The 57671-nt window shown below is 70.2% G+C and carries 46 protein-coding genes and 5 pseudogenes (2 of these 51 running past the window's edge); 25 read left to right on the plus strand and 26 right to left on the minus strand.

The annotated features are described in order from the left end of the window. Positions 1-747 carry the 5' portion of a biopolymer transporter Tol gene (locus tag L2X99_RS13520; protein ID WP_236126277.1) on the minus strand. It extends 99 nt beyond the left edge of the window, so only the first 747 of its 846 coding nucleotides appear in the window; it begins with the start codon at positions 745-747; the stop codon falls past the left edge of the window. Positions 748-1012: 265 nt separating this feature from the next. On the opposite strand from L2X99_RS13520, the gene L2X99_RS13525 reads away from it, so the two are divergent. Beyond that, positions 1013-1987, plus strand: coding sequence for a nuclease-related domain-containing protein (locus L2X99_RS13525; protein WP_236126276.1), 975 nt, complete (start codon positions 1013-1015; stop codon positions 1985-1987). A gap of 77 nt (positions 1988-2064) precedes the next feature. On the opposite strand, the gene L2X99_RS13530 is transcribed toward L2X99_RS13525, so the two are convergent. Then, complete coding sequence (locus L2X99_RS13530; protein WP_236126275.1) at positions 2065-3288, minus strand: NAD(P)/FAD-dependent oxidoreductase; 1224 nt, start codon at positions 3286-3288, stop codon at positions 2065-2067. Positions 3289-3413: 125 nt separating this feature from the next. Here L2X99_RS13530 and L2X99_RS13535 point away from each other — a divergent pair, with 125 nt between their 5' ends. After that, the gene (locus L2X99_RS13535; protein WP_236126274.1) at positions 3414-3887 is read left to right on the plus strand and encodes an Lrp/AsnC family transcriptional regulator; all 474 of its coding nucleotides are present in this window, start codon (positions 3414-3416) and stop codon (positions 3885-3887) included. Between the two features lie 24 nt (positions 3888-3911). Here L2X99_RS13535 and L2X99_RS13540 read toward each other — a convergent pair whose 3' ends face one another. The 6 genes and pseudogenes from L2X99_RS13540 to L2X99_RS13565 form a co-directional block, all read right to left on the minus strand. Next, positions 3912-4688, minus strand: a complete 777-nt coding sequence (locus L2X99_RS13540) for a DeoR/GlpR family DNA-binding transcription regulator (protein ID WP_236126273.1) — start codon at positions 4686-4688, stop codon at positions 3912-3914. Beyond that, positions 4685-5632, minus strand: a complete 948-nt coding sequence (locus L2X99_RS13545) for a class II fructose-bisphosphate aldolase (RefSeq protein ID WP_236126272.1) — start codon at positions 5630-5632, stop codon at positions 4685-4687. Before L2X99_RS13545 ends, L2X99_RS13540 begins: the two co-directional genes overlap by 4 nt. Beyond that, complete coding sequence (locus L2X99_RS13550) at positions 5629-6846, minus strand: 1-phosphofructokinase family hexose kinase (RefSeq protein ID WP_236135246.1); 1218 nt, start codon at positions 6844-6846, stop codon at positions 5629-5631. The genes L2X99_RS13545 and L2X99_RS13550 overlap by 4 nt, the downstream gene beginning before the upstream one ends. A 112-nt stretch (positions 6847-6958) precedes the next feature. Beyond that, positions 6959-7876 carry an ROK family protein gene (locus L2X99_RS13555; RefSeq protein ID WP_236126269.1) on the minus strand — a complete coding sequence of 306 codons (918 nt, stop codon included), beginning with the start codon at positions 7874-7876 and terminating at the stop codon, positions 6959-6961. 153 nt (positions 7877-8029) lie between these two features. Then, positions 8030-8931: pseudogene (locus tag L2X99_RS13560) on the minus strand (SIS domain-containing protein). A gap of 104 nt (positions 8932-9035) precedes the next feature. Next, complete coding sequence (locus L2X99_RS13565; RefSeq protein WP_236126268.1) at positions 9036-10184, minus strand: ROK family protein; 1149 nt, start codon at positions 10182-10184, stop codon at positions 9036-9038. A gap of 129 nt (positions 10185-10313) precedes the next feature. On the opposite strand from L2X99_RS13565, the gene L2X99_RS13570 reads away from it, so the two are divergent. The 5 genes from L2X99_RS13570 (at position 10314) to L2X99_RS13590 (ending at position 16709) form a co-directional block, all read left to right on the plus strand. Beyond that, positions 10314-11357 (plus strand): ROK family transcriptional regulator, encoded by a 1044-nt coding sequence (locus L2X99_RS13570; protein ID WP_236126267.1) that lies wholly within the window; start codon positions 10314-10316, stop codon positions 11355-11357. Positions 11358-11466: 109 nt separating this feature from the next. Continuing rightward, positions 11467-12084, plus strand: coding sequence for an RNA polymerase sigma factor (locus tag L2X99_RS13575; RefSeq protein ID WP_236135247.1), 618 nt, complete (start codon positions 11467-11469; stop codon positions 12082-12084). Continuing rightward, entirely contained in the window at positions 12081-12533 is a 453-nt protein-coding gene (locus tag L2X99_RS13580) for a hypothetical protein (RefSeq protein ID WP_236126265.1), read from the plus strand. Before L2X99_RS13575 ends, L2X99_RS13580 begins: the two co-directional genes overlap by 4 nt. Before the next feature lie 98 nt (positions 12534-12631). After that, the gene (locus L2X99_RS13585) at positions 12632-14251 is read left to right on the plus strand and encodes a S8 family peptidase (RefSeq protein ID WP_236126264.1); all 1620 of its coding nucleotides are present in this window, start codon (positions 12632-12634) and stop codon (positions 14249-14251) included. A gap of 40 nt (positions 14252-14291) precedes the next feature. Beyond that, positions 14292-16709, plus strand: a complete 2418-nt coding sequence (locus tag L2X99_RS13590; RefSeq protein ID WP_236135248.1) for a CHAT domain-containing protein — start codon at positions 14292-14294, stop codon at positions 16707-16709. Positions 16710-16910: 201 nt separating this feature from the next. Here L2X99_RS13590 and L2X99_RS13595 read toward each other — a convergent pair whose 3' ends face one another. Further along, positions 16911-17210, minus strand: a complete 300-nt coding sequence (locus L2X99_RS13595) for a chorismate mutase (protein WP_236126262.1) — start codon at positions 17208-17210, stop codon at positions 16911-16913. A gap of 64 nt (positions 17211-17274) precedes the next feature. Here L2X99_RS13595 and L2X99_RS13600 point away from each other — a divergent pair, with 64 nt between their 5' ends. Continuing rightward, positions 17275-18549: an AI-2E family transporter gene (locus tag L2X99_RS13600; protein ID WP_236135249.1), complete on the plus strand. Its 1275-nt coding sequence runs from the start codon at positions 17275-17277 to the stop codon at positions 18547-18549. A gap of 197 nt (positions 18550-18746) precedes the next feature. On the opposite strand, the gene L2X99_RS13605 is transcribed toward L2X99_RS13600, so the two are convergent. The 11 genes and pseudogenes from L2X99_RS13605 to L2X99_RS13650 all read right to left on the minus strand — a co-directional run bounded on the left by L2X99_RS13605 (position 18747) and on the right by L2X99_RS13650 (position 27583). Continuing rightward, positions 18747-19667 (minus strand): ABC transporter substrate-binding protein, encoded by a 921-nt coding sequence (locus tag L2X99_RS13605; RefSeq protein WP_236126260.1) that lies wholly within the window; start codon positions 19665-19667, stop codon positions 18747-18749. 34 nt (positions 19668-19701) lie between these two features. After that, positions 19702-20412: an ABC transporter permease gene (locus tag L2X99_RS13610; RefSeq protein ID WP_236135250.1), complete on the minus strand. Its 711-nt coding sequence runs from the start codon at positions 20410-20412 to the stop codon at positions 19702-19704. After that, the gene (locus L2X99_RS13615) at positions 20409-21170 is read right to left on the minus strand and encodes an ABC transporter permease (RefSeq protein WP_236135251.1); all 762 of its coding nucleotides are present in this window, start codon (positions 21168-21170) and stop codon (positions 20409-20411) included. The genes L2X99_RS13610 and L2X99_RS13615 overlap by 4 nt, the downstream gene beginning before the upstream one ends. Before the next feature lies 1 nt (position 21171). Beyond that, a complete protein-coding gene (locus L2X99_RS13620) occupies positions 21172-22020 on the minus strand; it encodes an ABC transporter ATP-binding protein (RefSeq protein WP_236126259.1) in 849 nt (282 codons plus the stop codon). Positions 22021-22029: 9 nt separating this feature from the next. After that, positions 22030-22332, minus strand: a complete 303-nt coding sequence (locus tag L2X99_RS13625) for a DUF427 domain-containing protein (RefSeq protein WP_236126258.1) — start codon at positions 22330-22332, stop codon at positions 22030-22032. Positions 22333-22419: 87 nt separating this feature from the next. Further along, positions 22420-23222, minus strand: a pseudogene (locus L2X99_RS13630) (lactonase family protein). Then, a complete protein-coding gene (locus L2X99_RS13635; RefSeq protein WP_236135252.1) occupies positions 23164-23604 on the minus strand; it encodes a lactonase family protein in 441 nt (146 codons plus the stop codon). The pseudogene L2X99_RS13630 and the gene L2X99_RS13635 overlap by 59 nt, the downstream one beginning before the upstream one ends. 84 nt (positions 23605-23688) lie before the next feature. Beyond that, positions 23689-24977 (minus strand): annotated as a pseudogene (locus L2X99_RS13640) (adenylosuccinate synthase). A 132-nt stretch (positions 24978-25109) separates the two neighbouring features. Continuing rightward, positions 25110-25829, minus strand: coding sequence for a hypothetical protein (locus tag L2X99_RS18395; RefSeq protein WP_329608184.1), 720 nt, complete (start codon positions 25827-25829; stop codon positions 25110-25112). 45 nt (positions 25830-25874) lie between these two features. After that, positions 25875-26442, minus strand: a pseudogene (locus L2X99_RS18400) (NAD(P)/FAD-dependent oxidoreductase); the annotation flags it as partial. A gap of 208 nt (positions 26443-26650) precedes the next feature. Continuing rightward, positions 26651-27583 carry a DUF2804 domain-containing protein gene (locus tag L2X99_RS13650; protein WP_236135253.1) on the minus strand — a complete coding sequence of 311 codons (933 nt, stop codon included), beginning with the start codon at positions 27581-27583 and terminating at the stop codon, positions 26651-26653. Between the two features lie 212 nt (positions 27584-27795). Between L2X99_RS13650 and L2X99_RS13655 the strand changes: the two genes are divergently transcribed. The 11 genes from L2X99_RS13655 to L2X99_RS13705 all read left to right on the plus strand — a co-directional run bounded on the left by L2X99_RS13655 (position 27796) and on the right by L2X99_RS13705 (position 39277). Continuing rightward, positions 27796-28707, plus strand: coding sequence for a hypothetical protein (locus L2X99_RS13655; protein ID WP_236126254.1), 912 nt, complete (start codon positions 27796-27798; stop codon positions 28705-28707). A 149-nt stretch (positions 28708-28856) separates the two neighbouring features. Then, positions 28857-30065, plus strand: coding sequence for an AAA family ATPase (locus L2X99_RS13660; RefSeq protein ID WP_236126253.1), 1209 nt, complete (start codon positions 28857-28859; stop codon positions 30063-30065). A 28-nt stretch (positions 30066-30093) separates the two neighbouring features. Next, complete coding sequence (locus L2X99_RS13665) at positions 30094-31101, plus strand: DUF58 domain-containing protein (protein ID WP_236135254.1); 1008 nt, start codon at positions 30094-30096, stop codon at positions 31099-31101. Next, on the plus strand, positions 31088-31576 hold the full coding sequence (locus L2X99_RS13670) for a hypothetical protein (protein WP_236126252.1): 489 nt from the start codon (positions 31088-31090) through the stop codon (positions 31574-31576). The genes L2X99_RS13665 and L2X99_RS13670 overlap by 14 nt, the downstream gene beginning before the upstream one ends. A gap of 133 nt (positions 31577-31709) precedes the next feature. Beyond that, positions 31710-32693, plus strand: coding sequence for a vWA domain-containing protein (locus L2X99_RS13675; RefSeq protein ID WP_236126251.1), 984 nt, complete (start codon positions 31710-31712; stop codon positions 32691-32693). Continuing rightward, positions 32690-34030 (plus strand): vWA domain-containing protein, encoded by a 1341-nt coding sequence (locus L2X99_RS13680; RefSeq protein WP_236135255.1) that lies wholly within the window; start codon positions 32690-32692, stop codon positions 34028-34030. Before L2X99_RS13675 ends, L2X99_RS13680 begins: the two co-directional genes overlap by 4 nt. Then, positions 34027-34785 carry a hypothetical protein gene (locus L2X99_RS13685; protein WP_236126249.1) on the plus strand — a complete coding sequence of 253 codons (759 nt, stop codon included), beginning with the start codon at positions 34027-34029 and terminating at the stop codon, positions 34783-34785. The genes L2X99_RS13680 and L2X99_RS13685 overlap by 4 nt, the downstream gene beginning before the upstream one ends. A 46-nt stretch (positions 34786-34831) precedes the next feature. After that, on the plus strand, positions 34832-35866 hold the full coding sequence (locus L2X99_RS13690) for a DUF4064 domain-containing protein (protein WP_236126248.1): 1035 nt from the start codon (positions 34832-34834) through the stop codon (positions 35864-35866). A 68-nt stretch (positions 35867-35934) separates the two neighbouring features. Next, positions 35935-38613 carry a PEP/pyruvate-binding domain-containing protein gene (locus L2X99_RS13695; protein ID WP_236126247.1) on the plus strand — a complete coding sequence of 893 codons (2679 nt, stop codon included), beginning with the start codon at positions 35935-35937 and terminating at the stop codon, positions 38611-38613. Between the two features lie 33 nt (positions 38614-38646). Further along, complete coding sequence (locus L2X99_RS13700; protein WP_236126246.1) at positions 38647-38877, plus strand: AbrB/MazE/SpoVT family DNA-binding domain-containing protein; 231 nt, start codon at positions 38647-38649, stop codon at positions 38875-38877. Further along, positions 38861-39277 carry a PIN domain-containing protein gene (locus L2X99_RS13705; RefSeq protein WP_268928517.1) on the plus strand — a complete coding sequence of 139 codons (417 nt, stop codon included), beginning with the start codon at positions 38861-38863 and terminating at the stop codon, positions 39275-39277. Before L2X99_RS13700 ends, L2X99_RS13705 begins: the two co-directional genes overlap by 17 nt. Positions 39278-39442: 165 nt before the next feature. On the opposite strand, the gene L2X99_RS13710 is transcribed toward L2X99_RS13705, so the two are convergent. After that, positions 39443-43024 carry a family 20 glycosylhydrolase gene (locus L2X99_RS13710; protein WP_236135256.1) on the minus strand — a complete coding sequence of 1194 codons (3582 nt, stop codon included), beginning with the start codon at positions 43022-43024 and terminating at the stop codon, positions 39443-39445. A gap of 143 nt (positions 43025-43167) precedes the next feature. On the opposite strand from L2X99_RS13710, the gene L2X99_RS13715 reads away from it, so the two are divergent. After that, a complete protein-coding gene (locus L2X99_RS13715; RefSeq protein WP_236126242.1) occupies positions 43168-44190 on the plus strand; it encodes a LacI family DNA-binding transcriptional regulator in 1023 nt (340 codons plus the stop codon). Between the two features lie 9 nt (positions 44191-44199). On the opposite strand, the gene L2X99_RS13720 is transcribed toward L2X99_RS13715, so the two are convergent. The 5 genes and pseudogenes from L2X99_RS13720 to L2X99_RS13740 all read right to left on the minus strand — a co-directional run bounded on the left by L2X99_RS13720 (position 44200) and on the right by L2X99_RS13740 (position 51537). After that, entirely contained in the window at positions 44200-44904 is a 705-nt protein-coding gene (locus L2X99_RS13720; RefSeq protein ID WP_236126241.1) for a ZIP family metal transporter, read from the minus strand. 107 nt (positions 44905-45011) lie between these two features. Continuing rightward, positions 45012-46226, minus strand: coding sequence for a DUF5979 domain-containing protein (locus L2X99_RS13725; protein ID WP_236135257.1), 1215 nt, complete (start codon positions 46224-46226; stop codon positions 45012-45014). After that, on the minus strand, positions 46132-49098 hold the full coding sequence (locus L2X99_RS13730) for a DUF5979 domain-containing protein (RefSeq protein ID WP_236135258.1): 2967 nt from the start codon (positions 49096-49098) through the stop codon (positions 46132-46134). Before L2X99_RS13730 ends, L2X99_RS13725 begins: the two co-directional genes overlap by 95 nt. A gap of 228 nt (positions 49099-49326) precedes the next feature. Then, positions 49327-49890, minus strand: coding sequence for a hypothetical protein (locus L2X99_RS13735; protein WP_236126238.1), 564 nt, complete (start codon positions 49888-49890; stop codon positions 49327-49329). Between the two features lie 78 nt (positions 49891-49968). Continuing rightward, positions 49969-51537 (minus strand): annotated as a pseudogene (locus tag L2X99_RS13740) (FAD-dependent oxidoreductase). Between the two features lie 87 nt (positions 51538-51624). On the opposite strand from L2X99_RS13740, the gene argG reads away from it, so the two are divergent. The 5 genes from argG to L2X99_RS13765 all read left to right on the plus strand — a co-directional run. Beyond that, entirely contained in the window at positions 51625-53070 is a 1446-nt protein-coding gene (gene argG / locus L2X99_RS13745; RefSeq protein WP_236126237.1) for an argininosuccinate synthase, read from the plus strand. 237 nt (positions 53071-53307) lie between these two features. Next, the gene (locus tag L2X99_RS13750) at positions 53308-53925 is read left to right on the plus strand and encodes a TetR/AcrR family transcriptional regulator (protein ID WP_236126236.1); all 618 of its coding nucleotides are present in this window, start codon (positions 53308-53310) and stop codon (positions 53923-53925) included. Beyond that, positions 53922-56249 (plus strand): YhgE/Pip domain-containing protein, encoded by a 2328-nt coding sequence (locus L2X99_RS13755; protein ID WP_236126235.1) that lies wholly within the window; start codon positions 53922-53924, stop codon positions 56247-56249. The genes L2X99_RS13750 and L2X99_RS13755 overlap by 4 nt, the downstream gene beginning before the upstream one ends. After that, entirely contained in the window at positions 56234-56782 is a 549-nt protein-coding gene (locus L2X99_RS13760) for a hypothetical protein (RefSeq protein ID WP_236126234.1), read from the plus strand. The genes L2X99_RS13755 and L2X99_RS13760 overlap by 16 nt, the downstream gene beginning before the upstream one ends. Then, positions 56779-57671 carry the 5' end (the start) of a YhgE/Pip domain-containing protein gene (locus L2X99_RS13765; protein ID WP_236135259.1) on the plus strand. 1291 nt of this gene lie beyond the right edge of the window, so the window shows 893 of its 2184 coding nt (coding positions 1-893); it begins with the start codon at positions 56779-56781; the stop codon falls past the right edge of the window. Before L2X99_RS13760 ends, L2X99_RS13765 begins: the two co-directional genes overlap by 4 nt.

Below are 57671 nucleotides of genomic sequence, written 5' to 3' on the forward strand. Positions count from 1 at the left end.
GAGCGGTGTGCCCCAGTCGGCGGTGTCGACCACGACGACCGAGACCGGCAGGTCGGCCGGATGCCCCTCGGTGCCGGCCGGGTACTCGAGGTAGACGGCATGCCTGCCGTCGGGCGAGAGGTGCGGGAACCAGTCCGCCGTGTCGCTGCGGTGCACGCGCTCGACCTCGCCGCGGGCTATTCGCGCGAGCTGCGCGCGCCCCCAGCGCTCGGTGTTGAAGTACAGCCAGGCGCCATCGGGCGACCACTCCGGTCCGTCGAGGTGCCCCGGTCCGGTGTCGACCACCGTCACGCGGCCGCCGGATGCCGGGATCAGTGCGAGCCGTCCCGGCCCGGTGCCATCCACCCGCACGAAGGCGAGCAGCTCGCCGTCGCGCGAGATCCCGTGCAGGTAGTGCCGCACGCCGTCCTCGCCGCTGATGCGGGTGACCTGCCCGCCGCTCAGCAGACCGCGGTAGATGTGCCCGTCCTCGGCGGAGAGGTACACGGCGGGACCCGCCGGATCGAGCACGTGGTCGTTGTTGATCGGCGGCAGCCCGGTGAACGCGATCGGATGCGGGTCGCTGCCGGGCCTGAGGCGCCAGAGCAGCCCCTCACCGTTCAGGTACAGCGCTCCGTCGCGCCCCCAGTTCGGCGCCTCGAACAGGACCCGGTCCGAGGCCGCGACGGTCCGCGACTCGGCAGCGTCCAGGTCGTGGATCTTCACCTCGCAGCGCTGGCCCTCTGCGAGAACGCGGTAGTCCGGCATCCGGTGCCTCCTGTTCCGTGGTCAGGATAGACCCCAGACCAGGACACCCGACGGATACTTGACCCTGACACCGTGGAAGATCCGTCACAGCTAAGATCGGAGTCCGCCGATCAGCGCGACTGGGTCACCGAGCTGCAGCAGCCCGTGGCATCCGCCTGATCCCCCTCCTGCTCCGGTCTCACTCGTTGCGGGTGCGACCGGAGCAGGAGGGGACACCGGCCTCGAGTACGCTCACGACCATGCGAGTTCTGGGGAGATCGGGGGCATGACGACGGATTCTGACGGCAAGCGCATGCGGTTGCGCTATGCCGGACATTGCCGGTTGTGCGGTGCCGCGCTGCCGGCGGGCACCGATGCGGTCTACGAGCGCAGCACGCGTTCCGTCCGCTGCCTCACCTGTGCTCCGGACGAGGCGGATGCCGCTGAGCCGGGCGACGCGGACGCCGAGACGCCCGCGGATATCCTGCGTCTGCGCGCACCCGCCTCCGCGGTGATCGCCGAGACCCTGAGGGTGCAGGCCGGGGCGCCGCCGCGGTCGCGAACCGCGCGCCTCTTCGGCGTCAGTCCGCTGTCCGCGGATGCCGCCCCGTGGTTCCTCGGGACGCTCGGCGAGCTGCACGTCGGACGGCTGCTCGACGAGCTCGGACCGGGCTGGCACGTGATCCATGCGATCCCGGTCGGCTCGCGCGGCAGCGACATCGATCATCTCGTGATCGGACCGACCGGAGTGTTCACGATCAACACGAAGCACCATCCCGGGAAGGTCTGGGTCGCCTCGCGCGCGCTGGTGGTCAACGGTCAGCGTACGAACCACTTGCGCAACGCGGTACATGAAGCGGCGCGCGCGTCGAAGCTTCTGAGCAGCGCGGCCCAGCGGCGGGTGCCGGTCACGCCCGTGGTCGCGATCGTCGGAGCGAGAGCACTCACGGTGCGTGAGCACCCGGCAGACGTGCTGGTCGTCCGCGATACGGCGCTGCGGCGCACGCTGCGAGACCGACCCACCGCACTCAGCCCCGCCGAGGTCGACGCACTCGCCACGATCGCGGCCGCGCCGGCCACCTGGGGCTCGGCCGAGGCGCCGGCCCCGGATCTCGCCGCGTTCGCTGCTCTGCGCGAGTCCGTGGCATCCGCTCGTCGTCGCCAGCGCACCTGGGCGGTCGGCGGCCTGCTCGCGATCCCCACCCTGCTGCTGGCCGTCTCGCAGCTTCTGCCCGCAGCCCTGGCGGTACTCGCCGGCTGAACTGCAGCGCTCCGATCTGCCTCGTCCCCGGGGACATCGCCTGACGGATGCCGGGACCCCGGCATCCGTCAGGCGGCTCAACGGAGCGGGTCGAAGGGCCTGATCGCGGGGTCGATCCGGCCGGTCACGATCTGCTCGGCGAGCAGCTTGCCGGTCACGGGGCCGAGCACGATGCCCCACATGCCGTGCCCGCCACCCACGTACACGTTCGGTGCCCGGGTCGCACCGACGAGCGGCAGTCCATCGGGCGTGACCGGGCGCGAGCCGACCCACTCGTCCTTGCGGTCATCGAGGTCGACGCCCGTGAACATCTCGCGCGCCTGCTGGATGATCGCCTGGATGCGGCGGGGCTGGAGGGGCTCGTCGGGTCGGCGGAACTCCATGGTGCCGGCGATGCGGAACCGGCCCTGGTACGGCGTGCAGGCGATGCGCTGGAACGGCAGGTACACCGGGTGCTCCTGCGGCTTCTCTGTCTCGACGGTGAACGAGTAACCGCGGCCGGCCTGCACGAGGGTGCGCACACCGAGCCGGCGCGCGAGCTTCGGCATCCAGGCGCCCGTGGCGATCACGACTGAGTCGGCCTCCACCCGCTCGCCGTTCGACAGCGTGACGACGGGCCGGCCCGCGGATGCCACGTCCGTGACCTCTGCTCCGGTGACGAGTTCACCGCCGCGGGCGACCACGGCGGCGCCGAGCGCCTCGACGTAGGGCGCCGGCTCCAGGAAGCGCTGTCCGTCGAGCCGGTAGACCACCTTCACCGCATCCGACAGCACCGGAGCGAGCTCGCCGGGGTGCTCGAGCCGCTCCATCGGCACGTCCTGGCCGTGCCGCACGACGCCGGCGACCTCGTGCAGGAAGCCCTTCGAGTGCGCCTCGTCCTTGAAGCCGATCACGAAAGGCCCCTCGCGGGTCCACGAATCGACACCGCCGGCCTGCAGTTCGTCGAAGGCGGCGAGCGCCATCTTGTCGATCGGAGTCAGGTCGGCCATGGTCCTGTCCCACGCTCGGTTGGTTCCGTGCGAGGCGAACCGGGCGAGGAAGCTCCACAACCCGGCATCCACCCGGAACGGCACGTGCAGTGCGGCATCCGGGTCGAGCAGGGCCCTCGGTCCGTACGTCCACAGGCCCGGATCCGCGAGCGGAATCGTCTTGCCGGGCGTCAGCCAGCCGGCGTTCCCCCAGGACGAACCGGCGGCGATGCCGACGCGGTCGATGACGGTGACCTCGACTCCGCGTTCCTGCAGATGCCAGGCGGTGGCGAGACCCACCATGCCGGCGCCGATGACGATAGACCGCGACATTGCGTGCTCCTTCTCTCACCAGCGATTATGAGGATTCCGAGGGTCTCTGTGGACGCTCATCGCAGATTCTTCGTAGGATGCGGGGAACGCTGCTGGAAACTGCGCACTGAAGCGAGGAACCGCCCATGCCGGAGATCGAATCCTCGGGACCGCTGGATGCCGTCGACCGAACCCTGCTCTCAGAGCTGAGCCGCAACGGCCGGATCTCGAACACCGAACTCGCGGCCCGCGCGGGGATCGCCGAGTCGACGTGCCTGAAGCGGGTGCGGGCGCTGCAGGCCCGCGGCGTGATCGTCGGCTTCCATGCCGAGATCTCGCCGGCGGCGATGGGGCTGCACCTCGAGGCGCTCATCACCATCCGGCTGCACGCGCACGCACGCGGCGACCTGCGCCGGTTCCAGGCCTACCTGGAGGACCTGCCCGCGACGCAGCGGGTGTACTTCCTCGCCGGCGACCGCGACTTCATGGTGCACGTGGCGGTGGCGGACGCCCCGGCGCTGCGCGAGCTCGTCTCGGACACCATCAGCCTGCAGCCCGAGGTCGCGTCCACGTCGACGAGCCTGATCTTCGCCCAGGCTGCGGGCAAGCGCGGCCTGTAGCCCGGACGTCCTCATTCAGGACGGTCAGTCGGCGATGCGGATCTCGTAGCCGAGCGCCTCGAGGTCGACGCGGGCGGACTCCGGCACTCCGGCATCCGTGATGATCGTCGAGAACAGCTCGGAATCGCCCACCGCGGCGAAGGTCTCGACGCCGATCTTCGACGAGTCGGCGACGATCGCCGCCCGCCGGGAGCGCTCCGCCATGATGCGGTTCACGTCGGCCTCGGCCTCATCGTGCGTGGTCGCGACGCCGGCAGGCGACAGGCCGTTGACGCCGATGAACGAGATGTCGAGCCAGAGCCCTTCGAGCAGCTGCTCGACGAACGGTCCGACCAGTTCGTAGCTGCGCGAACGGATCACCCCACCGGTCACCACGACCTTGATGTCGGGTCGCATGGCGAGCTGCGCGGCGATGTTCACCGCGTTCGTGACCACGGTCAGCCCGTGGTCGCCGAGGTCGCCGCGGGCGGCGAGCGCCGCGGCGATCGCCGTGGTCGTCGTCCCGCCCGACAGCCCGACGACCGATCCCGGCGTCACGAGAGAGGATGCCACCACCGCGATGCGCTCCTTCTCGTCGGTGCGCAGGTGGCTCTTGTACCGGATCGGCAGCTCATAGGCCACGGACTGGGCGACCGCGCCGCCGTGGGTGCGGGTGAGCAGCCGGCGCTCAGCGAGGCTGTCCAGGTCACGGCGGGTGGTCGCGGCGGATGCTCCGAAGCGCTCCACCAGCTCTTCGACACTGATCTCTCCCTGCTCGCCGAGCAGTTCGAGGATCGCGTTCAGCCGGGATGCGCGGTTCATGGGGTGCCTTCGGTGTCGGGTGAGGCTGCGTCGGACGAGGCCTTGTCCTGTCCCTGATCGGACGCGGGCTCGCGCGATGCGAATGGTTCCAGCGCGAAGAGCCGCAGCATCCGTGCGGCCTCGGCGGCCACGGCATCCCGCGCCGGCGAGATGTACTTGCGCGAGTCTACGAGCTTCTCGTCGGCGGCGAGGCGTTCGCGCACCGCGCGGGTGAAGAACCCGTTCAGGTGCGTCGACACGTTGATCTTCGTCATGCCGGCCCGAACCGCCTCGGTGATCACGTCGTCGGGGACGCCGGACGACCCGTGCAGCACGAGCGGCACGTCGGTGGCATCCTGCCCGCAGCCGCGCAGCGCCTCGCGCAGGCGGGCGATGAGGTCGAGGTCGAGCGACGCCGAGCGGTCGAGCATCGCGTGCGACGATCCGACCGCGACCGCCAGCGCGTCGACACCGGTCTCCGCGACGAACGCGCGCGCCTCGTCGGGATCGGTGCGCACGCCGGGCGCATGTGCTCCGTCCTTGCCGCCGACCTCGCCCAACTCGCCCTCGACGTACACCCCGGCGGCGTGTGCGCGGTCGACGACCGCCGCGGTGAGATCGACGTTCTCGGCGTACTCGAGCTTGCCGCCGTCGAACATCACCGACCCGAAGCCGAGGTCGATGGCCTCGTGCACCAGCTCGGGCCGCTCGGCGTGGTCGAGGTGCACGGCGACCGGCGTCTCGGCGCGCCGGGCGATCGCGAGCATCGCCAGCGCGATCGGCTCGAGACCGCCGTGGTAGTCGGCGCAGTTCTGCGAGATCTGCAGGATCACCGGCAGATCGGCGCGTGCGGATGCCTCGACGAGCGCCTCGGCGGTCTCGAGGTGGATCACGTTGAAGGCACCGATGCCGTTGCCGTTCCAGGCGGCATCCGTCACGAGATCGCGGGCGGAGACGAGGGTCATGCGGTGTCCTTCTGGTCGGGTTCGATCGAGACACCCGGTTCAGCATCAGACGCCGCGCCCTGGCGGGGGTCTCGTGCTGCGAAAGGTGTCTCGCGGGTGATGATGACGGCGGCCTCGAGTTCGGGCCAGGAGGGGTGGATGTCGCCGGCGAGCGGCATGAGGACGGCGGCGGCGGACCAGGCGGTGGCGCGACGCAGGATCGCCTCGGGGTCGCGGATGCCGGATGCCAGCAGCACGGCGGCCGCGGAGACGGCGGCGTCGCCGGCACCGGTCGGGTTGCCGGCGAGAGCCTCGGGAAGACGCGCAGAGACGACGTCCGCGTCGGCCGAGACGGCGAGCATGCCCTCGGCGCCCCGGGACAGCAGGATGAGCGAGGCTCCGCGACGCAGCAGCTCGTGGGCACCCTCGATCGGATCGGTGATGCCGGTGGCTTCGGCGAGCTCAGCCGCATTCGGCTTGAGCACATCGGCACCGGCATCCGCCGCGCTCAGCAGCGCCGGCCCCGAGGTGTCGGCGATCACGATCGCGCCGGCCTCGCGTCCGAGGGCGATCAGCGACGGAAGGAGGTCGTCAGGGGTGCCGGGCGGGACGCTGCCGGAGATCACCAGGACGGGGCGCTGGCCCTCCGGTCGCCCCGCGAGCGGAGCGGGACGAAGCGCCTCCGGGGATACTGAGAGCGTTTCGTCTCGGTCGCGGGCTCCCTCGCTCAACGACCCGGGGGCAGAGGACGAGTCGCGGACTCCCTCGCTCAACGACCGGGAGGCAGAGGACGAGTCGCGGACTCCCTCGCTCAACGACCGGGAGGCAGAGGACGAGTCGCAGACTCCCTCGCTCAACGACCGGGATACGGCGGCCCGCAGGGCATCCCACTCGGCATCGGTCGGGGCGATGCCGCGCTCGTTCACGATCGTGGTGTCTCCGAGCGCCTCGTCGACCAGGGCGATGCTGCGTCGCGTCGCGGCGGTGACCGGGACCAGCACCGCGGGCACACCCGCGGCGGTCAGCTCTGCCCGGAACTCCTCGCCCGTCGCGCCGCCGACCGTCGTGACGGCGACGACCTCAGCGCTCGCGGCCTGCGCGACCCGCGCGACGTTCAGCCCCTTGCCGCCGGCGCGCGCCGCGCCGGCATCCGCTCGATGCGTGCCGCCCGGGACGATCTTCTCGACGTGCCAGGTGAGATCCAGCGCCGGATTCGGCGTGACGGTGACGATCATCGAATCACCCGCTCCCGGTACACCTGCACGACCCGGGCACGGATGCACGATGCATCCGCCCGTCCGATCGTGCGGGCGTTCCCGGATCGTGCATCCGTACCCGCGTACGTGCTCATGCGACCACCAGCCTCGCGCGCAGCGCCGAACCGAGGATGCCGGCGTTGCCGGACAGCTCGGCCGGGACCAGCACAGGGATGCGGTGGAAGCTCAGCCGCGCGGCCAGCCGCGTGCGCAGCTCGTCGAACAGCGCACCTCCGGCCCGCGACAGTCCGCCGCCGATCACGACGGCCTCCGGCGCGACGACCGCGGTCAGCTGCGCGATCGACATCGTGAGCGCGTCGAGGGCCTCGTTCCAGATCCTGTCCGCGACGGCATCGCCGGCCGCGGCCAGCGCGATCACCTCACGGGCACCGTCGACGTCTGCACCGGTCTCCTCCTCGTACCGCCGCGCGATCGCTCCCGCGGAGGCGACGACCTCGAGGCATCCGCGCGCGCCGCAGGGGCACGGCCAGTCCCCGATCGGCGAGTGGCCGATCTCTCCGGCGTACCCGCCCGCGGTGTACGGCTGCCCGCCGACGAGCAGGGTGCCGGCAATGCCGGTGCCGATGATGATGACGACCGAGTTCGCGAAGTCGCGCGCACCGCCGAGCACGTGCTCGGCCCAGCTCGCCGTGCCGACGTCGTGATCGAACGCGACCGGCAGCCCGAAGCGCCGCTCGGCCAGCATCCGCAGCGGCGCATCCCGCCAGCCCAGATTGCTGGAGAACACGGCGACGCCGGCATCCGCGTCGACGATGCCGGGCACGACGAAGCCGACTGCCTGCGGCACGATCTCCGGATGCTGCGCGCGCAGCGCGTCGCCCAGCTCGCCGATCCGCTCGACGAGTCGTGCCGGCATGTCGTCGCCGACCTCGGGAGTCGGCGTGCGGCGCAGTCCGACCGCATTACCGACGGCGTCGAACAGCGCCGACTTGATGTCGGTGCCGCCCACATCGAACGCGAGCACCGGCACGCCGGCGCCGATCGACACCGCACCCGCGAGCCGCTCTCCCGACGCGTCGGAGACGACGTCGGGGATGGCCGGGACGCGGCCCTCGCTTCGCGAGACTGCACCACCGCGCCGAGAAGGGGCGGTGCCCCCGGTCTCGGCGCGGTGGTGCAGTCTCGTCGGCCGCGCCCACGTTCAGGCCTCGAGGATGACGGAGCGGGTCAGGTTGCGAGGCTGGTCGGGGTCGAGGCCCCTCCCGACGGCGCGGTCCAGCGCGACGCGGTGCAGACGCGCCAGGTCGGCCATCGGGTCGATCGGATGCTGCACGAATCGGGCTCCCGTGGCCCGGACCTGCGACTCGAGGCCCTCCGGAACCTGGCCGAAGGCCCAGGTGATGCGGCCGGGCGCGGCGATCGCGATCGGTCCGTGGCGGTACTCCATGGCGGAGTAGGACTCGGTCCACGACTGCGACGACTCGCGCATCTTCAGGCCGGCCTCATGCGCCAGGCCGATGGTCCAGCCCATGCCGAGGAAGCTGTACTGCTCGGCCTCGCCGAGGGCGGGGTCGGCCGCCGAGTCGGACAGCACGTCCTGCGCATCGGCGACGGCACGGTCGAGCGACTCGCCGAGCGAAGCGCGGAACAGCGCAAGGGCGGTGGTGGCGAACCGGGTCTGCACGACCGACTTCTCATCGGCGAAGGGCAGCCCGATCACGGAGTCGGCGAGGTCGACCAGCGGCGAGTCGGTGTCGCCGACGACGGCGATCACAGGGGTCTTGCCCTTGACTCGCTCGGTCAGCTCGAGCACCTCGGTCGTCGTGCCGGAGCGCGTGAGCGCGACGATCGCGTCGTATCCGCGCGTGAACGGGAACTCCGATGCAGTGAACGCGTCGGTCTCTCCGTGCCCGCGGCCTCCCGCAGCGCCGCGTATGACTGCGCCATGAACCAGCTGGTGCCGCATCCGACCACGGCGATGCGGGCGCCGGATGCCGGCAGCAGCGCCTGCTCGTCGCGCATTCCGGCGGCGCGAGTCCAGGTCTCGGGCTGGGACAGCAGTTCGGCGCGCATGTGCGCACCGGCGGCGGGGATCTCGGTCATCTCTGGCTCCTCGATGGCGATCCGATCCGGTATCGGATGCAGTTTTGTGATCGTTTTTTACGAATAACAATCATGATACGACAAGATGCCGGCAGCCGACAGCTCTACTCGGCGAGTTGCGCCGCCGTCCAGCGCACTCCGAGTGCGGCCCCGAGTGCGAACTGCGCAGCACCGGCGAACGGCACGATGCCTCCCGTCGCACCTCGCACCGGCACCCGCACGGTGCCGCTCGGCGGCAGCTGCGTCTCGGCGCGCACCAGTTCGAGGAATCCCTCGCCGAGACCCGCCGCCGAACCGCCGATGACGACCTCGCCGGGATCGAGCATCGCCGTGAGCATGGTGATCACGCGTCCCAGGGCGATCGCCCCGCCCGCCAGCCGCTCGGGGTCCGCCGCGTCGACCAGTGCACGCACGTCGGCGGCATCCATGCCCTCCGTGAACCCGTCGCCGAGCAGCGCCGGCATCGACGCCGCCGACTCCAGACATCCGCGGCGGCCGCACGGGCATGCCCTGGCCTCGTCGCCGAACACGACCTGCACGTGCCCGATCTCGCCGACGCGGGCATGTGGGCCCGGCGCCGGCTCACCGTCGAGGGTGACGGTTCCGCCGATGCCGATGCCGATGTGCAGGAACAGCCGTCGCCCGCTCGTGACGCCGCTGGCGATCGTCTCGGCGACCGCCTCGGCATCGACGTCGTTGACCAGCAGCACAGGAGCGCCCACCAGGTCGGACAGCTCGTCGGCGAGCGGGCGGTCGGCCCACTCCAGCTGCACGCTCTCGAGGACCACACGGCCGTCGGTCGCGCCCGGCAGCTGGACAGCCGCCGCGAGCAGGCGTGGGCCGAAGCGGTGCGCGATCCGGGTGAGCATGGCGCGAATCATGTCGTCGCGGTCGTCGGAGGCGTAGACGATGCGCTCCTCGTAGACCGAGGTGCCGTCCAGCGCGATCAGCGCGGCGTGCGCATCGGCGCAGCGCAGCACGACCACCAGGAACAGGTGATGGCTCGCATCGATCGCGAGCACGGTGGCGCGCTTGCCGCCGGTGCTGGCCGCATGCCCCACCTCGACGACCAGGCGCTCGTCGATCAGCTCGGCGACGAGGGACGAGGCGGTGGCCGCAGTGAGGCCGGTGGCTCGCGCGATGCCGGCACGGGTTTCGCTTCCCGAATTGTCGAAGACCAGCTGCAGCGCACGCCTGAGGTTGCTCCGGCGGACGAGAGCCTGACCGTCGAGCTCATCCTCGGTGTGCAGCATCCACCGTTCCTCTTCAGTGTCCGGCCCCGGGCCTGTTGACAACGACCGAGCCCGAGCCTACGCTCGCTTTCGTAAGTTTAGGCGATGAACTAAGTAATCGACGGGCGGCCCGACCCGCGAAGGAGCACGATGGTCACTGCAACGCACATCCCGGTGCAGGGAGCGCGCCGGCACAACAGAGGGGTCGTGCTGCAGGCGCTGCTGCGCGAATCCTCCGCGAGCCGCGCCGATCTCGCCCGCCTGACCGGCCTTGCGCGGCCCACCATCACCGAGGTGGTGCGCGACCTGCTCGCCGACGGGGTGGTGATCGAGACCGGGCAGAGCCAGGAGGCCCGGGTCGGCAAGCCCTCGGTGCTGCTCGAGGTCGACGGCGACGCGGTGCAGACGATCGCGGTCGACCTCACCTCGCCGGACTGGGTCGTGGGCGCCGTGTGCGCGCCCGACGGCCGCATCCTCGTGCGACAGGAGATCGCACGGGACACCGCTCCCGACCTGCCCGCCGCCGTGGCCGAGCTCGTCGCACGACTCACCTCACAGGCCGGATGCCCGGTGCTCGGCGTCGGGTTCGGGGTGCCGATGGACGCCGCATCGGGGGATGCCGCTGCATTCGTCAGTGCCCTCTCGGCACTGCCGGAGACCGCCCTGCTGCCGGCTCTTGCAGCCGCCGAGGCCGACCTCGCAGCCCGCGCCGAGGCGGGCTACGGCGACGCGGAGTTCCTGCTGGTCCGCCTCGGCGAGGTCGTGAGCACCGCGATCGTCAGCGGTTACACCGCCGGCGCCGACACCGCGCGCGAACTCGCCCACCTCGACGTCGGCGGCGACCCCGGAAGACAGTGCCGCTGCGGCAACACCGGATGCGTGCACGCCTGGCTCGCCGTCCTCGAGGAGCGGATGGACGCGGCGGGAGACGAGCAGACCCGTGAGGCACTGCGCATCGAGGCGGGCGAGAAGCTGGGCGCTCCGCTCGCCGCGATCGTGTCGGCGCTGGACCTGCCGCAGGTGGTGCTGAGCGGCACCTCGTCACTGATGGGCCGGGAGCTGTGCAGCGCGGCCGAGTCCGCTCTGACCGCGGCTCGGCTGCGCAACGCTCACGTCGAGGTGCGCTGCGGGACGACCGAGGACACCGTGCTGCGCGGTGCCGCCGCACAGGTGCTGGCGGCCGAACTGGCCTGAGCGCCGGCGAGACATCCCACCCCGCATCCGGCGAGGTCGCCCCGCCCATCGCGTCATGTATCACAGCAGCGGTTGCCCGCTCCTGGTGGATATGGCCACAATGAGCATCATGAGCGATGCCGTATCCGAGGGCAGCGCCGACCAGCCCCCCGCCCCGAGCAGGTGGCGTCGTGCCGCGGAGCACTTCCGCGCCTGGCGCGACGGCGATGCGCGCGCGATGGACGACCTGGTGCGCCTGATGACCCCCGTCCTGTGGCACGTGGTGCGCGCGTACGGCGTGGATCGCGCGCTCGCCGAGGACGTCGTGCAGACCACCTGGCTGCGGCTGGTGCGCGGGCAGGACCAGATCGCGGATGCCTCGGCCGTGTCGGCCTGGCTCACCACCACCGCCCGCCGCGAGGCCTGGCGGGCGGGCAAGGCGCAGAACAGGGCGGATGCCACGGACGACGTCGACCTGGAGGCGATGCTGCCCGCCGCCGCATCCGCGGAGGAAGAGGCGACGACCGCCGACGGCGCGAGCCGGCTGTGGGCCGCGGTGCGTCGGCTCGACGAGCGCTGTCGTCGGCTGATCCGCGTGATCGCCTTCGAGGAGCGGCCGGACTACAAGGGCATCGCGCAGGACCTCGGCATGCCCATCGGAAGCATCGGACCGACCCGCGCACGCTGTCTGACGAAGCTGCGCACGCTGCTGGGCGACGAGGTCGACGGAACGCAGGCGGTGACATGAGCGCTTCGGATGACGAGCTGATGGCCGCGCTGCGTGACATGTGGCAGGCCGACGATCCGGTGCCCGACGATCTGGTCGAGCGGATGGTCGCGGTCGTGGCCGCCGACGACCTGTCGCGCGAGTACGCGCTGCTCACCCTGGTCGAGGACGCCACCGCTGCCGTGCGCGGCGACACCGAGACGATGATCCTGCAGTTCAGCGACGGCCGCGTCGGCGTGCTGCTGCACATCTCGACGGCGGAGAAGGGGACCCGCCGGGTGGACGGATGGGTGGACGCCGCCGCGACCGAGGTCGTGCTGGAGCAGGGCGATCGCTCCTGGTCGACCGAGCCGGGCGAGCACGGCCGCTTCGCGTTCACCGACGTGCCGCCCGGGCTGTGCCGGGTGCGACTGACCGTGGCGGACCCGGAGGGCGGTCGCGGCTTCACGACGCCGCAGTTCGAGGCTTAGCAGGACGACCCGCAGCCGCGGGAGGGAGGCGTCGCCGCATTGCGCGGCGACGGAGATGAGGGATGCCGCCTCGGCGGCGCCGAGTGGGAGGACAGGCGATGGAGCAGCCCCCGGGATGGACATGGCAGGACCGCGCGGAGGGATCGATACCGCGCGGCACGGCGCTGGATCCGAGCGTCGATCCGATCGCGGGCGTTCGGGCGTACCCGACCGCCTACCTTCCGGATCGGATGCTGGTGACGGCGCCGCTGGACGACGACGACCACAACGCGGTGGACCGCGACCTGAAGACGCTCGCCGAGGCCGCAGGGTCGTTCGGATGGCGGATCGAGGTCGACCCGGTGCAGGCGCCTGTGCCGGGGGCGGACGCGACCCGCGCCGACGCGGCTGAGAGCGGACGGAGCGCGGCGCGAGACCTGGCGCCCGGTGTGCCCGGCGTGCTGCGGGTACTGCTCACCACGCCCGACGAGCCCGGCCGCGGCGAGTCGCCGGCCCCGCCGGACGCGTGGCGCGTCCTGCAGCGGGCGCGCGGCATCTCGCGATCGTCGATGCCGCGGGTGGGACTGGAGCACGTGCTGTCGGTCGACCCCGTGGGGCTCAATCCGTTCACGCGGACGAACCCCTTCACCCGCACCAACCCGTTCACGCGCACGAACCCGGTGCGCGGAGCGGGTCCGGTCGGCTCGGACGACTATCTCGAACCAGGCCGGGGAGGACGACAGCCGGTCGCGTGGATCGGGGCGGCGCCGATCCGTGGTGCGGATCCGAAGCGCGGACGGCGTCCGGTGGTCGCGGTGCTCGACACCGGATGCGGGGAGCACCCGTGGCTGCCGGACGGCATCGTCACGCGCGGCGCCGAGCTGGACGGTGAGCCGATCGGACTCACCGGTTCCGACGATCCGGAGATCTACCCCGACCTGTACGGGCAGCTCGACGGGGAGATCGACGCGGTCGCCGGGCACGGCACGTTCATCGCGGGCCTGATCCGTCAGACGGCGCCGGACGCCGACATCCTCTCGATCCGTGTGGCTGGTTCGCTCGGCGTCGTGGACGAGAGCGCCTTCGTGCGGGCTCTCGCCGATGTGATCGAGCTGAAGCGCCGCAACGCGAAAGACCCGTCCACCGGCCATGCGATCGACGTCATCAGCCTGTCGCTGGGCTACTACCACGAGACCCCCGTCGACGGTCAGTTCTCGCACACGCTGTACGGCCTGCTGCGCTCCGCCCGCGAACTGGGCATCGTCGTGGTGTGCTCGGCGGGGAACGACGCGATCGACCGGCCGTCGTTCCCGGCATCGCTCTGGGCGTGGCCGGGTGCCGACAACGGCATCCTGCCCGACGACGCCGCGCCGCTCGTCTCGGTCGGCGCGCTCAACCCCTCCGGCCGCACCGTCGCACTGTTCTCGAACGTGGGACCGTGGGTGCGCGTGTACGCGCCGGGCGCGATGGTGCTCAGCACGACACCTCCGTTCACCGGCGGGATGCAGCCGGCCACCCGCGCGGACATCGGCACGCTGCCGCGCGAGACCGTCGACCCCGACGACTACCGCGGCGGGTTCTCGGTGTGGAGCGGCACGTCGTTCGCGGCGCCGTTCGTCGCCGGGCGCATCGCCACCGCGCTGGGTCCGCTGCTGGCCAAGGGCGGCGCACCGACGCGCAAGGCGCTGCACAAGATGGTCGCGGGGGTGCTGAAGGGGCTGCCGGACCCTGTGCGCTGAGACTGTCGCAGAGACGGGGCGGACACGGCATCCTTGAGATGTGCGCCTGACTGCTGCCGAACTCCATGCGCGGGGGAAGGATGCCGCGAACCATCGCCGGTTCGCGGCATCCCGGCACGCCCTGCTCTCGGCGCGGGAGCGCACCGACGACCCCGATCTGCTCGCCCGCATCTCGGGCACTCTGTCGTACGTGCTGGCCCAGACCGGCGAACCCGACGCGGCTGAGCGGATGTGCCGCGATGCCCTCGCCACGGCGGGCCTGAGCGCGGGCACCAGGACGGTGCTCGCCGGTCAGCTCGGAACCCTGCTGATGAACTCCGGACACGCCGACGAGGCGGAGCGGCATCTCAGCGAGGCCGTCGACGGCATGGCCGAGACCCCCAGGGAGCGTGCGTCCTGCCTGATGAACAGGTCGGTCGTACGCATGCAGCGGCACGATCTGGACGGCGCCGCTGCGGACCTCGAGGCAGCCGTCGCGCTCTGCGACGAACTCGGCGAGCACGAGGGCGCCGCCGAGGCACTGCACAACCTCGGCTACGCCGCCCTTCTGCGCGGCGATCTCGTCACCGCTCTCGCCCTGATGATGCGGTCTCGCCCCGTCTTCGTCGAGACCGGCGAGCTGGCCACCGCGATCGCCGACCTCGATCGCGCGGAGGTGCTGCGCGAAGCCGGCCTCACCGACGAGGCCGAGGCGCTGCTCGCCGAGGTCGCGGTGCGATTCGGCCGTCAGCGGATGCGGCAGACCCGCGGCGAAGCGGAGTTCCAGCTGGCCCGTTCGCAGCTGCACCACGATCCCGCCGCCGCACGGCGGACGGCCGGGCAGGCCCGTCGCCGGTTCGATTCCCTGGGCAGCGAGGGATGGGCGGCGCGCGCGGCCGCCGTAGAGCTGGAGGCACGACGGCTCTCCGGACGCCTTCCCTCCGCAGAGGAGTACGACCGCACCGCTCGTCGTCTGCGCACCGTCGGACTCGACAGCGAGGCCGCGGCCGCGGCCCTCGGCGCCCGCCTTGCGGATCCGCATCGGCGTCCGCCACGGGTCCCGGCCGACGCCCCCACGCCCGTGCGTCTGCGCGCGTTCGAGGTGCGCGCCGCACAGGCGCTGGATGCCGGACGAGCGGGCGAGGCCCGCCGGCTCGCCGCGGAGGGCCTCGAGCTCTTCACCTCCTGGCAGAGCTCGTTCGGCGCGCTGGACCTGCAGGCATCCGTGACGATGCACGGCGCCGGGCTGCTCGCCGCAGGTCTCGCCGCCGTCGCGGATGTCGACGACCCGTCCCTCCTGTTCGACTGGGGCGAGCGGGCCCGAAGGATGGGGCTGCAGGTCGTGCCGGTGCGCCCACCGCACGATCCCGCTGCGGCGGCCGACCTCGCCGAGCTGCGGATGCTGCGCACCGACCTCTCCGGGGAGGACTGGATGCGCGACCCCCGCGTGCGCGCCGTCCGCGACCGCGTCCGGGAGCGGCAGTGGAGCGCCACGGCCGGCACGGGCACCAGGCAGCAGGTGTCTCTCACCGACCTGCGGAGCGGGCTCGACGAGGATGTCGCGGTGCTCACCTGGGTGTACACCGGCGCCGCGCTGCGCGCCGTCGTCGCCACGCGTTCGGATACGACGATCGTGCGACTGTCCTGGGAACGCGTGCAGCCTCTGCTCGACGGCATGCGCGCCGACCTCGACGCGGTGTCGCTCGCACAGGGCACCCGCATGGTCGAGGTGGTCCGGCGATCGCTCGACGACCGGATGTCGCGACTGGACGAGGAGCTGCTGCGCCCCCTGCTCGATCACGCGCCGGGCGCCGGACGCCTCGTGCTGAGCGTGCCCGGAGCGCTCACCGGCATCCCCTGGGCCCTGCTGCCCGGACTGGCCGGGCGGCCGTTCACGCTCGCGACCTCGGCCACCCGCTGGCGCGACGCGACGTCGCGCCCGCTGCGGCGCACGGGTGCGATCGCGGGCCCCCGCGTCGTCCGCGCCGCCGACGAGGTGCAGGCCGTGGCGGGTGCCCACGGCGATGCTCTGATGCTCACCGGCGAGCAGGCCACGGTCGGCGCCACCGCGGCGATGGCCGGCACGGTCGACCTGCTGCACGTCGCCGCACACGGACGGCACAGCGCGGACAGCCCCATGTTCTCGGGACTCGAGCTGGTCGACGGCACGCTGTTCGGCTACGACGTCGATCTGATCGACACCGTGCCCGACACCGTGGTGCTCTCGGCGTGTGAGCTGGGCCGCTCCACCGTGCGCTGGCGCGAAGAGGCGATCGGCATGACGAGGGTGTGGCTGCACGCCGGCGCGCGCTGCGTGATCGCCTCGCCCGTGCTGGTGCCCGACGATGCCGCGGCGACGCTGCTCCCCGCGGTGCACGAGCGGATCGCGGCCGGCGTCGCACCGGCTGTCGCGCTCTCGGATGCCGCTGATGCCACCGGCATCCGGGTGCCCCTGCACGCGCACGGGAACGGATTCTGAGGATTCTCCCGCCGCCGTGTATCAGGCGGCCGGATGCGGTCTCCTGTCTCTATGGGAGGTGACCTCACCGATCCGCTGCTTCTGGGGAGAACAGCAGATCAGCGAGGAGCAGTCGAAGGGGGTCCGGTCGCTGGGGAGTCCGGACGGCAGGCACCGAACACTCCGGGGCGTCGCGAGTATCCGCGGCGCCCCGGTTGGGGCTCAGCGCCCTTCTGCCGCCTCGGTGTGGTGCCGGATGACCTCGGCGACGACGAAGTTGAACCACTTCTCGGCGAACTCGGGGTCGAGATGCGCCTCTTCGGCGAGCGCGCGCAGCCGCGCGACCTGCTGCTCCTCGCGGCCGGGGTCGGATGCCGGCATCTCGTGCTCCGCCTTCAGGTGACCGACCTGCTGCGTGCAGCGGAACCGCTCCGCGAGCATGAAGATCAGTGCGGCGTCGATGTTGTCGATGCTCGCGCGCAGGCGCAGCAGTTCGGCACGGGCGGCTTCGGCGTCGGTCATGAGGCTCCTCGGTCGGCGACAGTACGACGATAGCCCGAAGGTGCCTACACCCTAGAGTGTCACCATGAGTTCCGACGAGAACGCGCAGATCCCTGCAGGGGCCAACGGCTACGCCGAGGAGGCCCCGTCCGAGAAGCCCGCGACGACGACGTCCGCTGCGGAGAAGCCCGCCGGCACGGCGAAGCCGAGCAGGGCGGAGCGTGCGGCGGCCGCGAAGGCCGAGGCGGCATCCGAGCGGACTCCGGTCCCGAACCGCGTCGTCATCGAGCCGATGACGCCGAGCCGTTCGTTCTGGACCCGCATCGACAAGCCGTACGTGTTCGGCCTGCTGGTCACGCTGGGCGCGCTGACCGCGATCCTGTTCGGCATGATGCTGGCGAACCTCGCCACCGTGCTGATCTACATCGCCCTCGCGGCGTTCGCCGCGCTCGGCCTCGACCCGGCGGTGCGGTTCCTCGAACGTCGCGGCATGACCCGCGCCTGGGGCGTCGTGACCGTCATCCTCAGCCTGCTCGCCGTGATCGGCGTGATCCTGTGGCTGATCGTGCCCATCGTCGTGCAGCAGGTCACCCTGTTCATCAAGTCGATCCCCGACCTGGTCAGAGACTTCATGGCGAGCGATCTGTACGCCGCACTCGAGAAGCAGTTCGGCGATCAGTTCGAGGACCTGGTGAAGCAGGTCCAGAGCTTCCTCAGCGATCCCGGCACGGTGGTCACGATCGGCGGCGGGGCCCTGCAGGTGGGCACCTCGATCGCCTCCGGCATCTCGGGCATGATCATCGTGCTCGTCCTGACCCTGTACTTCGTCGCCGGGCTCCCCGGCATCAAGACGTCGCTGCTGCGACTGGCCCCGGCCCGCGACCGCGACCGCGCCCGCGACATCACCGACCAGATCACCGACTCCGTGGGCGGCTACATCATGGGCATGGTGGTGCTGGCGTTCTGCAACTCGATGATCACCCTGCTGCTGTTCTCGGTGCTCGGGCTGCCCTTCCCGCCGCTGATGGCGACGGTGTCGTTCCTGATCACGCTGATCCCGCTGATCGGATCGGTGCTGTTCTGGATCGTCGGCTCGGTGATCGCGCTGTTCTCCGACCCGCTCATGGCCCTCGTGTTCGCCGGGGTCTACCTCGTCTACATGCAGATCGAGGCGTACGTGCTCACCCCGCGCGTGATGAACAAGGCGGTCGCGGTGCCCGGTGCGCTCGTCGTGATCGGCGCGATGGCGGGCGGAACCCTGCTGGGACTGCTCGGCGCGCTGGTCGCGGTGCCCGTGACGGCGTCGATCCTCATCATCATCAAGCAGATCTGGATCCGGCGGCAAGACGCCCGCAGCTGACGCCCCCGGTCGTTGAGCGGAGCGACGAAGGTGGTCGTTGAGCGGAGCGACGAAGGTGGTCGTTGAGCGGAGCGACGAAGGAGCGAAGACGAAACGCAGAGACGAAACGCCTCAGTCGACCTGAGAGCGTTTCGTCTCTGCGTTTCGACTCGCTGGCGCTCGCTCAACGACCACCGCTCGCGGGGCGAGTGGAATGATCAGCCGATCAGGCCCTGATCGGTGAGCCAGGCCTTCGCGATCGCGGCGGGCTCCTTCTTGTCGACCGTGGACTGCACGTTCAGGCCGATCAACTCGTCGACGGTCAGCTTCGCGCTCACGGCATTGATCGTCTTCGCGATCTCGTCGGCGACGTCCTCGCTCGCGATCGGGACGACGTTCGACGAGAGGATCATGTTCTTCGGATCCTTCAGCGCGACGATCTTCTCGGTCTTGAACGCCGGGTCGGCGCTGTAGATGTCGGCCACATCGATCTTGCCGGCCAGCAGCGACTCGAGCGTGGTCGGGCCGGTGGCCGAGAAGGCCAGGTCGACGCCGTAGTCCTTCTTGGCCGCCGCCGGGCCGTACGGGCGCTGCTCGAACTCGGGCGCCGCGCCGATCGTCAGCTTCTTATCGGCTTCGGCCAGATCGCCGATCTCGCTGAGTCCGTACTCGTCGGCCGTCGCCTGGGTCACCGTGTAGGTGTCCTGGTCGCTCGCCTCGGCGTAGTCGAGGGCGACCAGCCCGTCGGGCAGTGCCTCCTTCAGCGCGTCGTAGACCTCATCCGGCCCGGTCGCGGTGGCGCTCTTGTCGAGGTACTCCAGCAGGTTGCCGGTGTACTCCGGGAACAGGTCGATCTTGCCGGACTCGACATCGGGCATGTAGGCGTCGCGCTGCCCGATGTTGAACTGCTTGTCGACAGTGAAGCCGGCATCGGTGAGCGCCTGCGCGTAGATCTCGGCGATGATCTCGTTCGAGTAGTACGCCTGCGAGCCGATCACGATCGTGTCGCCGCCGCCTCCGGCAGCGGGTTCCTTGCTCGGCTCGTCGAGCGGGTTTCCGCCGCATCCGGCGAGCGCCAGCGCGGCGAGTGCGGCGATCGCCGTGGCGGCGACGGTACGGGTGGTGCGTCCGGTGAACATGATGTTCCTCTCTGACGGTGGTTCAGGTACAGGTTCAGGTGGCGGATGCCGCGACGGTCGCGTTCTCGCGCGCAGGCGCGCGCCGCAGGCCGACGGGGACGGAGGCGCGCTGCACGAGCGCGAGCAGCAGATCTGCCAGGAGTGCGAGGGCCGCGACCAGGACTGCGCCGGCGAGCACCATGTCGAAGCGGCGCAGCGGGATGCCCTGGATGATGGGAGATCCCAGCCCGCCGAGACCGATGTAGGCGGCGATCGTGACCGTGGCGATGATCTGCAGCACCGCCGACCGGAGGCCCGCGACCAGGAGCGGCAGCCCGAGCGGCACTTCGACCTTCCAGAGCAGCTGCCATCGCGTCATCCCGAACGCGCGGGCGGCGTCGATCACCTGCCGGTCGATCGACTCGAAGCCCGTGTACGCACCGGCGAGCAGCGGCGGGATGCCGAGCAGCACGAACGTGATGACGGCCGCCTCGGGCTGATGCAGCACGCCGAGGAGCAGCACCAGCAGGATCATCAGGCCGAACGAGGGCAGCGCCCGCGCGGCGCCGGCGAAGGCCACCGCGACCTCGCGCCCTTTGCCGGTGTGCCCGATCGCCCACCCGATCGGCACAGCGATGAGAACGGCGATCAGCACAGAGACGCCGGTGTATGCGAGATGCTGGCCGAGCATGACGGGGATCGAGTTCGGTCCCTGCCACTGCTCCGGGGCGGACAGCCACGCGAAGGCGTCGGCGAACACGTTCATCCGCGCTCCTCCCTCGCGAGCGAGAGCGCGCCGGGGTCGATGGCGGCCGGGTCGTCTGCGGGATCGATCGCGACGGCCGCAGTGCTGCTCCGGGCATCCGCTCCGCGGGACCCGCGCTTGCGCGATCCGAGCCGCGTCCACGGCATCAGCACGCGGCCCAGCAGCACCAGCAGCACGTCGACGATCAGTGCGATCACCAGCACGGCCACCACTCCCGCGAGCACCTCTTCGATGAGCCGGCGCTGCAGACCGGTGGTGAACAGGTAGCCCAGATTGGTGACGCCGATGAGGATCCCCACTGTCGCGAGAGAGATCGTGCTGACCGCGGCGACCCGGAGACCCGCGAGGATGACGGGTCCTGCGAGCGGGAACTCCACCGTGAGGAACCGGCGCAGCGCTCCGTATCCGAGCGCCGTGGCCGACTGCCGCACGACCGGGTCGACCGAGTCGAGGCCATCGGCGACCGCGCGCACGAGGATCGCGATGGCGTAGATCGTCAGGGCGATCACGAGGTTGAGCTCGCTGGTCGCCGAGTAGCCGAACACCGCCGGCAGCAGCATGAACAGCGCGAGTGAGGGGATCGTGTAGAGCAGACCGGTCGCGACGATGATCCAGCCGCGCAGCCGCGTGTACCGCCATGCGACCCAGCCCAGCGGCACCGACAGCACGAAGCCGCAGATGATGGCGATCAGGCTCTGACGCAGATGCACGACGGAGAGATCGAGGATCAGCCCGAGGTTCTCGACGATCCAGTCCACGTCAGCCGCCTTCGGGGCCGGCGGCGACCGCGGCATCCGACTCGATGATCGCCCCCTGCGTGCGGCCGAACTCGTCGACGACGACCGTGCCGCGCGGCGTCTGCTTCAGTCGCAGCGCGCGCTTGCCGCGGTCGCCGCCGATGAACGCGGCGACGAAGTCGTCGGCCGGGTTCTCGATGATCTCACTCGGCGTGCCGCGCTGCACGATGCGCGCCCCGACGTCGAGGATCACGACCTGGTCGCCGAGCAGGAACGCCTCGTCGATGTCGTGCGTGACGAACACCACGGTCTTGTCGAGCTCGCGCTGCAGCCGCAGCAGCTCCTGCTGCAGGTCGGCCCGCACGATCGGGTCGACCGCGCCGAACGGCTCGTCCATGAGCAGGATGTTGGGGTCTGCGGCGAGCGCACGTGCCACCCCGACGCGCTGCTGCTGCCCGCCGGACAGCTGCGCCGGATAGCGGTTCGCGAGCGCCGCTCCGAGCCCCACGGTGTCGAGCAGTTCACGAGCCCTGGCATGCGCCTCGGAACGGGGCACTCCGGTGATGCGCAGCACGGCCGACACGTTGTCGATCACCGTGAAGTGAGGCATGAGACCGGAGTTCTGCAGCACGTAGCCGATGCGGCGCCGCAGCGCGACCGGATCGCCCTGCAGCACACTCTCGCCGTCGATCTGCACGTCGCCCGATGACGGCTCGACCATGCGGTTGATCATGCGCAGCAGCGTGGTCTTGCCGCAGCCGGACGACCCGACGAACACGGTCGTCTTGCGGGCGGGGATCTGCAGGCTGAAGTCCCGCACGGCGGACGTGCCGTCGGGGAAGGTCTTCGAGACGGATCGGAACTCGATCATGAGCGGCCCCTAGGAGCGCACCTCCACCTCTGGTCCGAAGGCGACGAAGTCGGTGAAGTCGACGCCCGCCCGGCCGATCGCGGCATCCGACGGCTCGGGATACGACCACGCGACGTCGTCGTGCTTCTCACCGTCGATCACGGCGGAGAGATACTGTCGCGGGCCTCTGTCGTCGTCGGCATCGATCGTCGTGCCCTGCACGAGGGCGGCGGGGTGCACGGTCGCCGCCGGGAAGTAATGGTCGCCCTCGAACAGCACCAGTTGGGACTCGTCGGCGTCGGCGAGAACCGTTCCTGCGAATACTGCCTTCATCAAAGGCCTCCTCGTGGATCTCATACGAGCCTAGGGTGCACTTCCGACATCCGGTCGGCTTTCCCACCGATCCGTGAGGATCCCGGGTCAGCGCACGGGAAGGAAGCACGCCGGCGCGGGCGCCGGCGTCGTGTGCCGGATGTCGCGGGGCGCGCCGGTGCGCTCATCCAACTCGAGCAGCGAGACCGTGTCGGAGCGCTGCCCGGCGACGAGCAGGGCACCCTCGTGCACGAGGTGGTGCCGGGGCCAGTCCACGCCCGAGTCGGCGAGCGCGAAGGGTTCGACGGTCTCGCCGCCGCCGCGCACGCGCAGCGCCGCGATCGTGTTGCTGCCGCGCAGCGCGGTGTACAGGGTCTGGCCGTCGCGCGAGCGCGCCAGCTCTGCGGGGAAGTCGGCGCCCGGCGCGGCGATCGCCGAGACCACCACGCCCGAGACGAGCCCCCAGCGTCCCTCGCGGTCCGGCGCAAGAGTGAACACCTCGCAGGAGTACTCGGTCACCACGTGCAGGTGACCGCTCGGTGCGCGACCATGTGCCGCGGACCGGAGCCGCGAGGCAGCACGACCTCGTGATCGAGCACCAGCCCGGAGGTGCCGGGCCGCCAGATGCGCACGAGGTCGAAGCCGAGGTCGGTCGTCGCGATCCGCCCGTCACGCAGGAAGACCGCGGCGTGCGCGTGCGACACCCGCGGCTCGGCCCCGGCGGGCGTCTCGTACGGGTCGGATGCCGCTGCGGCGGAACTCTTCCGGATGGCGAACGGATCTGCGTCCGGCGGAACATCCGCCCGCGTGTCGTCCGCCGACTGCAGATCGGTCGGCCAGGCGTCGGGGGCTTCATCGGCGGAATCCCCGAACAGCGCCGCGCGCAGCGCGGCCGCCCTGTCCGGCGGCATCCGGGACCAGCCGCCCCTCGGAGTCGAGCCCGATGCGCACGACCCGGCCGTCGCCGTAGCAGCTGGCGACGAGGAACCGGCCGTCGGGCGAGACGGCCAGGTGGCACACGTCGTCGCCGGCCGGGACCGATGCGCCCAGCGGACGCAGCGCCGACTCGCCCGACCGCACGAAGGCGGCGACCTCTCCGGCACCCTCCAGCGCCGCGTACACGACATCGAGCGACGGATGCTGCGCCAGCCACGACGGGGAACCCGCCGGCACGACCGCACCGCGATACGACAGGGTCGCCTGCGGACGTGCCTCGTCACCCGCGAGCAGGCCGATGCCCGCGGCATCCCCGTGCATGTCGGGGCCGTAGCCGCCCAGCCAGAACCGCGTCATCACACTCTCCAAGACCGTCTGTGGGTCGCAAATGGCCGCTTCACACCGTCTGAGGCCGCCATTCCCGACCTGCAGACGGTTCTGTCAGTCGAGCAGGTCGTGGCGGACGATGACCTCGTCGCGCTCCGGGCCGACGCCGATCACCGAGATGCGCGTGTTGCTCATCTTCTCGAGCGCGAGCACGTAGTCCTGCGCGTTCTGCGGCAGATCCTCGAACCGGCGGGCCGTGGAGATGTCTTCCTTCCAGCCCCGGAAGTACTCGTAGATCGGCTTCGCGTGGTGGAAGTCGGTCTGGTTCACCGGCACGTCGTCGAAGCGGGTGCCGTCGACGTCGTAGGCGACGCACACCGGGATCTGGTCCAGGCCGGTGAGCACGTCCAGCTTGGTGAGCACCAGGTCGGTGATGCCGTTCACCCGCGTCGCGTAGCGGGTGATCGGGGCGTCGTACCAGCCGGTGCGGCGCAGACGGCCGGTGGTCGTGCCGTACTCGAAGCCGGTCTTGCGCAGCCACTCGCCCATCTCGTCGTTGAGCTCGGTCGGGAACGGCCCCGAGCCGACGCGCGTCGTGTACGCCTTGACGATGCCGACGATGCGGTCGAGGCTGTTCGGGCCCACGCCGGAACCAGCCGCCGCACCCGCAGCCGTCGCGGTCGACGAGGTCACGAACGGGTAGGTGCCGTGGTCGACGTCGAGCATGGTGGCCTGGCCGCCCTCGAACACCACGACCTCGCCGCGGCCCAGAGCCTCGGCGATCAGGTGGCCGGTGTCGGCGACCATCGGGCGCAGCCGCTCGGCGTAGCTCAGCAGTTCGTCGACGATCTCGTCGCAGGTGATGGCGCGGCGGTTGAAGACCTTCACCAGCAGGTGGTTCTTCTGGTCGAGGGCGCCCTCGACCTTCTGCCGCAGGATGTTCTCGTCGAAGAGGTCCTGCACGCGGATGCCGACGCGGTTGATCTTGTCGGCGTAGGCCGGTCCGATGCCGGCGGCCGGTGGTGCCGATGTTGCGCTTGCCGAGGAAGCGCTCGGTGACCTTGTCGAGGGTGCGGTGGTACTGCGTGATGAGGTGCGCGTTCGCGCTGACCTTGAGCTTGGAGACGTCGACGCCGGCGGGCCGAGAGCGCCTCGAGCTCGCTGAAGAGCACCTCGAGGTCGACGACCACGCCGTTTCCGATCACGGGCGTCACGCCCGGGGTCAGGATGCCGGAGGGCAACAGGTGCAGGGCGTACTTCTCGTCTCCGACGACCACGGTGTGCCCGGCGTTGTTGCCGCCGTTGAACTTCACCACCCAGTCGGTGCGCTCACCGAGCAGGTCGGTCGCCTTGCCCTTGCCCTCATCGCCCCACTGGACGCCGACGATTACTAGTCCTGGCATGGGTGGACCCCCTGGATTGCGCTGTTCGCCGGGCTTGCACCGGCCGATGAGCTGGCCCTGAGCGGGCGGAACCATCCTATCGAAGCAGGCGGCAGTGGCCGCTCCCGCCGGTGACGGGAGCGGCATCCGCGCTCAGACGGCCAGCAGCCCCTCGCGGTCGTCGGCCGGCGTCGACAGGTAGCGCGGGAGCGAGTCGTCCAGCTCCTGCAGCCACGGCGTGTGGTGCTCGACGGCCATCGTCCCTGTCATCACTGAGCGGTACGCGCGGTCGCGGTATCCCATGATGTCGGCCTTCTTGTCGTGCTTCCATTCGAGGAAGATCTCGACGACGCGGTCGATGTCGAACTCGGGATAGTCGGTCTGCCGCATCAGGTCGCGCACGTAGTCGGCCTGGAAGCGGATCTCGTCCGCGGCCGTCCCGATCGCCTCGAAGCGCCGGCGCCACTCCGCGATCGATGCCGCACGCTCCGCAGCATCCGGTGTCTCGATCCTGCCCAGGATGAGATCGCGCACGTACCAGGCCTGCACATCGAACATGTTGAAGGTGAACCACTGGTCCTGCGCGCCCAGGTAGGACAGGCGCGGGTTCTGCTGCCACACCACGCCGCGGTACAGACCGTCGGGGTACACGTTGTTCGGCGACGAGAGCGACAGGTCGTCCGGCAGGAACGGGTACTTGTGCAGGTAGCCGGTGCAGAGGATGACGGCGTCGAAGTCCTTCGACGAACCGTCGGCGAAGTGCACGGTGCTGCCCTCGAAGCGCAGGGCCACGGGGCGCTCCTCGAAGCCGTCCGGCCAGTCGTAGCCCATCGGCGCGGAGCGGTAGCTCGCCGTCACCGAGCGCGCGCCCATCTTGAACGCCTGGCTGCCGATGTCCTCCGCCGAGTAGCTGCCGCCGATGACCAGCACGTCACGGTCGGCGAAGCCCTCGGCACCGCGGAAGTCGTGGGCATGGCTGAGGTACCCCGGGAACGTCTCGATACCAGGGAAGTCCGGCACGTTCAGGGAACGAGAAGTGGCCGCTGGCGATGATCACCCGGTCGAACTCCTCCGTCGTCGACGTTCCGCTGGGCAGGTGCTCGCTGGTGAGGGTGAACACCTCGCTGTCGGCGTCGTATTCGACCCAGCGCACGATCGTCTGGAAGCGGATGCGGTCGCGCACCGCGGTCTTCTCCAGACGTCCGGCGATGTAGTCCCACAGCACCGGGCGCGGCGGATACGACGAGATCGGGCGGCCGAAGTGCTCGTCGAAGGAGTAGTCGGCGAACTCGAGCGCCTCCTTCGGGCCGTTCGACCACAGGTTGCGGTACATGCTGGAGTGCACCGGCTCGCCGAACTCGTCCAGCCCGGTGCGCCAGGTGAAGTTCCACTGGCCGCCCCAGTCGGCCTGCTTCTCGAAGCACACCACGTCGGGGATCTCCGCCCCGTCGCGGGCCGCCGACTCGAAGGCCCGCAGCTGCGCCATGCCCGAGGGGCCGGCGCCGATGATCGCTACTCGTTCTCTGCTCGTCACGTATCAGTCCTCTTCTTGCGTCATGTATGAATCGCAGCCGCGACCGTCCGGCGGAACAGGGCTCCGCCGGGCGCCGGGAGCATCATGCTCGACCGGCCCGCGGAAGCGGCTGTCCTTCGACCGTATCAGGAGCACGAATGCACGCCTGAGGCGCCCAGAATCACCAGCGGTTGTGCACGTCCTCGGCCCAGCCGAAGATGCCCTCGAACGCGATCAGCTCACCGGTCTCGGTGCGGAACGTGCCCGACCAGTCGCCGAAGCACTGGTCGGTGGACGACGACAGGATGCCGAGATTCATGCGGCTGCGCTTGTCGTAGCCGGGCGTGAACGTGGCATCCAGTCCACCACCGGTGATGCGCCACGGCCGGCGCCAGTCGGCGAGGTCGTAGTCCCAGGTGAGCTCGTCGTGGATCTTGTGCAGCCGGCCGTCCACGAGGAGCAAGTTCTCGGTCGATCCGGTGCCGTCGGTCCACTGGCCGCCGACCTGCACGCCGATCGTGCGGCCGTGCGAGACGCCCGACCCCGCACCCCAGTTCCAGCGCACGTCGTAGGGCCAGCGTCCGCGACCGTGATCGAGCACGGCCCACGACTCGCCCTGCGGCAGCTCGTGCTCCACGCCGTCGAGGACGAGGATGCCGGATGCCGGACGCGCGACGTCCTTGACGGTGTACTGGAACCTGGTGTCGCTCCAGGGCACGACGACCGCGAGCCGTTCGTGCCCTGCGGGCAGGGCGGCGACCACGTCGATCTGGGCCCCAGGGATCCGCGCGCGCAGCCGGGTACCGGCATCCGTCTCGTCGATGTCGATCTCGAGGTGCTTCGCGCGGGCGCGGCTCGGCCCGGCCTCGAGCCGGGCCGGCAGCCGCACGCCGCGCGGCGGGATGTTCGTGACGGACCGGTGCCAGGTCTGATCGGTCGCACGGTCCCACACCCACACCTCGTGCACCGCCGCGTAGTCGATCGACGAGACCGTCAGTCCGACGACGTGCGCCGGGGTGGCGACGTTCCAGTACTCCCAGCGCTTGTTCCGGCCGCCGCGGCGGCCGATCCCCGCCGGTGTCGACCAGCAGATGCCGCGCCCAGCCGACCGCATCCGGATTGAGCCGGCCGCTCGGCAGCGTGAGCGGGACGGGCACGGTGAGCTCGCGCTCTGCGGGCATGATGGATGCCTCTCCTTCTTCGGCGGTCACGCTGCGTGAGCGCCTCGCTCGCCGTTTCTCCTCAGGGTGCGATCACCCTATCCGGGTAGGGTGACGGGGCGGCCGCCCGACCTCGGCCGCGTCCCGAACCCGATCGGCGAGCAGGATGTACCGCAGCAGTTATGAGGCCCCGGCCGAGGTGCCCTCCGACGACGCCGTCGTGCTGCCTGATGCGCTGAACCTGCCGGCTCGCGATGCGACCGCGCCACCGCACGATGCGGCCGTGCCGCCTGCGCCCGTGGAGCTCGCCGGCACCGTTCCTCCCCTGCCTTCCGCGGTGGTGCCGGCGGCGCTGCCGACCGCCCCGCCGATCGCGCGCGTGCGCGTCCGGCGCGGCTTCCCCGTGAGGGCACTGGCCATCGGGGCGGGTGCCGCCGTGGTCGCCGGCGTCATCCTGACGACCATCGCACTCGTGAGCGGCGGCGGCGAACAGGCGCCCGTCGCGCGCGAGCGGACCTCGATCACGGTCCCGTCGACCTCGGGGCTGCCCGGGGAACGCGGCGGCCCCGCTGTGCGGCGCACGGCACCGCCCAGCAGCGCTCCGGCTGCGACCGTGCCGCCGGTCTCCGCCCCGGTGGTCTCCGCCCCGCCGCAGGACGATGACTCCTCCGCGGATCGGGCGGAGCGCGACGAGTCCGCGCCGCAGCCCCGGCCATCGGCGCCTCCGGCGTCGTCGCCCTCCGAACCGACACCGAGGCCATCGCCCGCCGCCCCCGCAGCACCGGCGCCGCTCGCGTTCACGGACATCGCAGAGAACCCGGGGAAGAACCTGCTCGGCATGGAGATCGTCGACAGCTACACGCTGTCGATGACCGGCCAGCCGGGGTCGACGGCCGGCGTGACGTACGGCTGGAAGGATGCCGGGTCGGTCACCTTCGACGCCGCCGGCCGCGGAGCCATCGACATCGGACGGTCGGTGCTGGACCTCATCCCCGGGAACGCGCGCGTGCGCGCGGAGTACTCCGACGGCACCGAGGGCGACCCGATCGAGATGCGCCGCAAGGACATCGGAGGCTGACACCGGGAACACACCGCGTCATCGAAGGGCCTCGGGGACGAACGCGAGGTCCGCACGGGCATCGTCGGCCCCTGCTGGGAACCCCGTCGAGACACGGCGGCTACCCTGTAGCGGGGCCGTCGCACGGCCCAGCCGTGAGGAGACCGACGATGACCGAATCCTTCCCTGTCGCAGGCGGGCCGTCCGCCGCACCCCCGCCGCCGCCCGCGCCGCCGGCCGCGCCGATCTCCGCGGTCCCGGGCGTCGCGCCGGGCCCTTCGACAGGCTCAGGGACCCAGGGTGCGGGCTCAGGGACCCAGGGTGCGGGCTCAGGGACCCAGGGTGCGGGCTCAGGGACCCAGGGTGCGGGCTCAGGGGCTCCGTCGGTCCACGGCGCTGATGCCGACGTCGACATCGCGCAGGCCCGCGAGATCATCCGCGTCATCTCCGACTCGTACGGGGTCAAGATGGTCGGCCAGGAGCGCCTGCGCACCAGCCTGCTGGTCGCCCTGATCGCCGGCGGGCACATCCTGCTCGAGAGCGTGCCCGGCCTCGCGAAGACCACCGCGGCGAGCACCCTCGCCGACACCGTGAAGGCCAGCTTCAAGCGCATCCAGTGCACCCCCGACCTGCTGCCGGGCGACATCACCGGCAACCAGATCTACGACGCCTCCTCGGGCACGTTCCGCACCGTACTCGGCCCCGTGCACGCGAACTTCGTGCTGCTCGACGAGATCAACCGCTCCAGCGCGAAGACCCAGTCGGCCATGCTCGAGGCGATGCAGGAGCGGCAGACCACGATCGGCGGCGAGGTGCACGCGCTGCCCCGCCCGTTCCTCGTGATCGCCACGCAGAACCCGATCGAGCAGGAGGGCACCTACGAGCTGCCCGAGGCGCAGATGGACCGCTTCCTGCTCAAGGAGATCGTGGAGTACCCGAGTCCGGCCGAGGAGTTCGAGATCCTCGGCCGCATCGACTCCGGCGTGCTCGATCCCGACCGGCACGTCCCCGGCGCGATCAGCCTCGACGACGTGCGGATGCTGCAGGAGACGGCATCCCGCATCTACGTCGACCCGTCGATCCGCAACTACATCGTGCAGCTCGCGTACGTCACCAGGAACCCGGCGCCGTACATCGGCGAGGAGCGTGCCCGGTACATCAAGTACGGTGCCAGCCCCCGTGCGAGCATCGCGTTCCTGCAGGCGTCCCGGGCGCTCGCCCTGCTGAACGGCCGCACGCACGTGCTGCCCGAGGATGTGCGCGAACTGCGTCACCTGGTGCTGCGGCACCGCGTGCTGCTGACGTTCGAGGCCGACGCGGAAGGCGTGCGCAGCGAGGAGATCATCGACCAGATCTTCGCCGCGGTGCCGACGCCGTAGCCCGCAGGCATACTCAGGGACCCATGCTTTGACAAGTCTGATCACGCAGGTGAAGAGCAAGCTCTTCATCCACTCCTCGAAGAAGTCGATGCACGCGCTCGACGGCGCCTACGCGTCGCTGCTGCGCGGACGCAGCCTCGACTTCGAGGACCTGCGCCCGTACGAGTACGGCGATCAGGTGCGCGACATCGACTGGCGTGCGACGGCCAAGCACAACGAGCCCTTGGTCAAGCGCACGAAGGCCACCCGCATGCACACCGTGCTGTTCGTGGTCGACACCGGGCGCGGCATGAACGCCCTCGCCGAGGACGAGCGTCCCAAGTCCGAGCTGGCGGTTCTCGTAGCCGGCGCGCTGGGCTTCCTCACGGTGCGGCACGGCGACGACTTCTCAGTGGTGCACGGCGACGCCTCCGGCATCCGACGCATCGCGCCGAGCGGCACCGAGGGCGGTCTCGAACATGCCCTGCGACGCATACGCTCGGCGATCTCCGGCAGCGCCGCGCCGAACGATCGCGACGCCCTGCTCGGCTACGTCGCGCGCACGATCGCGCGCCGCACGATCTTGGTGATCGTCACAGACGAGCAGCCCACCACCGACGAGACCGAGCGGATCCTGCGCCGGCTGAAAGTGCAGCACGACGTGCTGTGGGTGACGCTGCGGGATGCGGATCCCGTCCTCCCCCGCCCTTCGACAGGCTCAGGGACCCAAGGCGGTCGCTCGGGGAGCCAGGGCGGTCGCTCAGGAACCCAAGGCGGTCGCTCAGGGACCCAAGGCGGTCGCTCGGCGACCAATGGGTCGCTGAGCCTGTCGAAGCGTGCCCGGCGCGACGTGGACAGCCGGTGGCGGGTGCCGGACTTCGCGCACGGCGACCCCGAGATCCTGGCCGAGCTGGCCGCGCAGGAGGCCGCCGACACCGCCCGGCGCGACGACCTGCTGCGCCGCCTCGAGATCAGCCACACCGAGATCGAGGGCCAGGACTCCGCCGTCCCCGCGCTGCTGCGGATGCTGAATCGGAGGTCGCATGCCCGCCTCTGACGAACTGTATCCGCCGGCGCAGTACGGCTGGGGCTGGATCCTGCTGGCCGTCGCGGTGCTCGTGGTGCTCGCTCTCGGCGCGTGGCTCGTGATCGCGCTCACGAAGCCGAAGCGCAGCCTGACGATCGCAGGAGCCCCCACGTCCACCCCGCTGTTCGTCGACGTACTCGGCGCGCTGCGCACCGACTACCTGGGCCGGATCCAGCACATCGAGGATGCATACCGTTCGCGGAATATGGATCCGCACACCGCGAATCTCGAACTCAGCCGCACCGTGCGCGCCTTCGTGAACGAGTACTCCGGGCTGGAGGCGCCGGTGCTGTCGCTCGACGATCTCGAGCACCGCGGCGTGCATCCGGCACTCATCGATGCGCTGCGCCGGCACTACTACCCGAGCATCTTCCAGCGCGGACCGGCCATCGACCCGGTCGCCGGCGCCGAGGCCGCACGCAGGGTGGTGACCTCGTGGCACTGAGCATGATGCCCTCCGTCTGCGCGTCCTTCCCCGTGCTCCGGTCTCACTCGTTGCGGGTGGGACGACGTTCACACCCGCAACGAGTGAGACCGGAGCTGAGAGACGCGCTAGCGATCCGGAGGGTGGTGACCTCGTGGCACTAGCGCACGGATGGATGCTGTTCGTCGCCGCCGGCATCGTCGCGCTGTCGGTGGGCCTCGGCGTGCTGCTCGGCCTGCGCCGCGGGCGCATCGGCGACGGCGAGGGCGCGCTGGTCTCGCGTGCAGAGCGGCTGCGCCGGCTGCCGTCGTTCCGCACGGCCGTGCGCCGGCGGATGACCGCGCTCACCGGCATCCTCGGCCTCGGCCTGATCGCCGCGCTGCTCGGAGGCGTCGTGGCCGCGCGCCCGATGGCCGCGCAGACCGTGCAGCCGGAGAACACCAGCCGCGACATCGTGCTCTGCCTCGACGTGTCCGGCTCGATGACCGATGTCGACCGCGAGGTGATCGACGTCTTCGACCGCCTGCTCGATGGCTTCCAGGGCGAGCGGATCGGGCTGACGATCTTCAACAGCTCGCCGGTGCAGGTCTTCCCGCTGACCGATGACTACGCCTTCATCCGCGAGCAGCTGGCCGCCGTGCGCAAGGGATTCGACTACCAGACCGACACCCCCGACCACTGGGTCGGCACGCTGAACGGGCCCGGCGCCTCGCTGATCGGCGACGGTCTCGCCGCCTGCACGATGCGCTTCGACCACCTCGATGACGAGCGCAGCCGCTCGGTGATCCTCGCCACAGACAACGAGGTGAACGGCGCGCAGATCCTCACCCTCGACGAGGCCTCCGCCTACGCGGCCTCGCAGAGTGTGAAGGTGTTCGCGATCGACCCGATCGGCGATGCGAAGGCGCAGACCAGTGCGGAGCTGAGCAGAGCAGCCCAGGCCACCGGCGGCCAGGCGTACGGGCTGCGCGATACGACGACGGTCGCCGACATCGTCGCGCAGATCCAGAAGCAGGAGGCTGCGGCGCTGCGCGGTCAGGCCCAGGTGATCTGGGCGGATGCCCCGAACCTGTGGATCGCGCTGCTGCTGGTCGCGGTGCTCGGCTTCCTCGCGCTGCTGTGGGTGGTGAGACTGTGATCCTCCAGCCCGTCCTCAACCCGATCCTGCTGGTGCTGCTGTGCGCGCCGGTCGCCGCGGCGATCGTGTGGGCGCTGATGCGCCCTTCGACGGGCTCACGCACCCATGGCCCGCGCTGGATCTGGGCGCTGCGCATGCTGATGCTGCTCGCCGCCTTCGCGATGATGCTGCGCCCCGGCATCCCGGGCGGCAGCTCGCAGACGCTCGCCACCGACACCGACGTCGTGATCGCCGTGGACACCACCGCCAGCATCGTCGCCGAGGACTGGGACGGCGGCAGGCCCCGGCTCGACGGCGTGCGCGCCGACGTGCAGAGGATCGTCGACGAGTACCCCGGCGCGCGCTTCGCGCTGATCACGTTCGACGCGACGGCCCAGCTGCGCCTGCCGCTCACGACGGATGCCACGGCGCTGGTGTCGTCGCTGGACGTGCTGCGTCCCGAGGTCACCGCGCAGTCCCGCGGCAGCTCGATCGGCGTCGCGAATGAGCTGCTCGCGAAGACCCTGCAGTCTGCCGCGAAGGCCGCACCCGATCGGGCCAGGATGGTGTTCTACCTCGGCGACGGCGAGCAGACGTCGCAGGATCAGCCGGAGTCGTTCAGCACCGCCGCGAAGTACGTGGATGCCGGCGCGGTGCTCGGCTACGGCACCGCCGACGGCGGGCCGATGAAGATCACCACGGGTCGCCCTTCGACAGGCTCAGGGGCCCACTACATCGAGTACCAGGGCGAGCAGGCGCACTCGGTGATCGACGAGGAGACCCTCGAGAGGATCGCCGATCAGCTCGGTGTGACGTACGAGCACCGCACGTCGGATGCCGAGGTCACACTGCCCGAGGCGCCGAAGACCACGACCGACTACGCCGAGTCCGGCGAGGTCGGCGACGTCACCGAGCTGTACTGGATCTTCGCGCTCGTGATCGTGCTGCTGCTCGGCGTCGAACTCGCCCGCGCGACGATGCTCGTGACCCGGATGCGGGGACTCGCGGTGTCCTCTCCCGGGTCGCCCCGCGAGGGAGCGCCAGCGACCGAGACGAAACGCCCCCACGTCCGCCAGGAACCTCACGACGTTTCGTCTCGCTTCGCTCGCTCAACGACCACCGGAGAAACCCCCCGCTCGTTGAGCGAGCGAGGAACGAGCGAGACGAAACGCTCCCAGCCATCCGACGACGTTTCGTCTCGCTTCGCTCGCTCAACGACCACCGGAGAAACCCCCCGCTCGTTGAGCGAGCGAGGAACGAGCGAGACGAAACGCTCCCACCTCCGCCAGGAACCTCACGACGTTTCGTCTCCCTCCTCCGTCGCTCGCTCAACGACCGGGGAAGGTGATCCCCGATGACGACGCAACCCGACCCGGCATCCGCCCTGCTCGCAGCGAACCGGCGGCGACGCCGCATCCGCCGCTGGATCGCGATCTGCAGCATCCCGTTCGTGATCGCCGGGCTCGTGCTGGTGGCGAAGCTGCTGAGCATGTACGCCTTCGCGCACCAGTCGGTCAGCGCCTACGTCGCCGGCGACTACGCCGGCTCCGAGACCGCCGCGCATGGTCAGGAGTGGTGGAACGCGTTCGAGCCGTACAAGGCGCCGTTCAACGCCGGCACCGCTCTCGCCGGCGCCGACGAGCTGCCGACGGCACGCGCCGAGCTCGAGGACGCTTTGAAGCTCGCGAAGGGTCTCGAAGTGTGCGACGTGCGGATCAACCTCGCGATCGTCGTAGAGCGGATGGGCGACGCCGAGCAGGCCGGCGGAGATCCGGCGAGGGCCGCGCAGCTGTACGGCGAGGCGCTCGAGATCACGGTGGAGACACCGGAGGAGTGCGACAGCGAGCAGGCGCAGCAGCAGTCGTCCGACCCGAACCGCGACATGGATGGCACCCTCGACGATCTGAAGGACCGGCTGCAGCAGAAGCAGCAGCAACAGGGCCAGCAGCAGCCTCAGCAGGGCCAGGAAGGCGAGCAGCCGCAGCAGCCCGACCAGGGCAAGCTCGATGACATCGAGGGCAAGCTGGGCCAGGGGCAGCAGGACCGCGAGGATCAGCTCGGCGGATCGGGCGGCGAGGACGGCTCGGGCGGCGGAACGGACAGGCCATGGTAGACGACCAGCGGTCCCGCTATCTCGGCGGCGATCAGGGGGCGCCCCCGTGCCGCCGCCCGGCGGTTATCACGGCGCCCGGCGCACGAACACGGCCCCCGCAGAGCCGGCGATGGCGCCGGCGGTGCAGATCGACGCGCCCAAGACGACTCCGAACGCACTGGGCTGGGTGGCGCTCGTCGCCTCGATCCTGTTCGCCCTGATCCTGCTCGGCTCGATGATCGGCGGCGGCGCCGACCCGGTGTACTCGCTGACCGTGCTGGTGCTGCAGCTGGTCGTGGCCGGCGTGATCGTCGCCGCACTGCTGACGGCGAAGGGCCGGATGCTGGGCGCGATCGCCCTCGTGATCGCGCTGCTGTTCAACGTGGCCACCGTCGGCGCAGTGGGTGCGGTCGTGGCATCCGCCACGAACTCGTACGACGGCGTGAAGAGCGACAGGCAGAAGCACGAGGAGGCGTATCCCGGCGTGAAGGGGACCTCGAACGGCGATGTCCTCGCCCAGTCCTCGCTCGAGCAGGTGCAGTCGGACGGCAATGACCTGATGGCCGAGATCCGCGACCGTCTGACGGATGAGTTCGGCTACACGTGGAAGAAATCGGGATCCCCGGCGACCCGGCCCGAGCGCAACGGCTACGGCGGGGAGTCGCTGCTGCAGCAGTACACGTCCGAGCAGTGGACCACCGTCGAGCCGGTGCGCGACAACGACCGCAAGCGCGAGATCGCGACGGTGATCGACGAGGTGCTCACCGAGCGCGGCATGTACGACCTGTATCCGCTGAACTCGGCGGAGTCCGGCATCTCGAAAGACATGGTCGCGAAGCTGTACGGCTCCGCCGACATCGAGCAGCAGCACACCTGGGAGTGGTACAGCGATGCCTATCCTGATCCGATGCTGCTCTACGTCGACGTGTTCGACCCGTCGAAGGACCCGACCGGCGACGCACAGGCCGACCGCGAGGCGAAGCACAAGGCCACCGGCGAACCCGTCGAGGGCGTGCAGCTGACGATCATCGCCCGCAAGCTGCTCAGCGAGAAGGACCGCGCCGACTTCGAGAAGCGCATTCAGGAGTATCCGGGGTTCTGAGCCGTGATCCGCCCGCCTCACACAAGACGGGGTTCCTGATGTCCCGGGCGGCTCCTAGACTCGCGAGAATGACCGAGTCGACCGCGTCCGAGCCGAACGCATCACTGGTCCGCCCGCTCTCCGATCTGACGGCGGCCGACATCCCGATCGCCGGTGGCAAGGGGGCGAATCTCGGTGAACTGGTGCGCGCCGGATTCCCGGTTCCGGACGGGTTCGTCGTCACGACCGCTGCCTACGACGCGTTCGTCGCCGGGGACGGGCTGGATACTGCGCTCGGCGGCCTGGCCGAGGACAGCGAGGGAGACCTCGCCGAGGCCGACGTCGCTGCTGACGCCGCGGCACTGTTCGCGGCATCCGACCTGCCCACCGGCATCGCTGAGCAGGTCACCGCGGCCTACACCGCGCTCGGCGAGGGGCCGGTGGCCGTGCGCTCGTCGGCGACCGCAGAAGACCTGCCGGGGGCGAGCTTCGCCGGTCAGCAGGACACCTATCTCAACGTCGACGGCGCAGCCGCGGTGCTCGATGCCGTGCGGCGCTGCTGGGCGTCGCTGTGGAACGCCCGCGCCATCGCCTACCGATCCCGCGTCGGGCACGACGCAGAGGACGGACTCAGCATCGCGGTGGTCGTGCAGCGACTCGTGCCCGCCGAGGTCGCCGGCGTCATGTTCACCGCGAATCCGGGCAACGGGCGCCGCGACGAGACTGTCATCACCGCCTCGTGGGGCCTGGGCGAATCGGTCGTCGGCGGGCTGGTCGAACCCGACGAGTACACCGTGCGCGGCGACGACGTCGCCCGTCGCATCGCGACGAAGAAGGTCATGACCGTGCGCGTCGACGGCGGATCGCAGCAGTCGAAGACACCGGCATCCCAGACGGATGCCGCCACCCTCGACGACGACCAGGCCCGCGCCCTCGCGGCGATCGGCGGCGGCATCCAGGCCCATTTCGGATCGCCGCAGGACATCGAGTGGGCCCTCGCCGACGGCGAGTTCCGCATCGTGCAGGCGCGCCCGATCACCGCCCTGCCCGAGCCGACCGGCGAAGTGCCCGCCGAGTGGCCGCTGCCCCGCGAGGGCAGCCTGTACTTCCGCGCCAGCATCGTCGAGCAGATGCCCGACCCGCTGACTCCGCTGTTCGCCGACCTGGTCGGCGATGCCGTGCCGTACGGTCTGCGCGCGATGCTGAGCGACATGAGCCCGGAGCTGGTGACGCTCGACATGGCCTTCCCGACGATCAACGGCTACGCCTACTACGACTACCCGCGTTCGACCTTCATGGCCATGCTCAGGGTCACCCCCGCCGCAGTGCGGTTCATCACGCGCAAGGGCTTCGTGATGGACAAGTGGCGCGACGAGGCGCTGCCCGCCTACCGCAGCGTCGTCGACCGCCACGCGAAGCAGGACGCCGCGCAGCTGAGCTCCGCAGATCTGCTCGTCGGGGTGCGCGAACTGCTGGGCGCCGCCTGCGCCTACTACAGCATCGTGCAGATGGTGATGCCGCTGGCGGGCATGAGCGAGGTGGTCTGGACGAAGCTCTACGACACGACGATGCGGCGCGAGGGCGACCCACAGGCATCCGACTTCCTGCTCGGGTTCGACTCGGCCCCGATGCGCTCGGAGCGCGCTCTGCACGACCTGGCCGAGTGGTGCAGGGCGCAACCGGGCCTGCGCGAGAAGCTCGACGCCGGCGAGGAGCCGCCCGCCGAGTTCCGCGAGCGCATGGACGCCTACCTCGCCGAGCACGGCCACACCGTCTACAACCTCGACTTCATCAACCCGGTACCGGCCGACGACCCCGCGCCGGTGATCGAGACGCTCAAGCACACGATCGACGGGAACGCCGCCGACCCTGCCGAGCGACAGCGCGCGTCCGCGGCGCGCCGCGAGCGGATCACCCGCGAGCTCTTCGCCCGGCTCGACCCGGTTCGCCGCGCCGTCGCGGAACGCCGTCTGCGTTCCGCGCAGCTGTGGGCACCGGTGCGCGAGGACGCCCTCGCCGCGATGGGACTCGCCTGGCCGGTGCAGCGGCGCCTGCTGCACGAGTTCGGCGCCCGTCTCGCGGCATCCGGTGCGGTGGATGCCGCGGACGACGTGTTCTGGATCACCGCCGCCGAGGCGGACTCCGACGCGGCGCGACTGGATGACGGCGACGGCACGCTGCCCGATCACCGTGCCGACATCGCGGCTCGTCGCCGCACCTGGCGCGGGCGCAGGCTCGCGACCCCGCCGCAGTACCTGCCTGTCGGCGGCTGGATGACCTCGATGGACCGCTTCATGCCGGCCCGCGAGAGCGACGGGTCCGGCCCGGTGCTGCACGGCACCGGCGGATCGGGCGGCAGGGTGACCGCACCGGCCCGCGTGCTCGGCGGCACGGCGGACTTCGCGAGCTTCCGGCCCGGCGAGGTGCTCGTGGCCTCCATCACGACCCCCGCGTACACGCCGCTGTTCGCGCTCGCCGCGGGCGTGGTCACCGACGTCGGCGGCGTGCTCAGCCACGGATCGATCGTCGCGCGCGAGTACGGCATCCCCGCAGTGCTCGGCACCGGCAGCGCCACCAAGCGGATCGCCACCGGCGACGTCATCACCGTCGACGGCGGGACGGGCACCGTCCGGCTCGACGGAGCGCCGGACGAGGCGGATGCCGCCGTCGCGACGTCCAAGCGCGGCAGGAGGCTGGCCCTCGGACTCGGCCTCGCCGCTCTCGCCGGGGTCGTGCTGCTGGTGCTGCGTCGGCGTCGTCGGAGCTGAGCCCATCTGCCATCGCAATGGTATCCTGATGGCATGCGTACAACCATCGACAAGGCAGGCAGGATCGTCATCCCGGCCGCCATCCGCGAGCGCGTGGGCATGCTCCCGGGGCCGGTCGACATCTACGTCGACGGCACAGGGGTGCGCATCGAGATCGAGACGCACGACAACGTGATAGAGAAGGACGGACGTCTGGTGATCACCGGCGGCCCGGCGCTCACACCCGACGACATCCGCGAGTTGCGCCTTGCCGACCAGCGCTGACCTCCTTCTCGACACGAGCGCGGCTCTCGCCCTGGTCCGCGATGTGGACCCGGCACATGAGGTCGTGACAGATGTGACCCGCGGCCTGATCTTGGGACTTGCCGGTCACGCGCTGTTCGAGACGTACTCGGTGCTCACTCGGTTGCCGGGGGAGGCGCGGCTGCGTCCTGCTCGCGTCGCTGAGATCATCGCGCTGTCATTCCCGTCGTCCGCGTCTCTGCCTGCAGCCGATGCGCTGGATGCTCCGGCGACGTTCGTGCGCGCCGGCATCGCCGGCGGTGCCGTGTATGACGGCCTCGTCGGGCTCGCCGCCCGTGCCGCAGGGATCACGCTCCTCAGCTGCGATCGCCGCGCCGTGCCGACCTACACCGCGCTTGACGTGCACGTCCAGCTGGTCTGATCCGCCTCACGCCACGAGCGCCAGGCCTGCGACTGGCTGTCGGGCACGGCCTCGCCGCTCTCGCCGCGGGTCTGCTGGTGGTGCGAGCGCCGGCGCCGCCGAACGGGTCGGAGGTGTGCGAGGAGCGGCGCCCGCGATCGCGCGGCGCCGCTCCTCGTTGCGCGATCAGTTCAGGGTGAACGTCGTGGTCGACGTGTTGCCTGCGACGTCGAAGACGACCAGGGTGTTCTCGCCCTTGACCGCTCCGAAGACTCCCGGCCTGATGCCGTTCACATCCGACCAGACATTGTTCGACAGATCCTTCGTGACGCCGTTGAGGGTGACCTTGTCGATCTTCCCGGCATCGTGCAGCTTGAAGCTGACCCTGTCATAGACCCCGTCGGCACCGACAGTGAACGAAGCACCGTCCTTCACCGTCGCCGTCGGCGCGGTGGCGTCGACGGTCACGGCGAAGGTCCTGGTGGCGGAGATGTTGCCGGCCACATCCTGCGCGTTGTACCGGATCGTGTAGTCCCCGTCGGGCAGGGACACCGTCGCAGCGTGGTGACCCGCAGTCGCACCGCCGACCTGGGTCTGGGTGCTCTTGACCAGCGTGCTGCCCCGGTAGATGTTCGCGACGATCCGCTTCAGCCCACCGGCATCCGCCGCATCCATCTCGATCTGCAGAGCCCGGAACGGACCGGCCGCCGTGGGCGAGACGAGCGACACCGTCGGACGCGTCGTGTCCACGCCGTGCAGCGTGATGGACGCGGAGTCCGCGGCCTCGGAGAGTGCTCCGGTGGCGATCAGCTCGTACGCACCGGAGGTGGCGCTCGCCGGGATTGTCACGTCGCCGGAGACCTTGCCCTCGGCATCGGCGAGAAGCGTCCCGATCTCCGCTGTGGTCTCACCGCCGTTCTTGCGGAGTACGACGTCGACAGCCTCGCCGGGTGCGAAGCCTGTCCCGGTCAGCGCCACGGCCTCGCCGGCGTTCGCCGTCTCGGCGGCAGTCGAGACCGATGCCGTGTAGGTCGGAGGTGCGATGACCGGCCCTGCCGCCGCAAGCTCACCCGCGGTGGCCCACGGGTTGCCGTTGACCTCCGACAGAGCGACCAGCTTCAGGTAGCGCGCGGACTGCGCGGGGAAGGACGCGAGCTGCGCCTTCGCGGTGTTCTCGAAGGTGCCGGACGAGACTGCCTCGCCCCAGTCGCCGCTGACCGTGTTCACTGACTCGGAGACGTACACCTCGTAGTCGCCGATGCGTCCGTTCGCGCCGCCGCTGCCGGTGCTGCTGCGCCCGGTGTACCAGAGGCCGCAGACCTGCTGCGCGTCGCCGAGATCGACCACGATCGAGTGGGGATAGGTCGCCTCGGTCGGAGACCACTGCGAGTGCCAGTACGTGGCCGGGTCACCGTCGATCGCCGCAGCTGCGGGACCGTTCGGCGCCGGCTCGCCCGACAGCTGCTGACTGGAGACTGCGGCGATCGCCGTGGGGCGCAGTGTTCCGGCCGCGCACGCGGCATTCACGGTGGCCTCGGCGTGAGCGACGACCGTGCCGTCGCTGACCAGCTCGAACTCGAAGGTGCCCGCGCCGATCGCAGCCGAGATGTTGAATGCCTGCACCTCGACCTCGGTCGTGCTGCCCGCGGCGAGGTCGCCGAGCGCGGTCTTCGCCGGGATGGCGGTCCACCCGTCAGCCGTGCGCACGCGGAGAGACGCGCCGGCGACGACATCCGAGGTCGTGTTGGCCACGGACAGCGCGATCGTCGTGGACGCCCCCGGCACTGCCGACAGCGCGCCCGAGGCGACGGTCAGCGACACGTCACCGGCCACGGTCCACACGGTGCGGCCCCAGTCGACCGGTGTCTGCACGACGCGGCCGCCGGCGACATCCTTGAACCCCTTGTACGCGACTGGGACGTCCTTCATCCCCTTCGAGACGGACAGGAACTGCTGGCTCGCCGCGTTCGCGACGGTGTATCCGCCGTCGACCTCGCGCACCTGCCACTTCTGCAGCGTGGTGGTCGCGCAGTTCGCGAGCGTCACATCCGCACCGATCTCGACGGGCACGTTCAGACGCATGGTGCCGGAGCGCGACAGGTCGAGGCAGCGGCCGTCCGCGGCTCGGATCGTGTAGTAGCCGTCGTCGGTGCGGGTGAACGTGAACGTCTCCCCGGCATCCGCCAGCACGGTGCTCGCGCCGTCGCCCGCGGCGAGCGCGCCGCCCTCCGTCTTCAGCGCGTAGGCGCCCGTCGGCAGCGGCTGCCGCTCGGCGTTCTCCCACAGCGGCGCGCGCCCCACCACGTCCATCGCGGTCTTGAAGTCGGCGTAGGTCGCCCACGGACGGTCGTTCGTCCAGGTGGTCTGGGCCACGAGGCGCAGCGGCTCGAACATCCTCTTCTCGGTGGTGTTCTCGGCCTCGGCCGGTGTTCCGCCGTCGGGCCAGATGCTCATGCGCGCGCCGAGGACCTTGTCCGCGCCGCTGGTGATCTTCTGCCCGTGGAACTGCTGAGGGGTCCAGCCGCCCTCGTACAGGCCCTTGCTGTCGACGCCGTAGCCGCCGCGCACCATGTACAGCGAGTTCGAGATGTTGTTCACCTCGTGCCCCCAGTCGATGAACTGCTGTGGGCGGATCGTTGAGCCGGCCTGGTTCCAGTGCTCGATGATGATGTCGGTGTCGAAGCGCACGAACCTGTTGTCGGTCATGACGCCGTCGTTCCAGATGCGCATCGTCTTGCCCTTGGACTTCACGTAGCCGTTGACCTTGTTCGTGTACCAGGCGACCACGTCGTTCTCGGTGGCTCCGGCGCCGAAGGTCGCCTCGGCGAAGCGCTTGATCTGCGGGTAGTTCTTGTACCCGCTGCCGAGCATGTACTCGTCGGCGCCCATGTGCCAGTACTTCGACGTGAACACGTCGGAGTACTCGTCGATGAGGTCGGTGTAGAAGTCGAACGAGGCGTCCTTGGTGATGTCCATCCGCACCTCGTCCTTGGCGCCGGTGGACTCGTTGGTGAGCTGCAGCTCGGGCAGGTTCTCGAGCCAGATCTCCATGTGCCCCGGCGAGTTGATCTCGGGGATCACGTCGATGCCGTACCGGTTCGCCTTCTCGACGAGCGCCCGGATGTCGTCCTTCGTGTAGTACGACCAGGTGTTGGTCTGCGGGTAGCCGTCGACCTTCACCTTGAGCTCGACCATGAGCGTGTTCATCTTCAGATACGCCATGTCCTCGATGAGGCGATCGATGAAGTCGGTGGAGATGTTGATCACGCACGCGCACACGGTCACGCCGCGCTCGGCGTACTCCGGCACGTCGACGACGGAGCCGCGCGGCAGGGTGTCCTGCTGCGTGAGCATCTGCAGCACCGTGCGGGTGCCGTTGAACACGCCGGCCCGGTCGGCGCCGGTGACGACGATGCTGTCGCCGACCGTGAGCTCGTAGCCCTGGTCGCCCAGATCTTCACGGCCGGCGTCGACGCGCAGCTCGATGTCGCCGGCTCCGGCGTCCGTGGCGACGACCTTCGCGGACGGATGCCCGGCGGCGAGCTCGCTGCGCAGGATGTCGGCCGCCGAGGCCAGCCCCGCGTCGTCCGGGTCGGCGACGATCGCGAGATCGTCGGACGCGGTGAAGACGCCGTCGGCCGGCTGCCATCCGTCGATCGACGGGATCACGTCGGGCAGCGGTGCGGATGCCGCGGATGCCGGCGCCGCGAGCAGCAGCGAACTCACGGCGAGCACGGTCGCGGTGACCGTTGCGGTCAGGGCGCGCATCCTGCGCGCTCTGGGGCTGGATGGTCTCACGGGACTGCCTCTCTGGACGACGGTGTCCGGCGCCGGGTGGCGTCGATCGGTTATGGCATCGATAACATATCGAGCGCGGCTAAGCTGTGTCAACGGATTCGAAGGAGGGATCGGTGACCGGAAGCGAGACCTCGCAGCGACCGCCGGGCATGCTCGACGTCGCGCGCGTCGCCGGGGTGTCGGCCCAGACCGTCTCGCGCGTGCTGCGCGATCACCCCTACGTCTCCGACGAGAAGCGACAGCGCGTGCTCGCCGCCGTCGAGCAGCTCGGTTACCGCATGAACACCGCCGCCCGCGCGCTCTCGTCCGGCCGCACGAGGACGATCGGCCTGGTCAGCATCGCCACCGAGTCGTACGCCGGCGCCATCACCCAGGCCAGCGTCGAGCATGCCGCGGATGCCGAGCACTACAGCGTCGTCGGCGCCCAGATCTCCACACCGGACGCCGAGTCGATCAGCGGCGCCCTGCGACGCCTGGAGCGCCTCGGCGCGGAGGCCATCATCCTGGCCGTGCCGCTGCGCACCCCCGACCACCGCATCGAACAGGTCGCCGAGCACCTCCCCACAGCCACGATCGGCGGGTCGCCCGTCGGCAGGGCGCGCGCGCTCGACGTGGACCAGCGGGCCGTCGCGCGCCTCGCCACGGAGCACCTGCTCTCACTCGGACACCGCACCGTGCAGCACGTCTCCGGCCCCGGCGACTGGGTGGACGCGGTCGAGCGCACCCGCGCCTGGCGCGAGGTCCTCGCCGGGGCGGGCCGCGAGGCACCCGACGTGATCCACGGCGACTGGAGCCCGGAGTCCGGATACCAGGCCGGCCTGCGACTCGGCGCGGATCCGACCGTCTCCGCGGTGTTCGTCGCCAGCGACGAGATGGCCTTCGGAGTCGTCCGCGGACTGCACGAGACGGGGCGGCGGGTCCCTGAGGATGTCTCCGTGGTCGGCGTCGACGACATCCGGCTCGCCGCCTACTGCACGCCCGCGCTGACCACGGTCGCGCAGCCGTTCGCCGAGCTGGGGCGCGGTGCGGTGGCATCCGTCACCGCGCGCCTGGAGGGCCGGGACGATCCGACCAGCGACGTCCGCCTCTCTCCCCGCCTCGTGGTGCGCGCGTCGACCGCGGCTCCGCCGTCCTGACCGCCGGGGTCAGGAGGCGAGCGACAGCCCGGCGGCGACGGTGAACCCGAGCACCGTGAACAGGCCGGTCGACTCCTTCGCCTTCGACTGCGCCTCGGGCACCATCGAGTCGACCAGCATGACCAGCAGCGCACCGGCGGCGAAGCCGTCCACGGCGGCGCGGAAGTCGGGGCCGACGGCATCCGCGATCGCGAATCCCGCGACCGTCGCGAGCGTGCACACCACGGCGACGGCGGCCCAGAGGCCGAGCATCCGGCCCTTCTTCATGCCGGACTCGAGCAGGTCGGATGCCGAGCCGATGGATTCCGGGAGGTTCGAGACGAGGATCGCGACGACCAGCGCGACGCTGACCCCCTCGCCGGAGGCGAGGCCGATCCCGAGCACGAGCTGCTCGGGAATGCCGTCGAGCAGGGCGCCGACGGCGAGCGGCATGCCGGACGCGTTCGCGGATGCCGCGGTGCGGGCATCGATGATGCGGTCGGCGACGTAGTAACTGAGCGCGCCGACGGCGAGGCCGGCGACGAGCGGGATCGGCCCCGCCAGGCTGAGCCCCTCCTCGACCAGCTCGAACGCGATCGACGCCATCAGCGCACCGGCGCCGAAGCCGAGCACGATGCCCAGCAGCCGCGGCGGCCAGCGGCGCGCCAGTGACAGCAGCGCGCCGAGGAACAGCGGTGCCGCGGCGACGGCTCCCCACAGCAGTGCTTCGCTCATGCGCTCACCGTAGCCCGGACAGCGGCGCCGCGGGCGACGTCCGCGCGCCGGCGCGTATGCAGCGGAGCGGACGGGGCGCGTTCACCGCACCCCGTCCGCTCCAGGCCTCAGGCCCGCCGCCGTCGCACCGTCATCAGCAGCAGGCCGCCGCCGACGAGCCCGACTGCGAGAGCGATGATCCCGATGCTCAGAACGCCGCCGGTGGTCGCGAGCTCAGGCACCTTCTCGAACTCGTTGTCGAGGCCGACCTCCGCCGCGGTGCCCGGCTCTCCGGTCACCGTGACGATGACCTCTGCGCCATCGCCCGAGACGGTGACGTTCTCGTCATCGCTGGACCACGTCGCACCCACCCATTTCACCGAGCTCGGTGTGGACGCCTCCCCCTCGGTCAGAGTGACCTCGGTGCCCAGCGGCAGATCCGCGAGCACGACGGGCTCGCCGGCCTTCAGCTGCATCTCGGCCCGCTGCTGCGCGCCGGTGAGGTCGGTCCAGGTCGCGACGACCGGGAAGACCGTGTCCGCAGGGACATCCGACGCACCCTCGCCGGAGAGCGTCTTTCCCAGCTGCAGCCTGCCCAGCGAGGCGACCGCCTGGTTCGTCAGCGTCACTGCGGTGTCCTCGGCCGCCCCGATGGTGATGGTCGCCGTGCCGTCATCGTTCACGACGATGCCCTCGGCCTGCCACGCCGGCTCGGCCCAGGTGAACGCGGCCGCGTTCTCGAGTGCGGTCTCCGACAGGGTCACGGCGGTGCCGTGAGGCAGGTCCGCGCCGAACGGCACGACCGTGCCGTCGGTGGGCACCGTGATGTCCTGGGACACCCGCTCGCCGTCCACGAACCAGGTCGCCGTCACGGTGACGGCATCCGGCACGTCCGGGTTGTCGAGCAGCACGCCGGTGACGTCCTTCGAGAGCGAGAACGTGCCCGGCGCCCAGGTCGCCTCGTTGGTGACCGTGGCCAGCGTGACCGCGCCCTGCTGGTCGGAGACGACGATCTCCGCGCTGCCGTCGCCGTTGTCGGTGACGTCATCGCCGCTGATCGTGATCGCACCCCACACGACGGTGTCGAACGCCGGGGCGTCGCCCTCGGTGATCGTCACGACCGTTCCGGCCGGGAGATCCTCGCCGAGAGGCGTGGGCTCGACGGCGTTGATCGTGAGGTCCTTCGAGAACGTCTCGTCGCCGATCGTCCAGCTCGCCGTGACCGGGAACCCGGTCGACGGGTCGACCTCACCCGCGGCCTCGCCGGCGATGCCCTTCAGCAGGTTGATGCCCGCCGTCGAGGTCGCCGCGTGGTTCTCGAGCTGGACGGATGCCGCCGGCATCCCGCCCGACGGTCACCACGGCGGACTCGCCGTCGACCGCCACGCCCGTACCCGACCAGACCGGAGCGCCCCAGGCGATGCTGGAGCCGTCGGCGAGTGGCGTCTCGGTGAGCGTCACCTCGGTGCCGATCAACAGGTTCTCGCCGAGCGGCACGGCGGTGCCGTCGGTGGGAACGGTCAGCTCCTTGGTCTGCGCGGTGCCGCCCTCCTCCGTCCACGTGGCGGTGACCGTCACGTTCTCGGGAACTGCGGGGTTGCCGGCCTGGTGACCGGTGACGGTCTTGACCACCGAGAAGGTGCCGACCGTGCGCTCGACGCCGTTCGTCACGGTCACGGACGCCGGCGTGGACGCCATCGCGGCCGTCACGACGATGCTCGACGGATCGATCTGCGGGGCACCCCAGGTGAACTGGTCGTCGTCAGCGGGTCGCGTCTCACTGAAGGTGACCGTCGCGCCGATCGGAAGGTTCTCGATCAGCACCGGCTCGCCGGCCGTCAGGTCGAGGACGCAATCCGGCTGCGCGGGGAATCCGGCTCCGAGAGCGGTGGTGTCGATCTGTGCCGTGACCCGGTACGTCTTGTCATCCGGAACCAGTGCCGATGCGCCGCCCTCGAGTTCCTTCACGACACTGACCGCACCGAGCAGCGCCTCGTTGGTGAGCGACACCGACACGTTCGTGCCAGGGTCGATCCTCGCCGTCGCCGTCCGGCCGTCCTCGCTCACCGTCACTCCCGCCCCGCTCGCGAACACGGGGTCGCCGAAGGTGACACCGGGGATGCTCGGGAACGTCGGCTCGGTGAGCTCGACGGTCCAGCCGGTGCCGCGCGCGTTCAGCCCGCTCACCGGAGCGCCGTTCAGCGGGACGCGCAGGTCGTACTCGTTCTGCGCCGTGCCGTTCGGGTCGATCTCCTTGACGTGCACGGTGAAGGTGGCGTCACCGGGGATGAAAGCGGCACCCGGGGTCTCCGCCAGCTCCTTGTCGATCGACACCGACCCGCGGGTCACACCGGTGCCGGTGCCGGAGCCCTTGTTGTTCTGCGTGGTCGACGTGGAGAAGTCGATGCCGGTGCCGGTCAGCGTGTTGCTGTACGCGGTGCCCGGGGCATCCATGCCGCCCGTGGTGGTGCAGGTCGTGTACGTGATCACGTACTGGTACTCGCGGCTGAAGCCGTCGCTGGTGCGGCCACCCGGGATCGGCAGGTCGCGCGGATCGATGTCGAACGTGATCACCTGACCGTCGACCGACACCTCCGCGTCGGCGGTGACGTCGACCGGCTTCAGCCCGCCGTTCTGGATCTGATCGCGCGCCTCGATCTTCAGGCGCATCCGGGAGGCGAGACCGTCAGACGGGTCACCCGCCTCGCACACCGTCTGCGTGGCGGAGAGCGTGTCGGTGAGCACGAGCTCGTCGAGACCCTCGATCCGCTCGCCGGGGATCGTGACCGTCCAGTCCAGTGTGGTCTGCGGCATGTGCTCGACGCCGTCGATCGTGACCGTCGAAGTGTTGATCTTCCCGGTCTTGTTCGCCGTGCGGCCGGGGACCTTCGCCTCGGTGCCGGCGATCACGCCGTCGACATCGGCCTTGTTGGTGTAGCCGGTACCGCCCGCGGGCAGGTCCTGGGAAGTCACGCAGGTGCTGTACGTGATGACGTACCGGTAGTCCGAGCGCTTGAAGTCGAACTCCGGGTCGTTCACCGTGTAGGTGATGTTGAAGCCCTGGGCCGACTGCGAGTTCACGATCGGCGTGAGCATGCCGGTGATGTTCTGCCGGCGCTGCCCGCTCGGGCCGTACTGCTCGACGATCTGGATGCCGTTGATCGTGTCGCTGCAGAGCTCGTGTCCTGCGCCGAGGGTCTCGGCGAAGGTGAAGCCGTCCTTGCCGAAGAGCTGGTCGCCGGGGACCACCACGGTCCAGGCGATCTTGCCGTTGCGGTCGGCGCCGCCGAGCACCGAGCCCGACTTGCTCATGTTCATGTGCCACGGCTTGTTCGTGACGGTGCCGACGCCGTGCCCGGCGTCGCCCCAGCCCTCGATCTGCATCGAGTTCTCGTACTCCGTGCCGGAGGGATCGATCTGCCCGTCCGGGGTGCAGGTCTGGTAGCTGATCCGGTACGTGACGTTCGCGTCGAACCCGCCCTCAGGGGCGTTGAGATCGATCGCGAAGCCGTCGTCTCCCGCGACCGGCTTCGAGTCGACCAGGCCGCTCACGTCGACGACGGTGTCGCCGCGCACGGTCTGGACCGTGAACCCGGTCGGGTCGCAGAGCACGTGGCCCGCGCCGAAGGTGTCGGTGATGTGCGCGACGTCGCCGCCTGCGGCGACGAGGTTGGCGCCGGGGATGTCCACCGTCCAGGTCATCGACCAGTTGTTGGCGTTCATCACACCCGACTTCGAGACCTCACCGAGAAGCTCGATGCCGTCGTCGATGCCGCCGCCACCGGGAAGCGGAACGAGGACATCCGTGCCGTTGAGGTCGAACTCGACCTTCTCCGCCGTGGTCGCCTCGACGGCCTCCACCTCGAACTGCCAGGTGCCCTGGACGAGCTCGGGTCGCTCCGTGACCGCTTCCGTCAGGGTGCACGTCGCGATCCCGGTGGCGGGTTCGGTCAGGCAGTTGCCCCACACGACGTCGTCGGGCCCGAGCAGCTGGAACGGCACCGCCTGCGGGAACGCGAACTCGGGCGGCAGGCCGATCGTGAACGTGTCCCCTGCCTGCGGGTTCGCCGTCGTCGCATCCCACGTTCCGGACACCGTCAGGGTGTCGCCGACGGTCGCCTGCGCATCCGCCGGCTCGATCGTGACGTCACCGACGACGATGTTCGGGTTGGATGCCGCCGACGCGATGCTCGGCATCGCGACGATGCCGATCACGGCGAGCAGACCGACGGTCAGCGTTGCGATGAATTTCCTGATGGCGCCCGAAAATGGGCGCGCTTGAACAGCGCTTTGCGCAGTGCGCATACTTCTCCCCGAAAAGTAGTGGTTCCCCTGCCCGGACCCCCGCGGAGGGTAAGACCGCTATTTCCGGGCGCGCGCCAAGACGGCGCTTCGAGTCAACCTATCGGAGTTCCGCAGGCTGTTGTCAAATCACGCTGTGCGTCAGCGCACTGAGCAGGTGGTAGCGCCCTTGACCCGGTTGCCGTTGCCGTCGGCGCGCACGTCGTGGCAGTTCAGGTCGCCGCCGACGGTGTTCTTCACGAGCGTCGCGTGCTGGGCGTCCGAGATGTCGAGAGATCCGCCGATCTCGGTCTGCTTCACGACGACGCCCCGGGTGCGGGTGATCGACAGGTCGGCACCGATCTGCGAGCCGGTCACGACGAGCTCGCGCAGACCGCCTGCGGCCACGGCACCGTCGACGGTGCTGTCGATGAGCTTGACGACCTCGTACCCCTCGAAGGACAGGTCGCCCTCGGCGTGCCGGCCGGTGATGACGCAGACATCGTCGCCGTCAGCCTGGCCCTCCCGGCACAGGGCATCCGCGGCCTCCACCGGCGGCAGCGTCGCGATCGGCGTCTCGTCGTCGGCCGTCGGCTCCACGGCAGGCGCATCCGGCGACTCGGCCTGCGTGCCGGTCGGCGCGGGCGCCTGCTGCGCGGGCGCGCAGGCCGCGAGGCACAGCGCGAGAGATGCGGTGGCGAACAGGATGCCGGTGATGCGGCGCATGGCAGTCCCTCCGACGGTCGGTGGCAAAGGATTCAGCTTACGCGTCGTCATTCTTCACGGGCGGTCCGTCCGCCTTCGTCACCCCGTGGCATCGGCGTGATCGCCCGGCAGCTCGGGTTCGTCGATCGCTTCCAGGTCGTTCACGGCCGGCCCCTCCAGCAGGTGCCCGGCGGCGTCGAATCGAGAGCCGTGCAGCGGACAGTCCCACGAGCGTTCCGCGCCGTTCCACGACACGATGCCCCCGAGGTGCGTGCACACGGCCGAGAGGCGGCAGGTCGTGCCGTCGACCGTCGAGACCGCCGTCGGCTCCTTGTCGTACGCGCCGACGAGGCCCTCGCCCTCGGCGGGCGGCTCGTCCGGAAGCGCGTGCAGGTTCGATGAGACCCATCCGGATGCCAGCCTGCCGGCGACCTCGGCGTTCGCTGCGACTCCGTGCGCCACATCCTGCGGCAGGGTGATGCGATGATGCAGCGTCTGCGCCCATGGGATGCTCCCGTCCAGGATGTCCGCCGTCATGCTGAGAGCGGCGGCGACGCCGTTGGTCATCCCCCACTTGTTGTAGCCGGTGGCCAGCAGGACATGATGGCCGGTGCGCGGCATCCATCCGACGAAGGGAACGAGGTTCATGGATTCATAGTCCTGCGCCGACCAGGAGTGGGTGCGCTCGGCGCCCGGGAAGTGCTCAGTCGTCCACTGCTCGAGATCGTCCACCAGCCGCTGCGTGTCGTCCTCACGTCCCACGGTGTGCCCATTGCCGCCGACGAGCAGCAGCTCGTCATCGCCCGCCGGCGCGGTGCGCAGCGAACGCCCTGGCCCGTCGATCGAGAGGTGCATGCCCTGAGGCAGTTCACCGGGCACGCGGTACGCCTGCGCGTACGAGCGCGACGGTTTGACCTTGGCGAAGTACAGGCCTCGATCGAGGATGGGGACGCCTGTGGCGAGCACGACCACACCGGCGAACACATCGCCGAGAGACGTCGTGACGCGACTGGTGTCATCCGTCTCGACGTCCTTGACACGCGCGCCCTCGGTGATCACGCCACCGTGCCCGCGGACATCCGCGGCGAGCGCGTCCAGCACGTCCATCGGATCGAACTGCGCCTGATCGCGCAGCCGGATCGCACCACGCGTCCGGAATGGCAGGTCGAGGCTGTCGTATCGCTCGACATCGAGCCCCGCGTCCCGGGACGCCTCGTACTCGGCATCCAGCTTCTCGATGCCCTCCGCCGACACGGCGTAGGTGAACGCATCGCGACGCTGCACGGCGACGCCGTGCTCGTCGAGGTATCTCAGCATCCACGCCTGACCTTCGCGATTGCCCTCCACGTACGCCTCGACCACGTGCCGTGATCCGCGCGATCGGATGCCGGAGAGCACTCGGCCCTACAGCAGGCTGAGCTTGGCGGTGGAATGACCGGTGGTGACGGCTCCGATGAACCGCGCCTCGAGTACGGCGACCTTCAGGCCGGCCCGTGCCAGCAGCAGCGCGGTGGTGAGTCCGGTGATACCGGCGCCGGCGATGACGGCGTCGTAGCGCACCCCGGGTTCGAAGCTGTCGGACGGGATGCGTTCGCGCGGTCCGTCGAGGCGCGGTCTGTCGAGCCAGAGAGAGGTCACGTCTTCTCCTTGCGGGGTGCTCCGGACCATCAGTACACCGCGCACCTGACGCGTTCGCAGGGGCCTTGACTTCTCGCCCGGAATGTCCGGCGACGCGCCGCCGATAGACTTGATCTCATGTCCAAGGTCCTGCAGTCACTCCCCGTCGGCGAGCGCGTCGGCATCGCGTTCTCCGGAGGCCTCGACACCTCCGTCGCCGTCGCGTGGATGCGCGACAAGGGCGCCATCCCCTGCACCTACACCGGTGACCTCGGGCAGCCCGACGAGGACGACATCGAGTCGATCCCCGGGCGCGCGCTGGAGTACGGCGCCGAGGTCTCCCGCCTCGTCGACGCGAAGACGGCGCTGGTCGAGGAGGGCTTCGTCGCCCTGCAGTGCGGCGCGTTCCACATCCGCTCGGGCGGCAAGACCTACTTCAACACCACGCCGATCGGCCGCGCCGTCACCGGCACCATGCTGGTGCGCGCGATGAAGGACGACGGCGTCGACATCTGGGGCGACGGCTCCACCTACAAGGGCAATGACATCGAGCGGTTCTACCGCTACGGACTGCTCGCCAACCCGCGGCTGCGCATCTACAAGCCGTGGCTCGACGCCGAGTTCGTCACCGAGCTCGGCGGCCGCCAGGAGATGAGCGAGTGGCTCGTCGAGCACGGCTTCCCGTACCGCGACTCGGCCGAGAAGGCGTACTCGACGGATGCCAACATCTGGGGCGCCACGCACGAGGCGAAGACGCTCGAGCACCTCGACGTCTCGCTCGAGAGCGTTGACCCGATCATGGGCGTGAAGTACTGGGACGACTCCGTCGCGATCGCCACCGAGGACGTCACGGTCACCTTCGAGGGCGGCCGCCCCGTCGCGCTGAACGGCCAGGAGTTCACCGATCCGGTGGCCCTTGTCTTCGAGGCCAACCGCATCGGCGGACGCCACGGCCTCGGCATGAGCGACCAGATCGAGAACCGCATCATCGAGGCGAAGTCGCGCGGCATCTACGAGGCCCCGGGCATGGCGCTGCTGTTCATCGCCTACGAGCGCCTCGTCAGCGGCATCCTGAACGAGGACACCCTCGCGACCTATCACGAGCAGGGCCGGCGCCTCGGCCGCCTGATGTACGAGGGTCGCTGGCTCGAGCCGCAGTCGCTCATGCTGCGCGAGTCGATCCAGCGCTGGGTGGGCCTCACCATCTCGGGCACGGTCACGCTGCGGCTGCGTCGCGGCGACGACTGGACCATCCTCGACACCGTCTCGCCGAACCTGTCGTACGGCCCGGAGAAGCTCTCCATGGAGCGCGTCGGCGACGCGGCCTTCGGCCCGGTCGACCGCATCGGGCAGCTGACCATGCGCAACCTCGACATCGCCGACTCGCGCTCGCGCCTGGAGCAGTACGCGGGCCTCGGCCTGGTCGGCGGAGCCACCGGCGAGCTGGTCGGCCGCGTCACCGCCGGCGAGGCCGGCGAGATCACCGAACAGGTCGAGGGCTCGGTCTCGGCCACCGACGAGAAGCTGACGGATGCCGTGGACGTGGCCTCCGAGGGCGCCGCGTTCGACTCCGGCACCGACTGACACGAGGTTCACGAACGAAGGGCGGATGCTGCGGCATCCGCCCTTCGTCGTTCCCGGTTCCCGCCTTCCCCCGGCTCTGTCCCCCACCTGTTCCGGTCTCAACGGATGCGGGTCCCCGCCGACTCCCCCTTGCTCCGGTCCCAACGGTTGCGGGTCCCGGCCGAGAACACCCGCAACGAGTGAGACCGGAGCACGAATTAACTTGCACAACTATGTGCAGGTTAGTATCCTGGACACATGAACACCACCCGTGCACCCCGCAGCGACGCCCGTGCGAACCGTGCCGGCATCCTCGACGCGGCGCGCACGGCGCTGGCCACCGACCCGTACGCCTCGGTCGATGTCATCGCTCGTGCCGCCGGGCTCTCCCGCCGCACACTGTACGGCCACTTCGATGACCGCGACGCCCTGATCCGCGAACTGATCGTCACCGGCGCGCAGCGCTTCAACACGATCGCCGAGTCGGTCACCGACACGGATGCCCGGCTCGCGCTCGCGCGCCTGGCCGCCCGGCTCTGGCAGGAGGCCGCGCACGTGCAGTTCGCCGCCGTGCTCGCCCTCGACGAGACGCACGTCGAGCACACCGCCGACGCCCTCGCCCCGCTGCGCCGCGCCGTGTCCGATCTCGTGCGCCGCGGCCAGGACGACGGCAGCTTCCGCACCGATCTCACGGCCCCCACCCTCGCCCGGCTCATCGAGGAGATGGCCCGCACGGTGGTCACCAGGACGGATGCCGCGAGCGCCGGCGCCGCGGATCTGGCTGTGCGCACGGTGCTGAGCATCGCCGGGCTGTCCTGGCGCGAGGCGGACGGTCTGCTGGCAACGCACCCCGACATCGTGGAGGTCGCCGAATGAGCTCGGCCGGCGCCCCCAACGCCTGGGCCGTCTTCCGGCGCGACCTCGGCCGCCTCGCGCGGGTCAGCAAGGCGTGGATCATCATCGTCGGCGTCATCGTCACGCCCTCGCTGTACGCCTGGTTCAACATCATCGCATTCTGGGACCCGTACTCGAACACGCAGAGCGTCAGCGTCGCGATCGTCAACCAGGACGAGGGCGCGACCTCCGACCTGACCGGCCCGATCGACGTGGGCGGCGAACTGGTCGCCGAGCTGGAGAAGGACCACCAGCTCGGCTGGACGTTCCTCGACGAGGACGAGGCGATGGACGCCGTGCGCAGCGGCGACAGCTACGCCGCGATCGTCATCCCGCCCGACTTCAGCCGCGACTTCCTCAGCGTCACCACGGGCGAGATCACCCGCCCCGAACTGAAGTACTACATCAACGAGAAGGCGAACGCGATCGCCCCGAAGATCACCGACGTCGGCGCGTCCACGCTCGACAGGCAGATCAACAGCACCTTCGTCTCGACGGTGTCGCGGGTGATCACCGAGCAGCTGCAGGCCGCCGGCATCGACGTCGAGGGCCGGCTCACCGAGGCCCGCGACGATTCGATCTCCGCGCTGGACGACGCGGTCGCGAAGGTCGCGGCTGCCCGAACGAACCTCGGTGACCTGCAGCCGGCGCTGACCGACGGCCAGGGCCGGCTCGCCCGCGCCGCCGACACCCTCCGCAAGGTCGACCGGACACTCGCCGACGTGCAGCGCTCGATCGCACAGGCGCAGACCCTCGCCGCCGAGGCTCAGCAGGAGCTGCTGACCGTCACCGACAAGGTCACCTCGGCCTATGTCGAGGGCGCAGGGCTGCTCGCCGACGCCTCCGGCAGGATGAGCGTCTCGATCGCGACGCTCTCGGCCGGCCTTCAGCAGGCGAACGTCGCCGTCGGCACAGCGATCGACGACATGACCGCCGTCATCAAGGCCAACGGCACCGCTCTCGACGAACTGCAGGCGGCGCTTGATCAGCTCGACCCGGCATCGGATGCCGCGCAGAAGCTGCGCACGGCGATCGACGCCCTGCAGCAGCGCAATGCCGACGACCAGCAGGTGCTCGAGCAGCTGAAGACCCTGAACGGCGACGTCACGAACACGATCGCCTCGGTCGACGCCGCCGCGGGCAAGGTCGACGCCGCGGTGTCGCAGGCCGCGACATCCGCCGGCGACATCCGCAAGGCGCTGATGACGAGCGTCCCCGACCTGAACCGTGCCATGTCGGCGCTGTCCTCCAGCGCCGACGGATTCTCCGCCGCCGTGGGCGCACAGCGCTCGCAGGTGACGCAGGCGCAGAGCCTGCTGGCGGGGCTGAAGACGCAGCTCGCCTCGACCACGACCGCCCTCACCGCGCTCGACGGCAACCTCGCCACCGCCGAGGAGGGCCTCGGCACGGTGCGCACCGACGTGCTGGCGCTCGGCTCCGCCGATCTGTGGAACCGGCTCAGCGAGATCAGCGGACTCGACCCCGCTCAGATCGCCGACTTCATGGCCTCTCCAGTGCAGGTGCACGAGAACGTGATGTTCCCGACGCAGGCCTACGGCTCCGCGATGGCCGCGCTGTTCACGAACCTGTCCCTGTGGATCGGCGCCTTCGTGCTGATGGTGATCTTCCGCCTGGAGGTCGACACCGAGGGCATCGAGGGCATCTCGGTGCGACAGGCGTACCTCGGTCGCTGGATGCTGTTCGCCGCGATCGTGTTCTTCCAGTCGCTGCTGGTCTCGATCGGCGACCTGGTGATCGGCGTGCAGACCGCGAACGCCTTCGCCTTCGTGGGCACCAGTGTGCTCATCGGGCTGGCGTACCTCAGCATCATCTACGCCCTGTCGGTGTGCTTCGGCATCGTCGGCAAGGGGCTGTGCATCCTGCTGGTGATCTTCCAGATCCCCGGGGCATCCGGCCTGTATCCGATCGAGATGATGCCGGACTTCTTCCGCGGGCTGTATCCGTTCCTGCCGTTCACCTACGGCATCGACGCGCTGCGCGAGACCATCAGCGGCTTCTACGACGGGCACTGGTGGCAGGCGATGGGCACGCTCGCCGTGTTCGTCGCGCTCGCGTTCGCGCTGGGCCTGTTCCTGCGCCGCCGGCTGGGCAACTTCGCCCTGCTGTTCAACCGCAGGCTCGCCGAGAGCGAGCTGCTGGTCAGCGAGGACGTGCAGATCGTCGGCCGACGCAGCACCCCCAGATCATCCGCGCGCTCACCGACGGCGACGGCTTCCGCGCCGAGAACGCCGCGCGGGCGCGGCGGTTCACCGAGCACTACCCGACCCGGGTGCGGCTCACGGTGATCATCGGCATCGCGGTGATGGCCCTCATCGGCGTCGCGGCATGGCTGCTGCCGGATGCCAGGGCGACCATGCTCGGCCTGTGGGCGCTGTGGTGCCTGATCCTCATCGCGGCCCTGGTCACGCTGGAGTACCTCAAGCAGAGCATCGAACAGGCCTCCGAATTGGGGAGGATGCCGGAGGCCGACCTGCGCCAGGCGCTCGTCGACGAGACGACGGAGGCCGGCATCCTGCACGCCGGCGACGAGCACTGGTCTGCTGAGCTTGTCGAAGCACCGCCCTTCGACAAGCTCAGGGACCCAGGGCTGGAGGTCAGGGACCCAGGGCTGGAGGTCAGGGACCCAGGGGTGGAGGTCAGGGACCAGACGGCTTCGACCACCGCCACGGCGGTGCTCGAGCAACCCGAACCCGAGCCCGAGCCCGACGACGACACGGTCGTTCTCGAGGAGCTCTTCGAGCCCTTCGACAAGCTCAGGGACCCAGATCCCGGAACGGACGACGACACCGAGGCAGACGAAGAGGAGGAGCAGAAGTGAAGAACATCCTCGCCGTGCTCCGCTTCGACCTGCGCCGTGCGACCAGCAGCGTCATGGCCGTCATCGTGCTCTTCGGCCTGGTCGTGATCCCCTCGCTGTTCACCTGGTTCAACGTGATCGCGAGCTGGAACCCGTTCGAGAACACCAAGAACCTGAAGGTCGCCGTCGCGAGTGTCGACGAGGGGTATCAGAGCGACCTGGTGCCGATCCGCCTCAACGTCGGCGATCAGGTGCTGTCGGCGCTGCGCGCCAACGACGACCTGGACTGGGTGTTCACCTCGAAGGCCGATGCGATCGACGGCACGCGCTCGGGCGAGTACTACGCGGCGATCGTGCTGCCGCCCACGTTCAGTGCCGACATGATGACCTTCTACGCGAGCGGCTCCGAGCCGACCCGCATCGAGTACTACACGAACGAGAAGAAGAACGCGCTCGCGCCGAAGATCACCGAGCAGGGCGCCGGCGAGGTCTCCATGAGCATCAACGAGGTGTTCACCGAGACCCTCAGCGAGGCGGGGCTGAACATCATCACCTCGCTCGCGTCGTACCTCGACGACGCCGACACTCAGGCCGCGCTGTCGCGGCTGCAGGCGCACGTCTCCTCGGTGGCCGCCCAGCTGCGGGCCGGGGCCGACACGGCGGACATGTTCACTGCGCTGCTGGCCTCCAGCCGGCCGCTGATCGACAGCGCCTCGAACCTGGCATCCTCCTCGGCCGATACCCTGCGCAGCGCGAAGGGTGCGATGGGCGACGGGAAGCAGGCCGCGAAGACGCTGAAGCAGACGCTCTCGACCACCACCGCCGCGCTGGGCGAGGCGCTTTCGGCCACTGCCGACAGTTATCAGGCCGTCGCCGACAGCGTCGATGACGTGTTCGCCTCGATGGACAC

It is taken from the genome of Microbacterium sp. KUDC0406, assembly GCF_021582875.1.
Classification (GTDB): Bacteria; Actinomycetota; Actinomycetes; order Actinomycetales; family Microbacteriaceae; genus Microbacterium.

Excerpts from the sequence above, each read along its gene's own strand:
- L2X99_RS13525 (WP_236126276.1), top strand. The coding sequence starts at position 1,013 with ATGACGACGGATTCTGACGGCAAGCGCATGCGGTTGCGCTATGCCGGA.
- L2X99_RS13530 (WP_236126275.1), bottom strand. The coding sequence starts at position 3,288 with ATGTCGCGGTCTATCGTCATCGGCGCCGGCATGGTGGGTCTCGCCACC.
- L2X99_RS13535 (WP_236126274.1), top strand. The coding sequence starts at position 3,414 with ATGCCGGAGATCGAATCCTCGGGACCGCTGGATGCCGTCGACCGAACC.
- L2X99_RS13540 (WP_236126273.1), bottom strand. The coding sequence starts at position 4,688 with ATGAACCGCGCATCCCGGCTGAACGCGATCCTCGAACTGCTCGGCGAG.
- L2X99_RS13545 (WP_236126272.1), bottom strand. The coding sequence starts at position 5,632 with ATGACCCTCGTCTCCGCCCGCGATCTCGTGACGGATGCCGCCTGGAAC.
- L2X99_RS13550 (WP_236135246.1), bottom strand. The coding sequence starts at position 6,846 with ATGATCGTCACCGTCACGCCGAATCCGGCGCTGGATCTCACCTGGCAC.
- L2X99_RS13565 (WP_236126268.1), bottom strand. The coding sequence starts at position 10,184 with ATGCTGCACACCGAGGATGAGCTCGACGGTCAGGCTCTCGTCCGCCGG.
- L2X99_RS13570 (WP_236126267.1), top strand. The coding sequence starts at position 10,314 with ATGGTCACTGCAACGCACATCCCGGTGCAGGGAGCGCGCCGGCACAAC.
- L2X99_RS13575 (WP_236135247.1), top strand. The coding sequence starts at position 11,467 with ATGAGCGATGCCGTATCCGAGGGCAGCGCCGACCAGCCCCCCGCCCCG.
- L2X99_RS13580 (WP_236126265.1), top strand. The coding sequence starts at position 12,081 with ATGAGCGCTTCGGATGACGAGCTGATGGCCGCGCTGCGTGACATGTGG.
- L2X99_RS13585 (WP_236126264.1), top strand. The coding sequence starts at position 12,632 with ATGGAGCAGCCCCCGGGATGGACATGGCAGGACCGCGCGGAGGGATCG.
- L2X99_RS13595 (WP_236126262.1), bottom strand. The coding sequence starts at position 17,210 with ATGACCGACGCCGAAGCCGCCCGTGCCGAACTGCTGCGCCTGCGCGCG.
- L2X99_RS13600 (WP_236135249.1), top strand. The coding sequence starts at position 17,275 with ATGAGTTCCGACGAGAACGCGCAGATCCCTGCAGGGGCCAACGGCTAC.
- L2X99_RS13605 (WP_236126260.1), bottom strand. The coding sequence starts at position 19,667 with ATGTTCACCGGACGCACCACCCGTACCGTCGCCGCCACGGCGATCGCC.
- L2X99_RS13610 (WP_236135250.1), bottom strand. The coding sequence starts at position 20,412 with ATGAACGTGTTCGCCGACGCCTTCGCGTGGCTGTCCGCCCCGGAGCAG.
- L2X99_RS13620 (WP_236126259.1), bottom strand. The coding sequence starts at position 22,020 with ATGATCGAGTTCCGATCCGTCTCGAAGACCTTCCCCGACGGCACGTCC.
- L2X99_RS13625 (WP_236126258.1), bottom strand. The coding sequence starts at position 22,332 with ATGAAGGCAGTATTCGCAGGAACGGTTCTCGCCGACGCCGACGAGTCC.
- L2X99_RS13635 (WP_236135252.1), bottom strand. The coding sequence starts at position 23,604 with ATGACGCGGTTCTGGCTGGGCGGCTACGGCCCCGACATGCACGGGGAT.
- L2X99_RS18395 (WP_329608184.1), bottom strand. The coding sequence starts at position 25,829 with ATGGGCGCGCGCTCGGTGACGGCGAGCTACCGCTCCGCGCCGATGGGC.
- L2X99_RS13650 (WP_236135253.1), bottom strand. The coding sequence starts at position 27,583 with ATGCGGTCGGCTGGGCGCGGCATCTGCTGGTCGACACCGGCGGGGATC.
- L2X99_RS13655 (WP_236126254.1), top strand. The coding sequence starts at position 27,796 with ATGTACCGCAGCAGTTATGAGGCCCCGGCCGAGGTGCCCTCCGACGAC.
- L2X99_RS13660 (WP_236126253.1), top strand. The coding sequence starts at position 28,857 with ATGACCGAATCCTTCCCTGTCGCAGGCGGGCCGTCCGCCGCACCCCCG.
- L2X99_RS13670 (WP_236126252.1), top strand. The coding sequence starts at position 31,088 with ATGCCCGCCTCTGACGAACTGTATCCGCCGGCGCAGTACGGCTGGGGC.
- L2X99_RS13685 (WP_236126249.1), top strand. The coding sequence starts at position 34,027 with ATGACGACGCAACCCGACCCGGCATCCGCCCTGCTCGCAGCGAACCGG.
- L2X99_RS13695 (WP_236126247.1), top strand. The coding sequence starts at position 35,935 with ATGACCGAGTCGACCGCGTCCGAGCCGAACGCATCACTGGTCCGCCCG.
- L2X99_RS13700 (WP_236126246.1), top strand. The coding sequence starts at position 38,647 with ATGCGTACAACCATCGACAAGGCAGGCAGGATCGTCATCCCGGCCGCC.
- L2X99_RS13710 (WP_236135256.1), bottom strand. The coding sequence starts at position 43,024 with ATGCGCGCCCTGACCGCAACGGTCACCGCGACCGTGCTCGCCGTGAGT.
- L2X99_RS13720 (WP_236126241.1), bottom strand. The coding sequence starts at position 44,904 with ATGAGCGAAGCACTGCTGTGGGGAGCCGTCGCCGCGGCACCGCTGTTC.
- L2X99_RS13725 (WP_236135257.1), bottom strand. The coding sequence starts at position 46,226 with ATGCCGGCGGCATCCGTCCAGCTCGAGAACCACGCGGCGACCTCGACG.
- L2X99_RS13735 (WP_236126238.1), bottom strand. The coding sequence starts at position 49,890 with ATGCGCCGCATCACCGGCATCCTGTTCGCCACCGCATCTCTCGCGCTG.
- argG (WP_236126237.1), top strand. The coding sequence starts at position 51,625 with ATGTCCAAGGTCCTGCAGTCACTCCCCGTCGGCGAGCGCGTCGGCATC.
- L2X99_RS13750 (WP_236126236.1), top strand. The coding sequence starts at position 53,308 with ATGAACACCACCCGTGCACCCCGCAGCGACGCCCGTGCGAACCGTGCC.
- L2X99_RS13755 (WP_236126235.1), top strand. The coding sequence starts at position 53,922 with ATGAGCTCGGCCGGCGCCCCCAACGCCTGGGCCGTCTTCCGGCGCGAC.